The 57,138-nt window shown below is 65.5% G+C and carries 49 protein-coding genes (2 of these 49 running past the window's edge); 18 read left to right on the top strand and 31 right to left on the bottom strand.

The window, feature by feature from the left end; all coding sequences use genetic code 11:
• The 3 genes in view from AC3A6F_RS00455 to AC3A6F_RS00445 are tightly spaced (at most 42 nt apart) and all read left to right on the top strand, a layout consistent with a single transcriptional unit that may run on beyond the window.
• Positions 1 to 842 carry the 3' portion of an ABC transporter ATP-binding protein gene (locus tag AC3A6F_RS00455; RefSeq protein WP_487677952.1) on the top strand. 52 nt of this gene lie to the left of the window's left edge, so the window shows 842 of its 894 coding nt (coding positions 53-894); its start codon lies off the left edge, out of view; its stop codon occupies positions 840 to 842.
• 2 nt (positions 843 to 844) lie between these two features.
• The gene (locus AC3A6F_RS00450; RefSeq protein ID WP_487677950.1) at positions 845 to 4,426 is read left to right on the top strand and encodes an ABC transporter permease/M1 family aminopeptidase; all 3,582 of its coding nucleotides are present in this window, start codon (positions 845 to 847) and stop codon (positions 4,424 to 4,426) included.
• Positions 4,427 to 4,468: 42 nt separating this feature from the next.
• The gene (locus AC3A6F_RS00445) at positions 4,469 to 4,675 is read left to right on the top strand and encodes an addiction module protein (protein WP_487677948.1); all 207 of its coding nucleotides are present in this window, start codon (positions 4,469 to 4,471) and stop codon (positions 4,673 to 4,675) included.
• A 178-nt stretch (positions 4,676 to 4,853) separates the two neighbouring features.
• On the opposite strand, the gene AC3A6F_RS00440 is transcribed toward AC3A6F_RS00445, so the two are convergent.
• The 5 genes from AC3A6F_RS00440 to AC3A6F_RS00420 all read right to left on the bottom strand — a co-directional run bounded on the left by AC3A6F_RS00440 (position 4,854) and on the right by AC3A6F_RS00420 (position 11,250).
• On the bottom strand, positions 4,854 to 5,303 hold the full coding sequence (locus AC3A6F_RS00440) for a VOC family protein (RefSeq protein WP_487677947.1): 450 nt from the start codon (positions 5,301 to 5,303) through the stop codon (positions 4,854 to 4,856).
• 48 nt (positions 5,304 to 5,351) lie between these two features.
• Positions 5,352 to 8,015 (bottom strand): DNA topoisomerase III, encoded by a 2,664-nt coding sequence (locus AC3A6F_RS00435; RefSeq protein WP_487677945.1) that lies wholly within the window; start codon positions 8,013 to 8,015, stop codon positions 5,352 to 5,354.
• A gap of 278 nt (positions 8,016 to 8,293) precedes the next feature.
• Positions 8,294 to 8,752 carry a Smg family protein gene (locus AC3A6F_RS00430; protein WP_123070803.1) on the bottom strand — a complete coding sequence of 153 codons (459 nt, stop codon included), beginning with the start codon at positions 8,750 to 8,752 and terminating at the stop codon, positions 8,294 to 8,296.
• A 213-nt stretch (positions 8,753 to 8,965) separates the two neighbouring features.
• On the bottom strand, positions 8,966 to 10,111 hold the full coding sequence (dprA, locus tag AC3A6F_RS00425; protein ID WP_487677943.1) for a DNA-processing protein DprA: 1,146 nt from the start codon (positions 10,109 to 10,111) through the stop codon (positions 8,966 to 8,968).
• Between the two features lie 8 nt (positions 10,112 to 10,119).
• Entirely contained in the window at positions 10,120 to 11,250 is a 1,131-nt protein-coding gene (locus AC3A6F_RS00420) for a LysM peptidoglycan-binding domain-containing protein (RefSeq protein ID WP_487677941.1), read from the bottom strand.
• 306 nt (positions 11,251 to 11,556) lie between these two features.
• Here AC3A6F_RS00420 and def point away from each other — a divergent pair, with 306 nt between their 5' ends.
• Entirely contained in the window at positions 11,557 to 12,096 is a 540-nt protein-coding gene (gene def / locus AC3A6F_RS00415) for a peptide deformylase (protein ID WP_123070806.1), read from the top strand.
• A 5-nt stretch (positions 12,097 to 12,101) separates the two neighbouring features.
• On the top strand, positions 12,102 to 13,049 hold the full coding sequence (gene fmt / locus AC3A6F_RS00410; protein WP_487677939.1) for a methionyl-tRNA formyltransferase: 948 nt from the start codon (positions 12,102 to 12,104) through the stop codon (positions 13,047 to 13,049).
• 213 nt (positions 13,050 to 13,262) lie between these two features.
• On the opposite strand, the gene AC3A6F_RS00405 is transcribed toward fmt, so the two are convergent.
• Positions 13,263 to 13,493 (bottom strand): BrnA antitoxin family protein, encoded by a 231-nt coding sequence (locus tag AC3A6F_RS00405; protein ID WP_229415017.1) that lies wholly within the window; start codon positions 13,491 to 13,493, stop codon positions 13,263 to 13,265.
• Positions 13,494 to 13,732: 239 nt separating this feature from the next.
• Between AC3A6F_RS00405 and metH the strand changes: the two genes are divergently transcribed.
• On the top strand, positions 13,733 to 17,500 hold the full coding sequence (gene metH / locus AC3A6F_RS00400; protein ID WP_487677938.1) for a methionine synthase: 3,768 nt from the start codon (positions 13,733 to 13,735) through the stop codon (positions 17,498 to 17,500).
• 177 nt (positions 17,501 to 17,677) lie between these two features.
• Here metH and AC3A6F_RS00395 read toward each other — a convergent pair whose 3' ends face one another.
• The 8 genes from AC3A6F_RS00395 to rsmB form a co-directional block, all read right to left on the bottom strand.
• On the bottom strand, positions 17,678 to 18,955 hold the full coding sequence (locus tag AC3A6F_RS00395) for an EAL and HDOD domain-containing protein (protein ID WP_487677937.1): 1,278 nt from the start codon (positions 18,953 to 18,955) through the stop codon (positions 17,678 to 17,680).
• A gap of 125 nt (positions 18,956 to 19,080) precedes the next feature.
• Positions 19,081 to 19,845 carry a class II glutamine amidotransferase gene (locus AC3A6F_RS00390; protein WP_487677935.1) on the bottom strand — a complete coding sequence of 255 codons (765 nt, stop codon included), beginning with the start codon at positions 19,843 to 19,845 and terminating at the stop codon, positions 19,081 to 19,083.
• Positions 19,846 to 19,953: 108 nt separating this feature from the next.
• The gene (locus AC3A6F_RS00385; RefSeq protein WP_005667861.1) at positions 19,954 to 20,211 is read right to left on the bottom strand and encodes a BTH_I0359 family protein; all 258 of its coding nucleotides are present in this window, start codon (positions 20,209 to 20,211) and stop codon (positions 19,954 to 19,956) included.
• A gap of 117 nt (positions 20,212 to 20,328) precedes the next feature.
• A complete protein-coding gene (locus tag AC3A6F_RS00380; RefSeq protein WP_487677933.1) occupies positions 20,329 to 20,745 on the bottom strand; it encodes a GTPase in 417 nt (138 codons plus the stop codon).
• A complete protein-coding gene (locus AC3A6F_RS00375; RefSeq protein ID WP_147936584.1) occupies positions 20,742 to 21,497 on the bottom strand; it encodes a response regulator in 756 nt (251 codons plus the stop codon). The genes AC3A6F_RS00380 and AC3A6F_RS00375 overlap by 4 nt, the downstream gene beginning before the upstream one ends.
• Positions 21,498 to 21,739: 242 nt before the next feature.
• A complete protein-coding gene (locus tag AC3A6F_RS00370; protein WP_487677931.1) occupies positions 21,740 to 24,028 on the bottom strand; it encodes a sensor histidine kinase in 2,289 nt (762 codons plus the stop codon).
• Positions 24,018 to 24,593 carry a DUF4390 domain-containing protein gene (locus tag AC3A6F_RS00365; RefSeq protein ID WP_320476246.1) on the bottom strand — a complete coding sequence of 192 codons (576 nt, stop codon included), beginning with the start codon at positions 24,591 to 24,593 and terminating at the stop codon, positions 24,018 to 24,020. The genes AC3A6F_RS00370 and AC3A6F_RS00365 overlap by 11 nt, the downstream gene beginning before the upstream one ends.
• 43 nt (positions 24,594 to 24,636) lie before the next feature.
• On the bottom strand, positions 24,637 to 26,244 hold the full coding sequence (gene rsmB, locus AC3A6F_RS00360; protein ID WP_487677929.1) for a 16S rRNA (cytosine(967)-C(5))-methyltransferase RsmB: 1,608 nt from the start codon (positions 26,242 to 26,244) through the stop codon (positions 24,637 to 24,639).
• A gap of 205 nt (positions 26,245 to 26,449) precedes the next feature.
• Between rsmB and argS the strand changes: the two genes are divergently transcribed.
• The 7 genes from argS to AC3A6F_RS00325 all read left to right on the top strand — a co-directional run bounded on the left by argS (position 26,450) and on the right by AC3A6F_RS00325 (position 32,895).
• On the top strand, positions 26,450 to 28,162 hold the full coding sequence (gene argS / locus AC3A6F_RS00355) for an arginine--tRNA ligase (protein WP_487677927.1): 1,713 nt from the start codon (positions 26,450 to 26,452) through the stop codon (positions 28,160 to 28,162).
• A gap of 45 nt (positions 28,163 to 28,207) precedes the next feature.
• Positions 28,208 to 28,876 carry an SPOR domain-containing protein gene (locus AC3A6F_RS00350; RefSeq protein ID WP_487677926.1) on the top strand — a complete coding sequence of 223 codons (669 nt, stop codon included), beginning with the start codon at positions 28,208 to 28,210 and terminating at the stop codon, positions 28,874 to 28,876.
• A 7-nt stretch (positions 28,877 to 28,883) separates the two neighbouring features.
• The gene (locus AC3A6F_RS00345) at positions 28,884 to 29,666 is read left to right on the top strand and encodes an SDR family oxidoreductase (RefSeq protein ID WP_487677924.1); all 783 of its coding nucleotides are present in this window, start codon (positions 28,884 to 28,886) and stop codon (positions 29,664 to 29,666) included.
• On the top strand, positions 29,663 to 30,427 hold the full coding sequence (locus AC3A6F_RS00340; protein WP_487677922.1) for a biotin--[acetyl-CoA-carboxylase] ligase: 765 nt from the start codon (positions 29,663 to 29,665) through the stop codon (positions 30,425 to 30,427). The genes AC3A6F_RS00345 and AC3A6F_RS00340 overlap by 4 nt, the downstream gene beginning before the upstream one ends.
• A complete protein-coding gene (locus AC3A6F_RS00335; protein ID WP_487677920.1) occupies positions 30,424 to 31,167 on the top strand; it encodes a type III pantothenate kinase in 744 nt (247 codons plus the stop codon). Before AC3A6F_RS00340 ends, AC3A6F_RS00335 begins: the two co-directional genes overlap by 4 nt.
• Positions 31,161 to 31,901, top strand: coding sequence for an SPOR domain-containing protein (locus AC3A6F_RS00330; protein WP_487677918.1), 741 nt, complete (start codon positions 31,161 to 31,163; stop codon positions 31,899 to 31,901). The genes AC3A6F_RS00335 and AC3A6F_RS00330 overlap by 7 nt, the downstream gene beginning before the upstream one ends.
• 214 nt (positions 31,902 to 32,115) lie before the next feature.
• The gene (locus AC3A6F_RS00325) at positions 32,116 to 32,895 is read left to right on the top strand and encodes a PEP-CTERM sorting domain-containing protein (protein WP_487677916.1); all 780 of its coding nucleotides are present in this window, start codon (positions 32,116 to 32,118) and stop codon (positions 32,893 to 32,895) included.
• A gap of 92 nt (positions 32,896 to 32,987) precedes the next feature.
• On the opposite strand, the gene AC3A6F_RS00320 is transcribed toward AC3A6F_RS00325, so the two are convergent.
• The 6 genes from AC3A6F_RS00320 to AC3A6F_RS00295 all read right to left on the bottom strand — a co-directional run bounded on the left by AC3A6F_RS00320 (position 32,988) and on the right by AC3A6F_RS00295 (position 39,972).
• Positions 32,988 to 34,016, bottom strand: coding sequence for a septal ring lytic transglycosylase RlpA family protein (locus tag AC3A6F_RS00320; RefSeq protein WP_487677914.1), 1,029 nt, complete (start codon positions 34,014 to 34,016; stop codon positions 32,988 to 32,990).
• Between the two features lie 20 nt (positions 34,017 to 34,036).
• The gene (rodA, locus tag AC3A6F_RS00315; protein WP_487677912.1) at positions 34,037 to 35,155 is read right to left on the bottom strand and encodes a rod shape-determining protein RodA; all 1,119 of its coding nucleotides are present in this window, start codon (positions 35,153 to 35,155) and stop codon (positions 34,037 to 34,039) included.
• 3 nt (positions 35,156 to 35,158) lie between these two features.
• Complete coding sequence (mrdA, locus tag AC3A6F_RS00310; protein WP_487677911.1) at positions 35,159 to 37,144, bottom strand: penicillin-binding protein 2; 1,986 nt, start codon at positions 37,142 to 37,144, stop codon at positions 35,159 to 35,161.
• Positions 37,145 to 37,157: 13 nt separating this feature from the next.
• Complete coding sequence (mreD, locus tag AC3A6F_RS00305; RefSeq protein ID WP_487677910.1) at positions 37,158 to 37,676, bottom strand: rod shape-determining protein MreD; 519 nt, start codon at positions 37,674 to 37,676, stop codon at positions 37,158 to 37,160.
• Between the two features lie 6 nt (positions 37,677 to 37,682).
• Entirely contained in the window at positions 37,683 to 38,828 is a 1,146-nt protein-coding gene (gene mreC, locus AC3A6F_RS00300) for a rod shape-determining protein MreC (RefSeq protein WP_487677908.1), read from the bottom strand.
• Positions 38,829 to 38,928: 100 nt separating this feature from the next.
• Positions 38,929 to 39,972 carry a rod shape-determining protein gene (locus AC3A6F_RS00295; RefSeq protein WP_005667820.1) on the bottom strand — a complete coding sequence of 348 codons (1,044 nt, stop codon included), beginning with the start codon at positions 39,970 to 39,972 and terminating at the stop codon, positions 38,929 to 38,931.
• 315 nt (positions 39,973 to 40,287) lie between these two features.
• Here AC3A6F_RS00295 and gatC point away from each other — a divergent pair, with 315 nt between their 5' ends.
• The 3 genes from gatC to gatB are packed head-to-tail and all read left to right on the top strand — an operon-like array spanning position 40,288 to position 43,593.
• Positions 40,288 to 40,587, top strand: a complete 300-nt coding sequence (gene gatC / locus AC3A6F_RS00290; protein ID WP_005667818.1) for an Asp-tRNA(Asn)/Glu-tRNA(Gln) amidotransferase subunit GatC — start codon at positions 40,288 to 40,290, stop codon at positions 40,585 to 40,587.
• A gap of 37 nt (positions 40,588 to 40,624) precedes the next feature.
• On the top strand, positions 40,625 to 42,100 hold the full coding sequence (gene gatA, locus AC3A6F_RS00285; RefSeq protein WP_487677906.1) for an Asp-tRNA(Asn)/Glu-tRNA(Gln) amidotransferase subunit GatA: 1,476 nt from the start codon (positions 40,625 to 40,627) through the stop codon (positions 42,098 to 42,100).
• A 32-nt stretch (positions 42,101 to 42,132) separates the two neighbouring features.
• On the top strand, positions 42,133 to 43,593 hold the full coding sequence (gene gatB, locus AC3A6F_RS00280) for an Asp-tRNA(Asn)/Glu-tRNA(Gln) amidotransferase subunit GatB (protein WP_487677904.1): 1,461 nt from the start codon (positions 42,133 to 42,135) through the stop codon (positions 43,591 to 43,593).
• A 483-nt stretch (positions 43,594 to 44,076) separates the two neighbouring features.
• Here the strand turns inward: gatB and pyrE are convergent, their stop codons facing one another.
• Together pyrE and AC3A6F_RS00270 are read right to left on the bottom strand one after the other, a co-directional pair.
• A complete protein-coding gene (pyrE, locus tag AC3A6F_RS00275; RefSeq protein ID WP_487677902.1) occupies positions 44,077 to 44,751 on the bottom strand; it encodes an orotate phosphoribosyltransferase in 675 nt (224 codons plus the stop codon).
• A gap of 33 nt (positions 44,752 to 44,784) precedes the next feature.
• A complete protein-coding gene (locus AC3A6F_RS00270) occupies positions 44,785 to 46,743 on the bottom strand; it encodes a hybrid sensor histidine kinase/response regulator (RefSeq protein WP_487677900.1) in 1,959 nt (652 codons plus the stop codon).
• Between the two features lie 216 nt (positions 46,744 to 46,959).
• On the opposite strand from AC3A6F_RS00270, the gene AC3A6F_RS00265 reads away from it, so the two are divergent.
• The gene (locus tag AC3A6F_RS00265; RefSeq protein WP_137171570.1) at positions 46,960 to 47,730 is read left to right on the top strand and encodes an exodeoxyribonuclease III; all 771 of its coding nucleotides are present in this window, start codon (positions 46,960 to 46,962) and stop codon (positions 47,728 to 47,730) included.
• Here AC3A6F_RS00265 and AC3A6F_RS00260 read toward each other — a convergent pair whose 3' ends face one another.
• The 8 genes from AC3A6F_RS00260 to gshB form a co-directional block, all read right to left on the bottom strand.
• A complete protein-coding gene (locus tag AC3A6F_RS00260; RefSeq protein WP_487677897.1) occupies positions 47,731 to 48,669 on the bottom strand; it encodes an RluA family pseudouridine synthase in 939 nt (312 codons plus the stop codon).
• A gap of 7 nt (positions 48,670 to 48,676) precedes the next feature.
• Entirely contained in the window at positions 48,677 to 49,561 is an 885-nt protein-coding gene (locus tag AC3A6F_RS00255; RefSeq protein WP_487677895.1) for a M48 family metallopeptidase, read from the bottom strand.
• Positions 49,562 to 49,699: 138 nt separating this feature from the next.
• Positions 49,700 to 50,317: a methionine biosynthesis protein MetW gene (gene metW, locus AC3A6F_RS00250; protein WP_487677893.1), complete on the bottom strand. Its 618-nt coding sequence runs from the start codon at positions 50,315 to 50,317 to the stop codon at positions 49,700 to 49,702.
• Complete coding sequence (gene metX, locus AC3A6F_RS00245) at positions 50,314 to 51,450, bottom strand: homoserine O-succinyltransferase MetX (RefSeq protein ID WP_487677891.1); 1,137 nt, start codon at positions 51,448 to 51,450, stop codon at positions 50,314 to 50,316. Before metX ends, metW begins: the two co-directional genes overlap by 4 nt.
• Positions 51,451 to 51,523: 73 nt before the next feature.
• Positions 51,524 to 53,293 (bottom strand): phosphoenolpyruvate--protein phosphotransferase, encoded by a 1,770-nt coding sequence (ptsP, locus tag AC3A6F_RS00240; RefSeq protein ID WP_487677889.1) that lies wholly within the window; start codon positions 53,291 to 53,293, stop codon positions 51,524 to 51,526.
• A 38-nt stretch (positions 53,294 to 53,331) separates the two neighbouring features.
• Positions 53,332 to 53,601, bottom strand: coding sequence for an HPr family phosphocarrier protein (locus AC3A6F_RS00235; protein ID WP_005667800.1), 270 nt, complete (start codon positions 53,599 to 53,601; stop codon positions 53,332 to 53,334).
• Between the two features lie 69 nt (positions 53,602 to 53,670).
• Positions 53,671 to 54,072 carry a PTS sugar transporter subunit IIA gene (locus AC3A6F_RS00230; protein WP_005667799.1) on the bottom strand — a complete coding sequence of 134 codons (402 nt, stop codon included), beginning with the start codon at positions 54,070 to 54,072 and terminating at the stop codon, positions 53,671 to 53,673.
• Positions 54,073 to 54,076: 4 nt separating this feature from the next.
• On the bottom strand, positions 54,077 to 55,021 hold the full coding sequence (gshB, locus tag AC3A6F_RS00225) for a glutathione synthase (protein ID WP_487677886.1): 945 nt from the start codon (positions 55,019 to 55,021) through the stop codon (positions 54,077 to 54,079).
• Positions 55,022 to 55,192: 171 nt separating this feature from the next.
• Between gshB and AC3A6F_RS00220 the strand changes: the two genes are divergently transcribed.
• Positions 55,193 to 55,906 (top strand): class I SAM-dependent methyltransferase, encoded by a 714-nt coding sequence (locus tag AC3A6F_RS00220; protein WP_487677884.1) that lies wholly within the window; start codon positions 55,193 to 55,195, stop codon positions 55,904 to 55,906.
• Positions 55,907 to 55,959: 53 nt separating this feature from the next.
• Here the strand turns inward: AC3A6F_RS00220 and gshA are convergent, their stop codons facing one another.
• Positions 55,960 to 57,138, bottom strand: partial view of a glutamate--cysteine ligase gene (gshA, locus tag AC3A6F_RS00215; protein WP_487677882.1) — the 3' portion only. 123 nt of this gene lie beyond the right edge of the window; the window shows 1,179 of its 1,302 coding nt (coding positions 124-1,302); its start codon lies beyond the right edge, outside the window; its stop codon occupies positions 55,960 to 55,962.

The following is a 57,138-nucleotide window of genomic DNA, read 5'->3' as shown; positions in this document are numbered from 1 at the left end:
CGCTGGACCGTGTCACGCTCAACATCCCGGCCGGGATGTTCGGGCTGCTCGGCCCGAACGGCGCGGGCAAATCGACCCTGATGCGGATCCTGGCGACCCTGCAGGAATGCGATTCGGGTTCGGTATTTTTGGACGATATCGACGTGCTCGACGAAAAGGACGCGGTGCGCCGCATGCTGGGCTATCTGCCGCAGGATTTCGGCGTCTACCCGAAGGTGAGCGCCCACGAACTGCTGGACCATTTCGCCCAGCTGAAAGGCCTGTCGCACAAGGCGCGCCGGCGCGAGGTCGTCGACGGCCTGTTGCAGCAAACGAATTTGTGGGAAGTGCGCGACCAGCGCCTGGGCACCTTCTCGGGCGGCATGCGCCAGCGCTTCGGCATCGCCCAGGCCCTGCTGGGCGACCCGCGCCTGATCATCGTCGATGAACCCACCGCCGGCCTCGATCCGCAGGAACGGGTACGCTTCCACAACCTGCTGTCGGACATCGGCGAAGAACGCACCGTGCTGCTGTCGACCCACATCGTGTCTGACGTGGCCGACCTGTGCGCCAATATGGCGATCATCAACAAAGGCCAGGTGCTGCTGTGCGGCGAGCCGCAAGAGCTGATCTACGGGATCGAAGACTTCATCTGGGCCCGTTTCGTCACCAAGGCCGAGCTGCCAGCTTTCCAGTCGCGCTACAGCGTGATATCGACCCGCCTGCTCAGCGGCCGCACCCTGATCCATGTGTACTCCGAGGACGATCCGGGCGACGGCTTCGAGCCGGCGCGCGCCAGCCTGGAAGACGTGTATTTCGCCACCATCGCCGGCCGCCACAACCCGGCCGCGGGGAACTGCTGACCGTGCGCGCCCTGCTCGTCATCGCCCGCTTCGAGGCGGGCCAGCGCCTGCGGCGGCTCTCGACCTGGGTCTATTTTGCCGTCTTCGTGGCGCTCGCCATGACCTGGATGGCCGCTTCGGGCGGCGCGTTCCGCGACCTGGTCGTCACCTTCGGCAGCCGGGTCCTGGTCGACGCGCCGCGCCAGATCGCGATCGCGACGGCGCTGCTTGGCAGCCTGGGGACGGTGATCACGGCGGCGGTGATGGGGCGCGCGGTGCAGCAGGACTTCGAACACGAGATGCACCACTTCTTCTTCAGCGCCCCCCTGAAGAAGGCCGACTACGTGTTCGGCCGCTTCCTCGGCGCGTTCGCGACCCTGGCGGTGATCTTTTCCGGCATCCTGGTCGGGCTGTGGCTCGGCACCTTCATTCCCGGCATCGCGCCCGACCGCCTGGGCGGATCGACGGCGTCGACCTGGATCAAGCCCTACCTGTTCACGCTGCTGCCCAACCTGTTCATCTTCGGCGCGATCTTCTTCGTGCTCGCCGCCCTCACCCGGCGCATGCTGCCGGTCTACGTGGCCGCCGTGGTCATGACCATCGGCTATACCGTCGCACCGTCGCTGGCGCGCGACCTCGACTTCAAGACCCTGGCCGCCCTGATCGACCCGTTCGGCACCACCTCCCTGTTCCTGCTGACCGAGTACTGGCCGCTGGCCGAACGCAACCTCAATCCGATCGACCTGCAGGACGTGTACCTGATCAATCGCCTGCTGTGGTGCGGCTTTGCACTGCTGGCGCTGCTGCTCGGCTACTGGCGCTTCCACTTCATCGGCGAGCCCGACGTGCACTCGCGCGGGCGCGGCCAGGCCCAGCCCGACCTGCCGGTCGAACTGTCGCAATCCGCCCGCGACACCACCGCGCAACCCGATTTCGCGGCGCGCAGCCTGGCGCTGCTGCTGTTCAAGTTGGCGCGGGGCGAACTGCGCGAGATGACCCGCAACGTCTACTTCGCGGCGTTGGCCATCGGCGGCGTACTGACCCTGGTCGTCGGCGGGATCGACCTCGACGCCCTCTACGGCGTCGCCACCTATCCGGTGACGTATATGGTGCTGGAGCTGATCCGCGCGGTGTTCGGCCTCTTCATGCTGGCCGTTACCATCTTCTATGCCGGTGAACTGGTCTGGCGCGAACGCGAGACGCGCGTGGCCCAGATGCTCGACGCGCTGCCGGTGCCGAGCTGGCTGCCGCTGGCCGGCAAGACCCTGGCCCTGGTCGGCCTGCAGGCGCTGCTGGTGCTGCTGGCCATGGTCACCGGCATGCTGATCCAGCTGTTCAAGGGCTACTTCCAGCTCGAGCCGGGGCTTTACCTGCACGCGCTGTTCACCATCCTGCTGCCGAACTACGCGCTGATCGCAGTGCTGGCGATCGCGGTGCAGGTCATCGTCAACCACAAATACTTGGCCAACTTCCTGATGATCGCCTGGCTCGTGGCGGCGATCCTGCTGAACGGCAGCGGCCAGAACCATCCACTGCTGCTGTACGGGGTCTGGCCCGACCTGACGTATTCGACGATGAACGGCTTTGGCCACCAGCTGACGCGCGAGCGCCTGTATCTGCTGTACTGGAGCGGCGCGGCGCTGATGCTGCTGGCGCTGGCGCGCGCGCTGTGGCCGCGCGGCGTCGACGACGCCTGGCGCGAGCGCCTGCGCCTGGCGCGCCGCAACCTGACACCAAAGGTGCTGACATGCTTCGGCCTGGGGCTGGCCGTGTTCGCGGGCGCCGGTGGTTTCCTGGCCTGGGAACTGTCGAGCGGCGGCTACCTGACTCCATGGCGCAGCGAGCTGCTGCGCGCCGAATACGAGAAGCGCTACCACGGCTTCGCCCGGCTGCCGCAGCCGCGCATCGTCGACGTCAGGCTCGACGCCGCCATCCATCCCGCGCAGCGCGCCCTGCACGTCAAGGGCAGCTACCGGCTCGAGAACCGCAGCGGCGCGCCGATCCGTGACCTGGTGCTGTACCAGCAGCGCGGCGCGCAGCTCAAGGCCAGCTTCGGCCAGCCGGCGACAAGCGTGACGATCGACCCCGATCTCGGTCTCTACCACTATCGCCTGGCCACCCCGCTGGCGCCGGGCGCGCGCCTGGACTTCGATTTCGAGCTCGACTACGCGCCGCGCGGCCTGCTGGGCCTGGGCAGCGACACGCCGGTGATCGCCAACGGCACCTTCTTCACCAACGAGGTCATGCCGCGCATCGGCTATCAACCCTCGGTCGAACTGAGCGACCCGCGCGACCGGCGCCGCCACGGACTGGCGGCGCGCCCGCCCATGCCGGCACGCGACGACCCGGCCGGCCGTGCCCACCACCGCATCGGCGTCGACGCCGACTGGATCGGCTTCGACGCCACCGTCAGCACGAGTGTCGACCAGGTCGCGATCGCGCCCGGCACCCTGGTGCGCGAATGGAACGAAGGCGGACGCCGGCACTTCCGCTACAAGATGGACCGTCCGATGCTCAACGCCTATGCCTTCCAGTCGGCGCGCTACGAAGTACGCCACGACCGCTGGCAGGACGTGGCGATCGACGTCTATTACCAGCCGGGGCAGGACGTCAACGTCGAGCGCATGATCCGCGGCGCCCAGGCCGGCCTGGACTACGGCGCGCGCCATTTCGGCCGCTATCCGCTGCGCGAGCTGCGCATCGCCGAATTCCCGCGCACCGTCCGCAACACCCAGTCCTTCCCGGGCCTGATCCCGTTCTCGGAAAGCGCCGCCTTCATCGCGCGCGTCGATCCCGGCTCGCCCAAGGACCTCGACTACCCGTTCTACGTCAGCGCCCACGAGACCGCGCGCCAGTGGTGGGGCCAGCAGCTGGTCGGCGCCGGCACGCGCGGCGCCACCGTGCTGTCCGGAAGCCTGGCCGAGTACACGGCGCTGGTGGTCATGCGGCGCGCGTTCGGCGCGGACAAGATGCGGCGCTTCCTGCGCCATGACCAGGAAGCCTATCTGGTGGGCCGCGCCCAGGAACAGGAAAAAGAACTGCCGCTGGCGCACAACGAGAACCAGCGCTACATCCACCAGCGCAAGGGCGGCCTGGCGCTATACCTGCTGCAGGACATGCTGGGCGAGGACGTGGTCAATGGCGTGCTGCGCGGCCTGCTGCGGCAATACGCCTATCAGAGCGCGCCCTACCCCACCGCTTCCAGCCTGGTCGGGGCCTTGCGCGCGGTGACGCCGAAGGACAAGGCCTACCTGATCGACGACCTGTTCGAATCGATCGTGTTCTACGAAAACCGCGCCGCCAGCGCCGTCGCACGCCGCCGCCCGGACGGCAAGGTCGAGGTCACGATCGATGCCCACGCCGGCAAGCTCTCGATGACGGACGGGGGCGAGGAACGGCCGATGCCGCTGAACGACTACGTCGAATTCGGCGTGGATGATCGCAATGGCAACCCCTTGGCGCGTGAACGGCGGCTGGTGACCCAGGCCACGCAGCAGCTGACCCTGGTGGTCGATGGCGTACCGGGACGCGCCGGCATCGATCCCGACAACAAACTGATCGATCGCAAACCGAATGACAATATGCTGCCAGTCGACAATCAATAGTTCTCGCGCTATGATCGAAGCAAAATTATAGGAGAGAGCATCATGTCCAACGCCGTTGCGGAAATCGCCGAACGACTCAAGCTGCTGAGTCCGGCTGAAAAACAGGAAGTCATGCAGCTGCTGCTACAGGATATCGACGGCCCCGACCAGGACGCCGATGAAGCCTGGCGCAACGAAGTGGTGCAGCGCGTGAAAGCGATCCGCAATGGCGAGGCGGCAATTCTCGCGCTGAAGGAATGGCAAGAATAAGCATCGCGCATAGCTGATGCTGGAATGAAAAAAACCGCGGCAAGCCGCTAATGCCGTTCAGTTAAGACTGAGCGGCATTTTTATTTGGGGCTTGTAAACGAAATCGGGGTCAGGTCTGACATTCGGACACGACCTTAACTGTGTCATGGAGGACCATTGCAGAGGCCGTGTCCGAATGTCAGACCTGACCCCGCTTGTGCCGTCGTTCGTCGGTCGGCAGGATGTCCGGGTTCCAGACGATTTCCCATACATGGCCATCGGGATCCTGGAAGTAGCCGGCATAACCACCATAGAAGGTGTCGGCTGCCGGCTTGAAGATATGCGCGCCGGCCTGTTCAGCTTCGCGCAGGACGGCATCGACCTCCTCGCGCCGCATGACGTTATGGCCGAGCGTGAAAGAAGTCGGCGATGGCGGCGCCAGCGCCAGCCCCGTATCGTGGGCGATGTCGGCCTGGGCCCAGAGCGCGAGTTTCATCCCCGACGACAAGTCGAAAAAGGCAACCGCGCCATGCTCGAATTCGCGGCCGACGATGCCCTCGGTGGGCAGGCCGAGGCCGTCGCGGTAGAAGCGCAGCGAGCGCTCGAGGTCGGAAACGGCGATCGTCAGGACGGAGATGTGGGGTTTCATGGTGGCGCTCCCAAAAAAAAGCCGGCGCTCCAAGACGCCGGCCGATGCTTACTTCTTGGCTACCGCCGCCGGCGCTTTCCTGGCGGGCGCTTTCTTCGCGGCCGGTTTGGCCGCCGCCTTCTTCGCCGCCGGCTTGGCCGCCGCCTTGCGCGCCGCCTTCACCGGCGCTGCCGCGCCATCGGCGCCATCGGCGCCCGTCGCACCATCAGCCGCTGCTGCCTTGCCCTTGGCGGCCGCGCCCGGCTTGGCCTTGCGCTCCTCGAACTCGAAGCTGATCTTGTTGTCCTTGCCGCGCACCAGGAAGGCCTTGAATGCACGGCGGGTACGCTGGGACACGAAGCCCGGCAGCAGGTCGGTCTTGCCGTCGCCCAGCAGCTTGGCCATCTGTTCCGGCAAGATCTCCTGCTGCAGGATGATGCGTCCGCTGCGGAAATCGCAGGTCTTCGGCTTGGCCACGCTATGCTCGCAAACATAGGCCAGCGGCATTTCGTACACCCCGCCGTTGCACTTCGGGCAAGGGCCGACCGGGGTCTGGCCGCTGAAGTCGACGCCTTCGCCCTCTTCGCCTTCGTCATCCTGGCCAAAGTCGAACTCGAGCTTGAAGTTCTTGATCTCTTCGTCGCGCACGATGCGCAGGATGGCGGCGAACGGACGGCCCATCTTGGAGCGGAAGCCCTGCAGCGGACCGATGGTGCGGTTCTTCAGCAGTTCTTCGACTTCCTCGATCTCGAACTGGCGGCTGCCTGGCGTCTTGCTCATCGAGAATTCGCACTTGGTGCAGGCGAAGCGGCGGTAGTTTTCCTTGACCACGCCGGCGCAATTCGGGCACGGGTTGACCAGGGTCGCGTACTCGCCGGGAATCGTGTCGTTGTCGTATTCCTTGGCGCGCTTGACGATGATCTGGGTCATCTGCGCGATTTCGCGCATGAACTCTTCGCGCGAGATCTTGCCCTTCTCCATTTGCGACAGCTTGAATTCCCATTCGCCGGTCAGCTCTGGCGCCGTGAGTTCGTTCACGCCCAGGCCACGCAGCAAGGTCATCAGCTGGAACGCTTTCGCGGTCGGCATCAGCTCGCGGCCCTCGCGCAGCAGGTATTTCTCGGTCAGCAAGCCCTCGATGATGGCCGCGCGCGTGGCAGGCGTGCCCAGGCCCTTGCCGGCCATCGCATCGCGCAGCTCGTCGGAGTCGACCAGCTTGCCCGCGCCTTCCATCGCCGACAGCAGCGTCGCTTCGTTGTAGCGCGCCGGCGGCTTGGTGACCAGGCCGTTGGCCGTGATCTTGTCGGTCAGTACCTTCTCATTTTTGGCCACCGGCACCAGGTTGGCGCCGTCCTTGTCGTCGCCCAGGTCTTTGCCATATACGGCCATCCAGCCGGGGTTGGTCATGACCTTGCCCTCGGTCTTGAACTGGTGGCCCGAGACTTCGGTATAGCGGGTCGTGACCAGGAACTCGGCGGCCGGGTAGAACACGGCCAGGAAACGGCGCGTGACCAGGTCGTACAGCTTCTGTTCAGGTTCCGACAGGTTCTTGGGCACGACGCCGGTCGGGATGATGGCGAAGTGGTCCGAGATCTTGGTGTTGTCGAAGATGCGCTTGTTCGGCTTGACCCAACCGTTCTTGCTGATCTGCTTGGCGAACTGGTTGTAGTTATTGGTCTCGGCCAGCGAGCCCAGCGTCTCCTTGACGGTCGCGATGTAATCTTCCGGCAGGTGGCGCGAATCGGTACGTGGGTAGGTCAGCACCTTGTGCTTTTCGTACAGCGCCTGGGCCAGGCCCAGCGTGTTCTTGGCCGAGAAGCCGAAGCGGCCGTTGGCCTCGCGCTGCAGCGACGTCAGGTCGAACAGGCCCGGCGCCATCGAGGTGGTCGGCTTGCTTTCTTCGGTGACATTGCCCTGCTTGCCGCGGCAGGCGGCCGCGATCGAATCGGCGGCGGCGCGGCTCCACAGGCGCTCGGCGCGCTTCTCGGGATCGTTCTCGTCCTTCTTGAACTTCTGGTCCAGCCAGCGGCCTTCGTAGACGCCGGCGGCGCACACGAACTCGGCGCGCACTTCCCAGTAGTCGCGCGGCACGAACTTCTTGATCTTCTCTTCGCGTTCGACCACGATCGACAGGGTCGGGGTCTGCACCCGGCCCACGGTCGTCAGGTAGAAGCCGCCCTCTTTCGAGTTGAAGGCGGTCATGGCGCGGGTGCCGTTGATACCGATCAGCCAGTCGGCTTCGGAGCGGCAGCGCGCGGCGTCAGCCAGCGGCAGCATTTCTTCGTCGGTGCGCAGGTTGTTGAAGCCTTCGCGGATCGCGTTGGCCGTCATCGACTGCAGCCACAGGCGCTTGACCGGTTGCTTGGCTTTCGCGTTCTGGGCGATCAGGCGGAAGATGAGTTCTCCTTCGCGGCCCGCGTCACATGCGTTGATGAGGGTGGTGACGTCCTTGCGCTTGATCAGCTTGTTCAGCACCTTGAGGCGCGACTCGGTCTTGGCGATCGGGTTCAGCGCGAAGTAAGGCGGGATCATCGGCAGGTGGGTGAAGCTCCACTTGCCGCGCTTGACGTCGTGTTCTTCGGGCACCGCGATCTCGAGCAGGTGGCCGACGGCGGACGAGAGGACGTATTCGTCCGATTCGAAGTACTCATCGTGCTTGGTGAAGCCGCCCAGCGTCTTCGCGATATCGTTCGCGACCGACGGTTTCTCGGCGATGATGAGGGATTTGGTCATAGTGATTCTCGTCGTGCTATCTATATAGTGTGGGCTTGCGCATCATACATGCTCGCAGCCGGGCCGGTGAAATTCCGGCCATAGTGTCTGATTGGTAACTGTCAAGATGAAGCGGCCAATGATAAGCGCGTTATCGCGCTCCCTGCAAGTACACCTTGCGCTACAGGACGGTGCGATGCGCACCGCATGCCGCCTCTTGGCTGCCCAGAAATGGGGCGCAAGAAAAGCAAAACGGGGCCTCAGCCCCGTTCGATGGATGTTGCGGTGTGGTACGCCGTTCAGTGCAGCAGACGCGGTTCCTGCTCGTCGTCGTCGCTGAACAGGTCGTCGAACATCAGCGCGTCCGGTTCCTTGCCCTGGCTCCAGAGCACCATCAGCACGATGATCTTGAGCTTGCTCAAGGCGATGGGAGACTCGTCGCAGGCCAGTGCGCGCTCGATGACGATCTCGCGCTGGATGGGGCCGAGCACCTTGGCGCTTTCGAGGAAGGCGATGAAGCCGATCGCGGCGCTGCCCAGCTCGATATATTCTTCGTCCACGTAGTAACGCATGCCGGTGGAGGCATCGATGGTTTCGGGCAGCGGCGCATCGGTCAGCCCGGTCAGCCAGTCCAGCGCTTCCGAGATTTCGATGTCGTCGAAGCCGACGGCGGACAGTTTGCGAGCCAGGGCTGCCGGCTCGGGGCAGGCGTCGGGACGGTAGTACGTCTCGTAGAGATAGACCAGGATGTCGAACATAGTGACGCTACTGTAGCAGCTAAACTTCGTGCGGCACAAGTAGAGCGCGCCTGCTGGGCTGCCTCGCGGAAAAAACGTTGTATCGAAGCCTTGTTCGATCAGCCAGCTTACCAAAAACCAATAAAAACAAGAACATACAATTCGCAAACTTCGTTATGCGAAGCATAGGTAATCTATTAAATGTGCATCCGAACGGCCTTATTTGACGTAGGCCTAATGCCAGATGCGCTGCACCCTTCCACCCGGCAATTGCGCTACTAAGCCCGCCAGTTCCAGGCCCAGCAATCGCCCCCCGAGCTCACCCGCATCGGCCCCAAGGCGCGCCAGCAAATCGTCGAGCGCCACTGGTTCGTGGCCCAGCGCGGCCAGCAGATCGGCGTCTTCTTCCGCCGTTTTGTCGGGCCCGGCATCCCGCTTTTGGCCGCATTCTTGTCCGATGGCCGCCAGCGGCGAGACCTTCATCGCCAGCAACACCTCGTCCACCGTCTCGACCAGTTGCGCGCCATCGCGGATCAGGCGGTGACACCCCTTGGCCAGCGCGGAGTGGATCGAGCCGGGCAAGGCGAACACTTCCCGGCCCTGCTCCGCCGCCATCTGGGCCGTGATCAGCGAGCCGGACTGGGCCGCGGCCTCGATCACCAGCACGCCGGCCGCCAGGCCGCTGATCACGCGGTTGCGGCGCGGGAAATTGGCTGCCAGCGGCGGCGTGCCCAGCGCGTACTCGCTGAGCAGGCAACCGTGTTCGGCGATGCGGTGGGCCAGAGCGCGGTTGCGCGCCGGGTAGACGCGGTCGAGGCCGGTGCCGACCACGGCGATGGTGGCGCCGGGTCCGCGCAGCGCGCCTTCGTGGGCGGCGGTGTCGATGCCCAGCGCCAGCCCCGAGACCACGCACAGGCCGGCGCCGGACAGGGCCGCGGCAAAGGATTCAGCGTCGAGCTTGCCCTGCACGCTGGCGTTGCGGCTACCGACCACGGCGACCAGCGGCCGCGCCAGCATTTCGATGCGGCCGGCGGCGTACAGCAGCAGCGGCGGATCGGGGATCTCAGCCAATGCCGCCGGGTAAAGGGGATCGTGGAAGGTGAGCAGGTGGTGGCCGGGTTGCTCCAGCCAGGCCAGGGTGGCCTCGACCAGGGCCGCCAGGGCGGGCGTGAGCGGCGCGCACAAGGCTCGCGCCTGGCCGGGAGACACGTGGGCCGCCAGCGCGGCTGGCGCGGCCCTGAATATGGCGGCGGGAGACCCGAAGGCGGACAACAGCGCATGCGCGCTGCGGCAGCCCACCCCGTCCGCCTGTTCCAGGCGCAGCCAGTCGGCGATCAGGGTGGCGCGTTCGGCAATGGGATGGGTTTCCGTGTCTTGCACGGTGCTGTTTACTCCGGTGATTTGGCGACGTCGCCCACCTGCACCGGCGCCGTCACCTGCATGACCAAGCCGTACGAGACGTTCTTGAACACGCGGAAGATGAACAGGTTGCCGTATTGCTCGTCGGGCAGTTTCAACCCCTGCCGGCCCAGGCCCAGGAAACCCCGACTCGCTGGATCGGCCACAGTCTTCCCGAGATGATAGAGCTGCAGCACGGCGCCGACATCGAGTCCGTCAACCGTGCCCCGATTGACAGTGACGACCTGGCTCTGTCCGGCGTAGGTCACGCCCGAGTAGATCGACATGACGCGGCCGTCGAGAGCTTGCAGCGGCGCATGCGGCACGTAGTTGCGCACCGGCGTCGGCGGCGCCGGCACCAGCAGGTCGCCCACGCCCATCTCCTGCACGGTATCGACCACCTGGAAAGTGTGCACGTCGACGCCGGGCGCGGCCGGCTTGAGCAGCTTGACGGTGCCCAGGAAGGCAGCTTCGTGCGCCAGCACCTGGCCGGTCTGCGGGTCCCTCAGTGCGGTGCCCGGACGGAATACCTGGAACACGCTCTCACCCCGGATCTCGCCGTGCACGTACACACGGTCGCCTTCTCCCAGGTAGACGCGGCCTTCCTGCGAGGCGGCGATGCGCGGCGCGCCCGCCAGCTCGTCGGCCTCGACCACCAGCGGCTGGGTCAGATAGGGTTCGATGGCGCCTGCGGGAATCGCCGGCACGGCATCGCGCGCCAGGCCTTCGCTGCGCACCTGCGGCGACAGGCGGGTCAGCGGGGGGGCATCGCGGCCGTCGCCGGCGTCCAGGCCGCTGCCGGGCTGCTGCAGGCTCAGGCGGCCACGCGCGCGGTCGAACCAGATGGTCTGGCCCGGATAGATCCAGTGCGGGTTGCGAATTTCGTCACGGTTCATGCCCCAGACCTGGGGCCAGCACCATGGGTTGCGCAAGAAGGCGCCAGAAATATCCCATAAGGTATCGCCCTTGACCACGACATGCTTGTCGGGTGCGTCCGGGCGGAAGCTGCAGGCGGCAGTCGCGGTCATGGCGGGCACCGGGGTCTGGGCCGAGGCGGCAGCGGCGCATGCGAACAACGCCGTCGCAGCAGCACGGGCCACGACTGTGCTAAAATTTTTCATTGAAGACGTCCGTTTAATGCGGCGTAAGATAAATGATGCCGCCAGATTGCAGCTGCATCCAATGCAGGTCATGATGCTGAACAGGCCGCTCCGTCATCCGGCCCGGCCGCAGCCAGAGATAGCACGACGTACTGCTCCCCGCTCACGGAAGGGTTGCTGTATAGAATCAAATTCTGCACACAAATCCCTGAACTAGCAAGCAAACCGAGGTCTGCGCGCCAGGGCGTGTGGCGGGATTGCGTCCTGTCTTGCCTGCCAGCCAAGTACCCGTTCAACCTAGACAACTCCACCGACATCCGATCCGATATGGCACTTCTCGACATCCTCCGCTACCCCGACCCGCGCCTGCACAAGGTCGCCAAGCCGGTCACCGAATTCGGTACCGAGCGCCTGCGCAAGCTGGTGGCCGACATGGCGGAAACCATGTACGACGCACCCGGCGTCGGCCTGGCCGCCACCCAGGTGGACGTGCATGAATGCGTGGTCACCATCGACGTGACCGAAGCGCAAGAACAGCTGATGGTCTTCATCAACCCCGAGATCACCTGGGCCAGCGAAGAGCGGCAGGTCTATGACGAAGGCTGCCTGTCGGTGCCCGGCGTCTACGACGGTGTCGAGCGCCCGTCACGGGTCAAGGTGCGTGCGCTCGACGTCGACGGCAAGCCGTTCGAGGTCGACGCCGATGGCCTGCTGGCCGTGTGCATCCAGCACGAGATGGACCACCTGATGGGCAAGGTGTTCGTCGAATACCTGTCGCCGCTCAAGCGCAACCGCATCAAGGCCAAGCTGCAGAAGGAAGAACGCGGCCTGCAGCGCGACGCCGCCCAGCGCGCCGCCCGTCGTTGAGCGCGATGAAAGTCGTCTTCGCCGGCACGCCCGAGTTCGCCGCCGTCGCCCTGCGTGCCCTGCACGAGGCCGGCTTCGAAATCCCCCTGGTCCTGACCCAGCCCGACCGCCCGGCCGGCCGCGGCATGCAGTTGCAAGCCTCCGCGGTCAAGCAGTACGCGCTGGCCCACGGCATGCCGGTGGCGCAGCCGCTGTCGCTGCGCATGGATGCCAGGGACCCGGAGCGCGCCGCGCAAGCCCGCGCCGCGCACGAACAATTGCAGTCGATCGACTACGACGTGATGGTGGTCGCGGCCTATGGCCTGATCCTGCCGCGCAGCACGCTCGACATCCGCCCCTGCATCAATATCCACGGTTCGCTGCTGCCGCGCTGGCGCGGCGCCGCGCCGATCCACCGCGCGATCGAATCGGGCGACCTGGAAACCGGCGTGACCATCATGGAGATGGAAGAAGGTCTCGATACCGGACCGATGCTGACCATCGAGCGCTTGCCGATCGAGGCTTCGGACACCACCGGCAGCCTGCACGACAAGCTGGCGGCGCTGGGCGGGCGCATGATCGTCGAAGCGCTGCGCAAGATGCAGGCCGGCGAGCTGACCGCCGTGCCACAGCCGGACGAAGGCGTGACCTACGCGGCCAAGATCGGCAAGGAAGAAGCGAAGCTCGATTTCAGCCTGCCGGCCGAAGTGTTGGCGCGCAAGGTGCGGGCCTTCAATCCCTTCCCCGGCGCCAATGGCGTGGTCGATGGTGTCGCGGTGAAGTTCTGGTCTGCCGAAGCGCTCGACGGCAGCGGCGCGCCGGGCGCGGTCTTGCAGGCCGACGCGGGCGGCATCGTGGTCGCTTGCGGCGAAGGCGCGCTGCGCCTGAACGAATTGCAGAAGCCGGGCGGCAAACGCCTGAAGGCGGCGGAATTCCTGAAAGGGTTTTCGCTGGCGGGGTTGACGTTCAGCTGAGGCGCCGCTAACGCTTTAGAAATCGTTTTCAAAAATCGTCGTTACTGCCACTGGCAGTAACGACTCCCCGCGTAGGCGGTGACCCAAGTCCTCGGCGTAGCCACTTCGATCAATTGAAGTGGTGCGCTGAATAACTTGGGTCCCCGCCTGCGCGGGGACGACGTTTTAGAGCTGACGAAGAAACGGCGTCACGAGGACGCCATTCCATCAAACTTACTCGGCCTGCGACGTACGCTGCGCGTCCATGTGCTCACGCAGCACCTGGTTGATACGGGTCTGGTAGCCGGGACCTGCGCCCTTGAACCATTCAAGCATATCCACATCCAGGCGGATCGTGACGATCTGTTTCACACCGTTGCTGGCGACTTGTGGCTTCGACGACATTGCTGGTTCCGGGTTGCGGTCCATAGCTTGATCCCAATCCGGTTGGTATTCTTTGTTCATGCGGTTATCCCATCTTTACGTTCGCCACTCGTGGAGGCGGACCTTGATTGTCGTCTCGCCATGTATCGTAAAGATTGCAGGCACCCCACCAAATGTAACGCCATGTAACGCATGGCGGTTTGAATACATAACGATACATACACACCCCCACCGCCAGGCCAAACAGCCCGCATGACGTATAATCGTTGACCGCCCAATGTCAATCGGCCTGTCAAGCCGCATCCTGGAAAACCACCATCATGAACGCCGTTACGTCCGCCATCTCCCCGATCGAAACCCAGCTGCGCGATATCCTCAAGCGCCGCATCATGATCCTGGATGGCGCGATGGGCACCATCATCCAGCAGTACAAGCTCGATGAAGCGGCCTACCGCGGCGAGCGTTTCGCGACCTTCGCGGCGCCCGAGGGCGCCGGCCAGCGCGAGCTGTTCGTGAAAGGGAATAACGAGCTCTTGACGCTCACCCAGCCGCAGGTGATCCAGGAAATCCACGAACGCTATCTTGCCGCCGGCGCCGACCTGCTCGAGACCAACACCTTCGGCGCCACCGGCGTGGCGCAGGACGATTACCACATGGCGCACCTGGCCTACGAGATGAACGTCGAGGCGGCGAAGCTCGCCCGCGCCGCCTGCGCCAAGTACTCCACGCCGGATAAACCGCGTTTCGTTGCCGGCGCCCTTGGGCCGACCCCGAAGACCGCATCGATCTCGCCCGACGTGAACGACCCGGCGGCGCGCAACATCACCTTCGACCAGCTGGTCGCCTCCTACCACGAACAGGTGCGCGGCCTGGTCGACGGCGGCGCCGACCTGCTGCTGGTCGAGACCATCTTCGACACCCTGAACTGCAAGGCGGCGCTGTTCGCGATCGACCAGTATTTCGACGAGCATCCCGAGACGCCGCGCCTGCCGCTGATGATCTCGGGCACCGTCACCGACGCCTCGGGCCGCATCCTGTCGGGCCAGACCGTGCCCGCCTTCTGGAATTCGGTGCGGCATGCCAAGCCGCTGACGATCGGCCTCAATTGCGCGCTCGGCGCGGCGCTGATGCGCCCGTATGCGCAGGAGCTGTCGCAGATCGCCGATACTTTCGTCTGCATCTACCCGAACGCCGGCCTGCCCAACCCGATGAGCGATACCGGCTTCGACGAGCTGCCGGCCGATACATCCGCCCTGCTGCGCGAATTCGCCGACGCCGGCTTCATCAACATCGCCGGCGGCTGCTGCGGCACCACGCCGGAACACATCGCGGCGATCGCCAAGATCCTCGAGACGCAGACGCCACGCCAGGTACCTGACGTGCCGGTCGCGATGCGCCTGTCGGGCCTGGAGCCCTTCACGGTCGACGAATCGTCGCTGTTCGTGAACGTCGGCGAGCGCACCAACGTCACCGGCTCGAAGGCGTTTGCGCGCATGATCCTGAACGAGCAGTTCGACGAGGCGCTGTCGGTGGCGCGCCAGCAGGTCGAGAACGGCGCCCAGGTCATCGACATCAATATGGACGAGGCGATGCTCGATTCGCAGGCGGCCATGACGCGCTTTTTGAACCTGATCGCCTCGGAACCCGATATCTCGCGCGTGCCGGTGATGATCGACTCGTCCAAGTGGTCGGTGATCGAGGCGGGCCTGAAATGCGTGCAGGGCAAGGCCATCGTCAACTCGATCTCGATGAAGGAAGGCCTGGAGGAATTCATCCGCCAGGCGCGCCTGTGCCGCCGCTACGGCGCCGCCGTGATCGTGATGGCGTTCGACGAGAAAGGCCAGGCCGACACCTTCGCGCGCAAGATCGAGATCTGCGAACGCGCCTACAAGGTGCTGACGGAACAGGTGGGCTTCCCGCCCGAAGACATCATCTTCGACCCGAACATCTTCGCCATCGCCACCGGCATCGAAGAGCACGACAACTACGCCAACGACTTCATCGAAGCCTGCGCCTGGATCCGTGACAACCTGCCGCACGCGAAGATCTCGGGCGGCGTATCGAACGTCTCGTTCAGCTTCCGCGGCAACGACCCGGCGCGCGAGGCGATCCACACCGTGTTCCTGTACCACGCGATCAAGGCCGGCCTGACCATGGGCATCGTCAACGCCGGCATGGTCGGCGTCTACGACGACCTCGATCCCGAACTGCGCGAGCGCGTGGAAGACGTGGTGCTCAACCGCCGCAAGGACGCCACCGAGCGCATGATCGAATTCGCCGGCACGCTCAAGGCCGGCGGCGCCAGGCAGGAACAGAACCTCGAGTGGCGCAACTCGCCGGTCGAGAAGCGCCTGGCGCACGCGCTGGTGCACGGCATCACGCAATGGATCGTCGAAGACACCGAAGAAATGCGCCAGCAGGTGCTGGCCGCCAAGGGCCGCCCGATCCACGTGATCGAAGGCCCGCTGATGGACGGCATGAACATCGTCGGCGACCTGTTCGGCCAGGGCAAGATGTTCCTGCCGCAGGTGGTCAAGTCGGCGCGCGTGATGAAGCAGGCCGTGGCGCACCTGGTGCCGTACATCGAAGAAGAAAAGGCGGCGGAAGAAGCGCGTACCGGCATCGTCGCCAAGCCGAAGGGCAAGATGGTGATCGCCACCGTCAAGGGCGACGTGCACGACATCGGCAAGAACATCGTCTCGGTGGTCCTGCAGTGTAATAACTTCGAGATCGTGAACATGGGCGTGATGGTCCCTTGCGCCGACATCCTGGCCCGCGCCAAGGAAGAAAACGCCGACATGGTCGGCCTGTCGGGCCTGATCACGCCGTCGCTGGAGGAAATGGCCCACGTCGCGCGCGAGATGCAGCGCGACCCGTGGTTCCGCGAGCGCCAGGTGCCGCTGCTGATCGGCGGCGCCACTACCAGCCGCGCCCATACCGCGGTCAAGATCGCGCCGCACTACGACGGCCCGGTGGTCTACGTGCCGGACGCATCGCGCTCGGTCTCGGTCGGCCAGGCGCTCGTCACCGACGACACGCGCGATGCCTACATCATCGAACTGGCCCAGGACTACGAACGCATCCGCATCCAGCACGCCGGCAAGAAGGCGCTGCCAATGGTGACGCTCGAACAAGCGCGCGCCAACAAGGCGCAGCTGGCATTCAACCCGGTCAAGCCGAAGTTCATCGGGCGCCGCGTCTTTAAAAATGTCGACCTGGGCCTGATCGCGCGCTACATCGACTGGGGCCCGTTCTTCCAGACCTGGGACCTGGCCGGCCCCTTCCCCGCCATCCTCAGCGACGAGGTGGTGGGCGAGGCCGCCACCAAGGTGTATGCCGAGGGCCAGGCCATGCTCAAGAAGATCATCGAAGGCCGCTGGCTCACCGCCAACGGCGCGATCGCCCTGCTGCCGGCCAATACCGTCAACGACGACGACATCGAGGTGTACACCGACGAATCGCGCACCCAGGTGGCCTTCACCTATTACGGCCTGCGCCAGCAGGGCGTCCGGCCGGTCGTCGACGGCGTGCAGCGCCCCAACCAGTGCCTGGCCGACTTCATCGCACCGAAGGACAGTGGCATCGCGGACTATATCGGCATGTTCGCCGTGACCGCGGGCCTCGGCATCGAGAAGCACGAGCAGCGCTTCGAGGCGGCGCATGACGACTACTCGTCGATCATGCTCAAGTCGCTGGCCGACCGCCTGGCCGAAGCCTTCGCCGAGTACATGCACGAACGCGTGCGCACCGACCTGTGGGGCTATGTGGCGAACGAAGAACTGTCGAACGAGGCGCTGATCGACGAACAATACGAGGGCATTCGCCCTGCGCCGGGCTATCCGGCCTGCCCCGAGCACACGGTCAAGGCCGATATGTTCCGCACGCTGCAGGCCGGGGAAGTCGGCATGGAACTGACCGAGTCGTACGCGATGTACCCAGGCGCGGCGGTGTCGGGCTTCTACTTCGCGCACCCGGCGTCGAAGTATTTCGTGGTCGGGAAGATCGGCAACGACCAGGTCGAGGACATGGCGCAGCGGCGCGGGATGGACAAGGCCGAGGTGGAACGTCACCTGGCGCCGAATCTGTAATTTCGCGAGCGCGCTGCGGAGCAAGAAAGCACCCGCTGCGTAAAAACGTCGTTCCCGCGGAGGCGGGAACCCAAGTACTGCATCCGTTGTCGCGATGCCTGCGAACTTAGGTTCCCGCCAAGGCGCCCGGCAAGGGCGGGAACGACGTGCTGGCGCTAACGAGTTTTTGAGCTCACCTCAAATCGCGTAGCGCACCACCTTGTCGCTCCACTCGAACGCCGACACCTCGAGCTCGGCCAGGTCGTCGCCATCCATCGACAGGCTCCTGAGACCCGCCAGCATGTCGTCCCCCTCGTCGTCCATGCGCTCGATCGATTCGGCCAGTTTCAACAGCTCGCCGAAGAAGCCGCTGCGCTGCAGCAGCGCGGCGCGCACTTCGTCGATCACGGGGATCTGCTCCACGATGTCCATCATCGGGATGCAGAACAGCGTGTCCATCAGGGACATCATGCCGACCGTGAAGGCGACATCGGCGACGTTCTTCTGGCCGGGGCGCAGGCGCTGGGCCAGCAGCTCCATCAGGCGCGCGCGCGTGGTGGCCAGCAGCAGGAGCGGGCTCTGGCTGTGGCCGCGCACGTCCGGCTCGGCGTACAGCAGGATCTGCAGCCAGCGCTGCAGCTGGCGCCGGCCCAGCAGGGTCAGGGCCTGGCTGATCGATTCGATGCGCCGGCCCGCCCCCAGCGCCGGCGTGTTCACCAGGCGCAGCAGGTTCAGGCCGATCGTCACCTCGCGCTTGACCACGCGTTCGATCTCGGCATTGTCGGCATCGGAGGCCACCAGGTTCACCAGGTCGAGCACCGTCGTCTGCGACGGCGACAGCTTGCGGCTGGACATCACCGACGGCTTGGCGAAATAATAGCCCTGGAAGTAGTCGAAGCCGATATCCAGGCAGGTGCGGTATTCGCTGTGGTTCTCGACTTTCTCGGCCACCAGGCGCTTGCCCGTGGTGCGCAGGCGCGGCGCCAGCGACAGCAGGGTCACGGCCGGCAACGCGCGCAAGTCCATCTTGACGAAGTCGATCACCGGCAGCAGGCGCGACAGCGCCGGACCGTGGGCCGCCGCCTCGGCCGCGAAACGGAAGCCATGCGCGCCCAGCGCCCGCATGCGCTCGATGACGGCGTCGTCCGGCTCGACCGAAGCGACGATCTCGAGCACCGTGCGCTCGCGCGGCAGGAAGGCGAACATATCGCTCATCAGGACGTCCTTGTCGACGTTGATGAAGGCGTTGGCGTCGCCGATCGCGCGCGGCAGGCCGAGCTGGGATGCATGGTGGATGACGCTGGCGCTGGCCGACAGGCCCGAATCGAAATGGGCCGGGCCCTGGGCGCTGCCACGGAACAGCAGTTCATAGCCGAACAGCGCCTGGTTGCGGTCCAGCACCGGCTGGCGCGCGAGGTAGAAATGGCGCATGCGTAGCGGCTGGGAGGCCTCGTCGAGGCTGGCGGTATCGGTCATCTCGTTCTCGTTCTCGCGTCAATCGGACTACTTTACCGCATCCATCCCGGCGTGTGTCTTCTTGGCACTAATTTATTGAGAGAACGTTATTCGCGAAACATCCAAGTTATCACAAAAGAATGTGTCTACTGAGGCAGTCCATCGACGAACACCTTCAGCTCGCCCGGCGCGAAATGGGTCCACTCCTCGTTCGTCGTCAGCGGTTCGGTGACAATGATCGCGACCCGGTCGTCGGGCGTGGTCACCTGCGAGAAGTCGACCGACAGGTCCTCATCGGACAGGCAGGCCGTCACGAACGGATACTTGCGCACCACGTAGCACAGCTTGGTCGAGCAATGGGTGAACAGCGCGGTGCCGTCGGACAGCATCATATTGAAGGTGCCATGCGCGGCGATGCCGGGAATGATGCGTTCGAGCAGGCCGCGCAAGGCCTCGCGGCTGGGCGCCGTGTCGCCGAATTCGCGGCGCATGCTTTGCAGCAGATAACAGAAGGCCCGTTCGCTGTCGGTGGTGCCGACCGGACGATAGGGCCCGTCGAGCACGGGCGCGAAATCCTTGAGGTCGCCGTTATGGGCGAACACCCAGTAGCGGCCCCACAGCTCGCGCACGAATGGATGGCAGTTTTCCAGCGCCACGTGGCCGACGGTGGCCTTGCGGATATGGGCGATGACGTTGGTCGACTTGATCGGGTAACGCTTGATCAGTTCGGCGATCGGCGAGGCGATGGCGGCCTGGTGATCGACGAAGTGGCGTACGCCGCTGCCTTCGAAGAAGGCGATTCCCCAGCCGTCATGGTGGGTGTCGGTACGGCCGCCGCGGTGGGCGAAGCCGGTAAAAGAGAAGACAATGTCGGTGGGGACATTGCAGTTCATTCCAAGGAGCTGGCACATGGGCGGCAGCTTACCATGCCGGATAAAAAAAGCGCCATCGCCCGCTGGTGGCAATGGCGCTCGGGGACTTCAGCGCAGCAGACCCGTGTGACGGCTCAATGCAGGCGCTCAATGAAGAACGACAGGCTGGCTCATCAGGGTGTCATACGAGCCCAGGAAATCGTCGATTTCTTCCATGGTGGGTTCGCTGGCAATCAGGTTGTTGACGTCGCGCCGGAACGATTGCGCGAGGCGGCCGCCGATGAAGGCCTCGCGACGGCCGGCCTTGTCGACGATCTCGAAGCCGCCAAATCGCAGCGCTTCGAGTTCACGGTCGACACCGAACTCGACGACGCTGTACTGTTCGCTGTTATAGATCATGTTCATGATGACTCCTTCGATCAGAAATTAGTGCAACCCTGCCGCATGGCGGCGTACGGCAGGCTGTTCACTTCGCTTCAGAGGTGGGGCTGTCCGAACCGATTTCAAGACCGTCAAGTGCCTTCAGGCGTGGACGGTGGGGTTCAGTGCCAACAGCTGATCGTATGGCGGCGCTGCAAGCCACGATCGCAACTGATCAAGGTGTTCGCTGCTCGCCAGGCCGAGGAACAGGCGTCCCGGGCGTTGGCGTAGCAGTCGATTCAATGTTACACGCAAAACGAGATTGCCGTCGCAGCACAGGCAACCCGGGGCGATGCGCACCACCTGCAGGCCGGGAGCGGTTTCCAGCGCCGTGGCGGCCACGCCCAGGCCTTCGAGGATGACGGCGTCAAACGCCTGGGACGTGTCTGTGCCGACGCCAGCAGCGCCAGCATCAGCGGAAGTAACGGAGGGTGGAATGGCCAGCAGCGCCGCGATCGCCTGTTCGCGTGCGGCGGCGCTGGCGCCGATGACGAGGACGGTGGCCGCGCGGGCCATCATCCCCCTTTCTTGGCGAGCTTGCCCGGTTCGACGCCCAGCTGCTTGAGCTTGCGGTACAGGTGGGTGCGTTCGAGGCCGGTCTTCTCGGCCACGCGCGTCATGCTGCCGCCTTCGCGGCCCAGGTGGTGCTCGAAATACATGCGCTCGAAGGCGTCGCGCGCCTCGCGCAGCGGCAGGTCGAACGACAGCGTATAACCGGTGCCCTCGCCCTGCGACACCGCATGCACCATGCGTGAACCGTTGCCCATGCCGACGCCGGGGCCGGGCTGCACGCCCGGCGGGGCGAACATCGGTGCGCTCGGGGCGGCGATGGCGGCGTCGCTCGCCACCGGCGGGGCGCTCGGCGCGATCGGGCGCGGCGGCGCCATCGGTGCGCGCGCCACCTCTTGCGCGCGGGTCAGGCCCTGCTGGACCGCCTTGAGCAGCTTTTGCAGGGCAATCGGCTTTTCGAGGAAATTCAGTGCGCCGATGCGGGTCGCCTCGACCGCCGTGTCGATGGTCGCATGGCCCGACATCATGATGACCGGCATCGTGAGCAGGCCGTCGCGCTGCCATTCCTTGAGCAGCGTCACGCCATCGGTGTCCGGCATCCAGATATCGAGCAACACCAGGTCTGGCGTCGCGGCCGCACGCGCCTCGCGCGCCTGCTGCGCGTTCTCGGCCAGGGTGATGGCATGGCCTTCGTCACCGAGAATCTCCGACAGGAGTTCCCGTATGCCCATTTCATCGTCAACTACGAGTATGTTCGCCATCGTTTCTACCTTCCTGATCTTCTACCCGTCACGTGTGCAATTTTATAAGTTTTTTTGCACTTAAGCCAAGTTTGCTGATGGGGATGAATTTGAGTGTCCTGAAATGGAGGTTCGTTGAACAATCAAAGTGGCGAAATCTGCCTGAGACAAGGAACAAAGCACAGCAAGGCCGGGAGCCTTGCGCGCATTTGTGACGCAGTATCAGGCAGATTCTCGCCAGTTTGATTCAATGAATCTCCATTTCAGGACGCTCCAGCTAACTTTAGCAGCAAAATCGATACCGCTGCGCCAGTTCCATCGCTGCGGTTGCCGACGTCGATCCGGCCCCCGTGCTCGTCCACAATCTTCTTGACCATGGGCAGGCCCAGACCGGTGCCGCGGGCCTTGGTGGTGACATACGGCTCGAAGGCGCGCGCCAGGATGCGCGGCGCGAAACCGGGGCCGTTGTCGACGATCGCCAGGCGCACCGCGGTGCCCGCGAGCCCGTCGGCGCCGGTGTAGTGGATCGCCTCGGTGCTCACGTCCACGCGCGGCGGCGGGGCGTCGGGGCCGCGCTCGACCAGCGCATCCTGGGCGTTCTGCACCAGGTTGTGGATCACCTGGCGCAGCTGGGTCGCGTCGCCCATCACGCGCGGCAGATCGGGCGCCAGGCTGGCGTGGATGATGTCGTGACCATCCTCGGCCAGGTACAGGTTCAGGATCTCGCCGATCAGGGCGTTCAGGTCGAGCTGGTCGAGCGTTGCCGGCGGCGTGCGCGCATAGTCGCGGAAGTCGTCGACCATGCGCTTCATGGCGTCGACCTGGTTGACGATGGTGGTGGTGCTGCGGCGGAGCAGCTCGGCTTCTTTCTGCGGCAGGCTGTCCTCGAGCTTCATCTGCATGCGTTCGGCCGCCAGCTGGATCGGCGTGAGCGGGTTCTTGATCTCGTGCGCCAGGCGCCGCGCGACTTCGCCCCAGGCCACCGAGCGCTGGGCCGTGATCACGTCCGAGATATCGTCGAACACCACGATGAAGCCACTGTCGGCGCCCACCGGCAGGCGCGAGCCGCGCGCCAGCAGCACCAGGTCGTGGTCGTGTTCGTCGCCGCTGCCGCGGCGCGGAATCTCGATCTGCTGCTGCCAGTGCGCGCGCTTGCGCCGCTCGGCGGCCGAGTGCGCGCTCTGGGCCGAGAAGGCGCGCGCGATGCAGTTCGAGAAGTGTTCCAGGCCCGGGATCCGGGCCAGCGGCCCGGCCATCGCGCCAGGCTCCACCTGCAGGATGCGATAGGCCGCGTCGTTCGAGTTCACCACCAGGCCTTCGGCGTCGAGCACGATCACGCCGGCCGACATATTGGCCAGCACCGATTCAAGGTGGGCCTTGGCGCTTTGCAGAGCGGCGCGGTTGCGCTCGACCGCGCTCCTGGCCTCGAACAGCTGCCCGGTCATGGCATTGAACGACTGCGTCAGCGTGCCCAGTTCGTCCTTGGTCTGGACGATCGGCCGCGGCGACAGGTCGCCCTCGGCCACCGCCTGCGTGCCCTCGGCCAGCACCAGGAGCGGCTGCGCCAGGTTGCCGGCGATGAGGAAGGCGCTGCCGACCGCGCCGAAGATCGCCAGCAGCAAGGTCAGGGACAGCATCCCGATATACATCTTGCGCAGGCCCGTGCGCGCTTCCAGGCGCAGCCGGTATTCGCTGTAGGCCGAGCGCAGCACCTCGGCGTTCGAGGCCAGGTTGACCGGCACCGATTGCAGCAGCTGCAGGTAGCGCTGCGGCGCGCCGGGCGGCTCGGGCACGGCCAGCACCACGCGCAGGCGCAGGCCGGTGACAGCGTCGAGCGCGCTCGAGACGCCGTCGAGCCCCTCTTCGCTCAGGTCGCGATCGACGCCGCCTTCGGCCAGCGCATACCCGCCCGGCATGGCCGCGCTCTTGAGCATGCGTTCGTTGGGCGCGTCGGCCGCGAGGTTGGCGCCGCGGTCTTCCAGCGCCGCGGCCAGCACCGCGCCCTTCTCGTCGACCAGCATCGCGCTTTGCAGGCCGCTGGTGTCGGCCAGCAGGCGCGCCAGCACCGGCTGCGCGCTCATGTCGCCCTGGCCCGCCAGGGTCGCGGCGGCGGTCTGCGCGGTCGCGCCCAGTTCGGCCAGCGATTCGTCGAGCGCGGCGCGGCCCAGATTCAGGCCCGACTCGATCGCCGACTCGATCTTGACGTCGAACCAGGAATCGATCGAATGGGAGACGAACTGCACCGACACGATGAAGATGACCAGGCCGGGCAGGATGCCGATGCCGGCGAACAGCAGCACCAGTCTGGCCATCAGGCGCGAGCCGAACTTGCCGGCCTTGTAGCGCGAATACAGGCGGCCGAGGGCGACCGCGACGAAGATCAGCAGGATGAAGGCCACCGTGCCGTTCAGGCCGATCAGCCAGGCGTAGTAGCGGCCGAGGAATTCGGAATTGGCGGAGGCCGAGGCCAGCAGGAACAGCAGGATGGACACCACGGCCGCGCCCACGACGAGGGCGTAGCGCAAGACCTGGTTGACCGGTCTACTCTGCACGATAGGTAAAGGTCTTCCGGCTGGACGTCAGGCGCCAGTCGGAATCGTTGAAGGCGTTGACCTGCAGCGGCTTCTGCAGGTATTCGCGGTCCATGTACATGCGCAGCGAGACTTCGTAGACTTCGCCCTGCTTGAGCTTGCCCTTGGGCGCGATCAGCCAGCGGGTCGGCCGGCGCACCATGAACATCGCATCCTCGAAAGTCTGGAAGCGTTCCTGGAACGAGCCGACCACCGTCACGTAATACTGGCGCGTCAGCACGTCGTAGGAAATGCGGATGGTGCGCTTGGCGGACACCGCCCGCTCGTCGCGCCACCACCAGCGCGGCCGCACCAGCTCGATCTCGGTGGTGAAATGCAGTTGCACGCCGTGCTGGAGCGCATCCCGCAAGCCGCTATTGAGCTCGAAATCGTAGACCGTGTTGAGCCGGTAGCCGTCGTCGCTGGCTTCGATCGCGGCGCGGGCGATCTCGATCCCGTCGGCCGCCCGCGCCGGTACCCACGCACCAACGCACGCAAGCGCCAGCAACAGCTGGCAGGCGAGGAGGCGTAAAAGTCGTAACGTCACGGGTGAGCCGGGGCCTTAAAAAATGCGCGTAGTGTAAAAGAACTTACGCCGCTTTCTTCTGGAACAGGGCGTAGAACAAACCGTCATGATCCTGTCCGGCGCCGCCGAGCGGCAGGAGTTGGCCCGGCGCGTCGAGGCGGACCGCGTCATGGCGAGCCGCGAAAGCGGCTGCCTGCGCCTCCGATTCCTGGGGCCAGAGCGAACATGTCACGAACAGCAATTTACCATCGGGCAGCAACATCTGCCAAAGATTGTCGAGTATTTTGGAAGAAAGTGTTGCAAGTTGGGATGTATCCGACTTGCGGCGCAGCCAGCGGATATCCGGGTGGCGGCGCACGATGCCCGAGGCGGTGCACGGCACGTCGGCCAGGATACGATCGTATTGACGGCCATCCCACCAATCGCGGCTGCCGGCGTCGGCGGCCAGCAGGGTCGCGTCCAGGCCCAGGCGGCCGAGGTTGTCGCCCACGCGCGCCAGGCGCGCCTGGTCGGTATCGATCGAGGTCAGCTGCACGTCAGCCGTCTCGAGGATGTGGCCGCTCTTGCCGCCGGGGGCGGCGCAGGCGTCCAGCACCCGCATGCCGTCCTTGAGGTCGAGCAGCGGCGCGGCCAGCTGGGCGCCGGCGTCCTGCACCGACACCACGCCTTCGGCGAAGCCCGGGATCTGGGCCACGTTGACGGCTTGGGCCAGGCGCACCGCATTCGGCCCCACCTGCTCGGCCTGCAGGCCGGCGTCGTTCAGCGTGTGCAGATAGGCGGCGACGTCAGACTTGCGGCGATTCACGCGCAGGGTCAGCGGCGGATGGACGTTGCCGGCCGCGAGCACGGCTTCCCACTCGTGCGGATAGGCCGCGCGCATGGTGTCGATCCACCACTGCGGATAATTGAAGCGCGCCAGCGGCTCGCGCAGGGCCTGCTCGACCAGCGCTTCGCGCTCGCGCAGGAAGCGCCGCAGCACGGCGTTGACCATGGCCTTGGCATGGGCGAAATCGGGATGGGCAGCGGCCGCGCTGACGGCCTGGTCGACCACGGTGAAGGCCTCATAAGGGGCGGCCTGTCCCTCGGGCGTATCGAGCAGGGAGAGGGCGGCAGCCAGCAGGCCGCCCAGCATCGGCGGCTCGGGCGCCTTGCTCGTCATCAGGCCCAGCAGGGTCTCGCTGCGGCCCAACTGGCGCATGGTGCGGTAGGAGATATCCTGGATCGCGCCGCGCGCCTGCGGCGTGGCGTCGTAGGCGGCGAAGACAGAGGCCAGGGCCTGCGGCAGCGCACTGCCGCCGCGCACGCGCGCCACGGCGCCGGCGGCGCCCAGCAGCGCCAGGGCCAGCGAGTCGGACTTGAGGTCGGGACGGAAGTCGCGCTGCGGCGCGACTTTTACTTCGTGGCTCTCGCGCAGCCGGGGTTCCTCGCGCGCCGGACGCGACTGGCCCGGGAAGTCGCCGCCCTGCACCCGTGGCGGCTTGCCGACCGGACGACTGTCGGGGCTGCCCGGACGCGGCTGGCTAGAAGCGGCCGGTCCTGGTTTGGCGCCGCCACGACCCGCGGCGCCCTGGCCGCCCTGCCCCGGATTGCGGCCGACCGTGCCCGCAGTGCGGCGGTCGGCGGCGGGCCTGGCCTTGGGTTTCAGGGAGAGCGTTGGACGCTTGTCAGTCATGGCGAATAAAATGTTGCGAAAATGGGCTCCCATTGTAACGGTTATGCCTTTGGCGACGCTTAATATGGTTGTTGAACCGCCAATCGCGAACGCCGTGGCCAGCCAAAGCGTGGCATCAAACTAGTATAATGTGCACTGTTTGCCTGCTCATCTTCCCGATAATAGGCGCCGTCCATTCGTAGTACCTAATTTTTCGACCATTCCCATGCTCGCCCAACAAAAACAACAAATCGTTGCCCTGTTCCAGGCAGCCCTCGCCCCGATCGTCGCCGGCACCGACCTGGCCCCCAATGTGGTGCTGGAGCGTCCGCGCGATCCCTCGCACGGCGACATCGCCTGCAATATCGCCATGCAGCTGGCCAAGCAGCTCAAGACCAATCCGCGCGAACTGGCCACCCGCCTGGTCGCCGCGCTGCAGGCCGAGCCGGGCGCGCAGGGCCTGATCGAATCGGCCGACATCGCCGGCCCGGGCTTCATCAACCTGCGCGTGGCCGCCGCCGCCAAGCAGGCGGTGGTGCGCGACGTGCTCGAGCAGGGTGAGGCCTTCGGCCGCACCGGCGCCGCCAGCGGCCACCATGCGATCATCGAATTCGTCTCGGCCAACCCGACCGGTCCGCTGCACGTCGGCCACGGCCGCCAGGCCGCGCTGGGCGATGCGCTGTCGTCGCTGTTCGAATCGCAGGGCATCGACGTGACCCGCGAGTTCTACTACAACGACGCCGGCGTCCAGATCGCCACCCTGGCCACCTCGGTGCAGGCGCGCGCACGCGGCTTCAAGCCGGGCGACGCCGAATGGCCCGAGTCGGCCTATAACGGCGACTACATCGCCGACATCGCGGCCGACTTCCTGGCCAAAAAAACCGTGTCGGCCAGCGACGGCGAACCGGCCACCGCCAGCGGCATTGTTGAAGACATCGAATCGATCCGCCGCTTCGCGGTTACCTACCTGCGCAACGAGCAGGACCAGGACCTGCAAGCCTTCGGCGTCAAGTTCGACAACTACTACCTCGAATCGTCGCTGTACGCCGACGGCAAGGTCGAGACGGCGGTGCAGGCCCTGGTCGATGCCGGCAAGACGTATGAAGACGGCGGCGCCCTGTGGCTCAAGACCACCGACTACGGCGACGACAAGGACCGCGTGATGCGCAAGTCCGACGGCACCTATACCTATTTCGTGCCCGACGTCGCCTACCACATCCAGAAATTCCGCCGCGGCTTCGACCAGGCGATCAATATCCAGGGCAGCGACCACCACGGCACCATCGCGCGCGTGCGCGCCGGCCTGCAGGCGGTGAACATCGGCATCCCGCAGGGCTACCCCGACTACGTGCTGCACAAGATGGTCACCGTGATGAAGAACGGCGAAGAGGTCAAGATCTCCAAGCGCGCCGGTTCCTACGTCACCGTGCGCGACCTGATCGAATGGTCGGGCAATGGCGACGTCACGCGCGGCCGCGACGCGGTGCGTTTCTTCCTGATTTCGCGCAAGGCCGACACCGAGTTCGTGTTCGACGTCGACGTCGCCCTCGCGACCAATGACGAGAATCCGGTCTACTACGTGCAGTACGCCCACGCGCGCATCTGCTCGGCGCTGGCCAACTGGGGCGGCGACGTCGCCGGCCTGGCCAAGGTGGATCTGGCGCCGCTGACCGAATCGCACGAGTCGCAATTGCTGGCCAAGCTGGCCGCCTACCCCGAGATGCTGCAGCGCGCGCAGGCCGAACTCGGTCCGCACCAGGTCGCGTTCTACCTGCGCGAACTGGCCGGCGAGCTGCACAGCTACTACTTCGCGCACAAGTGGCTGCTGGACGACGACGAGTCGCTCAAGCTGGCCCGCCTGGCGCTGGCCGCCGCCACCCGCCAGGTGCTGCGCAACGGCCTGGCCCTGATCGGCGTCTCGGCGCCGGACAAGATGTAAAGCACAGGTAGCACCAAGCCCAACGTCTCATCACCAGAAAGCGTCATGACCGACATCCGTACCGTATCGAAGCTTAGCCAACGCTACCAACGCGGCAGCACCCTGACCGGCATCATCATCGGCCTGATCATCGGCCTGGGTATCGCGGTGGCGGTCGCGCTCGTGATCACCAAGGGCGCCTCGCCGTTCACCGACCGCTCCAACAAGATGGGCCGCCCGGCCGACCTCGAGCCGAGCCAGGCGTCCGACCCCAACAAGCCGATGTACGGCAACCGGGCGCCGGTGCCGGTGCCCCAGGCGCCGGCCCAGCCGAGCGCGCCGGCGACCGTGCCGAAGGCGCCCCAGCAGCAGCCCGATTCCGACCCGCTGGGCGCCGCCATCGCCGGCATGCAGGAGCCGCGTCCAAGCGCGCCGCCACCGCCGCCGGCCCCGGTCAACACCGCCGCTCCCGCCCCCGGCGCCGCGGCCGTGACCGACGGCTATATCTATTACCTGCAGGCCGGCGCCTTCCGCGAGATGTCCGATGCCGAAAACACCCGCGCCAAGCTCGCCCTGCTCGGCTTCGAGGCCGCCATCAGCGACCGCACGACCGACAGCGGCGTGCTGCACCGGGTGCGGGTGGGCCCCTACTCGCAAGTCGAAGCCGTCAACAAGGCGCGCGCCAAGCTGCTCGACAGCGGCATCGACGTCGCCATCGTGCGCAACCAGCGCTGATCCCACGATGACGCGGACGGAGCGCGTCTTCATCACCGGCGCCTCGAGCGGCATCGGCGCCGCCCTGGCGCGCGAATACGCCGCGCGCGGCGCCACGCTCGGCCTGCTGGCGCGGCGGCGCGATCACCTGCTTGCGCTGGCCGCCTCGCTGCCCCACCCCGAGCGGCATCACATCTATGCGGTCGACGTGCTCGACCGCGATGGCCTGGCCGCCGCCGCGCATGACTTCATCGCGGTCAACGGCGGCGCCGACGTCGTCATCGCCAGCGCCGGCATCTCGCACGGCACGCTCACCGACCGCGCGGCCGACCTGGCCGTGTTCGACGCGGTGTTCGCCACCAATGTGAATGCCACGGTCGCCACCTTCGCCCCCTTCATCCCCGCCATGCGGCAGCAGGCGACGCCCTGCCGCCTGGTGGGCATCGGCAGCGTGGCGGGCGTGCGCGGCATGCGCGGCGCCGGCGCCTACTGCGCCAGCAAGGCCGCAGTGCACAGCTACTGCGAGGCGCTGCGGCTCGAACTGCGCGCCACCAACATCCGGGTGGTGACGATCGCCCCCGGTTATATCGACACCCCCATGACCAGCAAGAACCGTTTTCCCATGCCATTCCTGATGCCCGCCGACCGCTTCGCGGCGCAAGCCGCCGCCGTGATCGCGCGCGGCGACAGCTACCGCGTATTGCCCTGGCAGATGGGCGTCGTGGCCAAGCTGCTGCACCTGCTGCCCAACTTCGTGTTCGACCGCCTGTTCGCGCGCGCGCCGACCAAACAGCGCCAGGGGGAAGCATGAACGCCGACGGCATCCGCGCACTGTCGAAGGCCGGCGTGGCGGTCGAAGTCGTGGCGCAGACCGGCTCCACCAATGCCGACCTGCTGGCGCGCGCCGCGACGCTACCCGCGCCGCTGCTGCTGGTGGCCGAACATCAGACCGCCGGCCGCGGCCGCGCCGGCCGCAGCTGGCTGTCTTCGCCCGAAGGGTCGCTGACCTTTTCGTTGGCCTGGAAATTCGACGGCGGCCCACAGCTTCTTACCGGCCTGCCGCTGGCGATCGGCGTGGCGCTGGCCGAGACCCTCTCTGGCCTGGGCCAGCAGGTCCAGCTGAAATGGCCGAACGACCTGCTCAAGGATGGCGACAAGCTGGCCGGCATCCTGGTCGAGACCCAGTCCGCGTCGGGCGGCGGCACCTGGACCGTGATCGGCATCGGCCTGAACCTCCTGATGCCGGACGAGATGGAAGCGCAACTGGGCCGCAGCGCCGCCGGCATGCCCTGGCTGGCGCGCATGGAGCGCGACGTCCTGATGGCGGCCCTGCTCGACGGCCTGGCCGCGGCGCTGACGGAATTCGCCGCGCGCGGCTTCGCGGCCTTCGCCGCGCGCTGGAACCTGCGCCACGCCTGGCAGGGAGAAACCGTGGTCTTGCTCGACCAGGGCACGGTGCGGCACGAGGGCCGCGCCGCCGGCGTCGACGACAGCGGCCGCCTGCTGCTCGACACGGCGGAGGGCCGGATCACGGTCATGGCCGGCGACGTCTCGCTGCGGGTGAAGACATGATGCTGCTGGTCGACGCGGGCAATACCCGCGTCAAGTGGGCGCTGGCCGATGCCCCCGCTGCTCTCGGTGAGTGGCGCTCCCACGGCGCCGTCCTGCACGCGCAGCTCGACGAAGTGGCGGCCGAATGGATGGCCGCCGGCGTCACGCGGGCACTGGTGTCGAACGTAGCCGGTCCGCAGCTGGCCGCGCGCATCGCAGCCCTGCTGCCGACGGAGATCGAGGTCGAATGGTTCGCCTCCACCCTTGAACGCGCCGGCCTGCGCAACGGCTACCGCGAGCCGGGCCGGTTGGGCTGCGACCGCTTCGCCGCCGCCATCGGCGCGCGCGCGCTGGCGCCCGGCCAGGACCTGGTCGTCGCCACCTGCGGCACTGCGACCACAGTCGACGCGGTCACGGCGGATGGCTTGTTCGTGGGCGGCATGATCCTGCCCGGCCTGGCCCTGATGGCGTCCAGCCTGGCCGCGAATACGGCGCAACTGCCGCAGGTGGCGCCAGGCGCCCTGCCTGCGCTCTTCGGCGACAATACCAACGACGCGATTCTCTCCGGCGTGCTGTCGGCCCAGGCCGGCGCGATCGAACGCGCCGTGGCCGGGCATCGCGCGTCGGCCTGCATCGTCTCGGGCGGCGCAGCGCCGCATATCGCGCCGGCGCTCAAGGTTGCGCACCAGGTGGTCGATAATATCGTGCTGGTCGGCCTGCAGGCGGCGGCCGCATCGACGAAAGGGGAAACGCCTTGCTGAAATTCGTATTCTGGGCGCTGCTGGCCGCGAACGGGGCGCTGCTGGCCTATGGCCAGGGTGTGCTCGGCCAGCCGGGGGCCGGCGAACGCGAGCCGGCGCGGCTGAAGAACCAGCTGGCGCCCGAACGCATCACGCAGCTGACGGCGGTCGAGGCCAAGCGCGCGCTGGACGAAGCCAAGCAGGAAGAGGCCGACGAGGCCGCGCAGCCTGAGGCTGCCCCGCCGCCGCCAAACCCAACGCTGGCGGCGCCGGTTGCCGTCGCCGCAAACCTGGTTGCCTGCGTCCAGGCCGGACCTTTCAGCGCAGCGGACGCACGCCGTTTCGAAGCGCGGATCGCGAGCCTGGACCTCGCGGCGCGCCAGTCGCGGGTCGAGGTCCCCTTCCAGGAAGTGACCAGCCGCCTGGTCTACCTGCCGCCGAACGGCGGCCGCGAAGGCGCCCAGCGCCGCGCGGCCGAGCTCAAGGAACGCGGTGTCGAAAATTTTTACATCATGCAGGGCGACTCGCCGCTGCGCTGGGCGATTTCGCTGGGGGTGTTCAAGACCGACAGCGCGGCCCAGAAGCTGGTGGCGCAGTTGCAGCGCCAGGGCGTGCACGGCGTGCAGGTCTTGCCGCGCGGGCCGCAGGTGATGCGCGCGGGCTACCAGTACCGGGCGATCGAACCGCCGCTGCGCGCCAGGCTGGCCGGCATCGCCGACGATTATCCGAATGCGGGGCTGCGAGACTGCAACTGACGGCGTCGTAATCCGCTCGCCTGGAAGCGCACCTGTGGTGCGCTTTTTTTTTCGGCAACTCGCCATCCAACCACTTCCGCAAAAATGTCGAATTTCTTTACACAAGAATTTCCCAAAGAAAATAAATGTAATTAAAACAGACACTTATGTTTCTGGCACGCAATTTGCTCCATGTCAAAGTGTGTTGTTAAAATTTAATTCCAAGGGGATCTCCATGAAACAGACCATCATCGCCGCACTGCTCGCCGCCACCTGCGCATTCTCGACCTCGGCCTCCGCCGAAACCATCAACCTGGACGGCTCGTTTGGCACCAGCCTGTCGAGCAAGACCTACGATACCGTCTTCAAATCGAACCTCGAAGGCAAGTATGAACTGAACAGCCTGACGTTCTCGTTCGCCTTCCTCGACAACGGCGGCACCTTCAAGACGAGCGACCCGAAGCAGACCAGCTACCACGCCGGCAACTATAAATGGTCGAACTCGCTCGGTGCCTACCTGCGCACGGTCGATGTCGGCCATACGATCACCAAGACCAGCAAACAGGAAGCCGCGCAACTGTCGTTCGGCGACCTGGTGCTCGGCAGCGGCGCGACCGAATACAACGAGAAGAGCGAAAATGGCGGTACGAAATCCGTGCGCGTCGTCGACGGCAAGGACTGCTTCCTGTTCTGGTGCGATTATTACAAGTCGGACGTGAAGACCAAAACCACCATCGTGACCCAGGATTACACCGGCGGCTTCTCGATTACCGGCACTATCAATGACCGGGACCTGATCAACCAGCTGTTCAACAACGGCGACCTGAGCCTGAGCCTGAAAGTCGTCGGCGACCTGCTGCTGACCGGCAGCAGCCTCGTGCTGGACTACACCAAGGTCGAAGATCCAGTCGAAGTGCCGGGCGAAGTGCCTGAGCCATCGAGCGTCCTGCTGGCAGGCGCCGGCCTGGCCGCGATCGGCTTCCTGCGCCGTCGCCGCAATACCGCCCAAGCATAAGCGGTTCTTTTCCGCTCGAAGAAATGGCCGGTTCGCCGGCCATTTTTCATGGCGACGTCACCGTTCGCCACGGGCCGTACGTTGCCGCCGGATCAGCGCTGGACCACGATCGGCCTGAAGCCGAGGCTGGCCGGCAGCGCGCGCATGGCTTCCAGCGCTTCGGCGCGGCTGGCGTAGGGGCCGCCATACAGGCGGTTCAGGGAACCCACCTTCACCACCTCCAGCTTGCCCAGCCCGACGCCGGCGTTGGTGATCTTTTCGCCCATCGCCTCGGCGGTGCCGGCCCGGCCATAGGCGCCGAACTGGATGAAATAGCGGCCGGCGCTCGCAGGTGCGGGAGCGTCCTCGGAAGCCGCCGGCTCCGCTTGACGCACCAGCGCCGCGCTGTCGGAATGGATCCGGTCTTCCAGCATCAGGGCCTCGATCTCGGGCGGCGCCGACTGCGCGATCGACACGACTTCGCGGCGCGCGGCCGCGATCTGCGCCGGCGGAATGATCGGATCGCCCGGGAACAGGCGCTCGATCTCGACTTCGTGGCTGCCCTTGCCCAGCAGGCCGAGCTTGAGCGCCGCCGTATACGAGACGTCGATGATGCGGCTGGCGTGGAAGGGACCGCGGTCGTTGATGCGCACCACCACCGAATTGCCGGTATCGAGGCTGGTCACGCGCACATAGGATGGAATCGGCAGGGTCGGATGCGCCGCCGTCATCTTGTACATATCGTACAGTTCGCCGGAAGCCGTGCGCTGGCCGTGGAACTTGACGCCATACCAGGTGCTGACGCCACGTGCGCTATACGGCACGTCGTTGCCCAACGGCGTATAGGTCTTGCCCAGCACCGTGTAGGGACGGCTGGTCCACTTGTTGAAGGGCTCGGCCTTGACCACGGCGTCGGGCACGTCGAGCAGGCCGTCGGGGATGTTGTCGCCCGGGCCGTCGTCCTTGTAATAGCCGCCGCGGCCCGACTTGGCGGCTGGCAGCTGGGGCGCCTTGCCGTGCTTGGCGCTTGGTTTATGTGGCCAGGGGAAAGGATTGAGCCGCTTGTGCTCTCCCGTGCTGCTGCATGCCGATACCAGGATGGCAACCGGTATGACCGCCAGGAAGCTTGTACGAACGCCCATTGGCTGTCCTTTATCAGAGTCTAAGTCTGCACCAGTTTACGATGTCTTTGAATACTCATCAATATGCCGGCGCCAAGGCCGAGCGTGATAAAGGCCGTACCGCCATAACTCATGAAGGGTAGCGGCACCCCCACGACAGGCAATATCCCTGAGACCATGCCCATATTGACGAAGGCATAAGTAAAGAAAATCATCGCGATCGAGCCGGCCAGCAAGCGGCCGAAGGTGTTCGGCGCATTGGCCGCGATCATCAAGCCGCGCCCGATCAGGAGCAGGTAGACGAACAGCAGGAACAGGTTGCCGATCAGGCCAAATTCCTCGGAATACACCGAGAACACGAAGTCGGTTGTGCGTTCCGGCACGAACTCCAGGTAGCCCTGGGTGCCCTGCATATAGCCCTTGCCGGCCATGCCGCCCGAGCCGATCGCAATGATCGACTGGATGATGTGGAAGCCCTTGCCCAGCGGGTCGGAGGTCGGATCGATCAGGGTCATCACCCGCTGGCGCTGATAGTCGTGCATCATCGACCAGCCGATCGGCAGGAAGGCCAGGACGCTCACCGTCACCGCGGCGATCGCCTTCCACGACAGGCCGGCCAGGAAGATCACATACAGGCCGGACGACGCGACCAGCAGCGAGGTGCCGAGGTCGGGCTGCTCCATGATGAGGGCGACCGGGATCATCAGGATCACGGCGGCCACGATGTAATGCCGCCAGCCGGCGACCTGGGCCCGGGTCTGGAAGTACCAGGCCAGCATCAGCGGCAGGCCGATCTTCATGATCTCGGACGGCTGGATGTCGATGACGCCGATGTGCAGCCAGCGCTGCGCGCCCTTCTTGATCAGGCCGAACATCGCGACCGCGACCAGCAGGGCCACGCCGATCGCGTAGACCGGCACCGCCAGCCGCATCAGGTTTTGCGGCGCGATGTTCGCGGCCACCCACATCACCGCGAACGACAGCAGGAAGTTGCGGATCTGGTGCTCGACCCGGTCGGGGAAATCGGCGCCGGCCGACATCATGGTGACCATGCTGATCGTCACCAGCATGGCCAGGATCAGGGTCAGCGGCAGGTCGAACACCATGAAGTACGGGCGCAGGCGGCGGCGCAGCGAGCGCCGTTCTGGAATATGGGCCATGGTTTATTCGATTCGGGTGGCGGTAGCGGTGGCGGGGGCCGCGGCGGCGACAACCGGGGCCGGGGCCGGCACAGGGGCAGGCGCCACCTTCTTGACGGTGACGGGACGAGCGCCTTCCTTCGGTTCCGGCGGCGGCGCCGGACGCTTGCCGAGGATCGCGTAGTCGAGGACCTTGCGCGCGATCGGCGCCGCCACGACACCGCCGAAGCCGGCATTCTCGACCACCATCGCCAGCGCGATGCGCGGCTGCTCGACCGGCGCGAAGGCGGTAAACAGCGCATTGTCGCGATGGCGTTCGTCGATCGCATTGGCATCGTACTTCTTGCCGCGCAGGCCGATCACCTGCGCGGTGCCGGTCTTGCCGGCCGAGGTATACGTGGCGGTGGAGAAGGCGCGTTGCCCGGTGCCTTCGCGCATCACGCCGGCCATCGCATCCTTGATGAAGTCGAGGTGCTCCTGCTTCATCGACAGGCGCCGGGTTTCCTTGGGCACCGTCAGGGTGCGCTCGCGGGTGATGCCGTCCTCGATCATCTTGACCAGGTGCGGCTTCATCACCACGCCGTCATTGGCCAGGATCGCGGTCGCATGCGCCAGCTGCAGCATGGTGTAGTGGTTGAAGCCCTGCCCGATCGAGATCGAGATGGTATCGCCGCCCACCCATTTCTGCGCCGCGCGGTTGCGCTTGAAGCGCTCGGCCTTCCATTCCTTCGACGGCAGCACGCCGACTTTTTCATGATCGAGGTCGATCCCGGTCGGCTGGCCGAAGCCGAATTCGCGCATGAATTTGGAGATGTTATCGATCCCCATCTCGTTGCCCAGCTGGTAGTAATAGGTGTCGCAGGAGTGGGCGATCGAGTGGTACATATTGACGATGCCGTGGCCGCCCGGCTTGTCGTCGTTGAAGCGGTGCCCGCCCAGCATGAAGAAACCGGGGTCGCGGATCGCGTCGTGCGGACGACGGTAGCCCATCTCGAGCGCCGCCAGCGACATGAAGGGCTTGAAGGTCGAACCGGGCGGATAGGTGCCCGACAGCGGACGGTTCATCAGCGGCCGGTCGAGCGAGGTGTTCAACTCGTTCCAGCTCTGGTAGTCGATGCCGTCGACGAACAGGTTCGGATCGAAGCCGGGCCGCGAAACGTAGGCCAGCACGTCGCCGGTCGAGGGCTCGATCGCCACCAGCGCGCCGCGATGGTCGCCGAAGGCTTCCTCGGCGATCTTCTGCAGCTCGATGTCGATCGACAGGATCAGGTTGCTGCCCGGGACCGGCGCCGTGCGCTTGAGCGTGCGGATCGCGCGGCCGCCGGCCGAGCGTTCCACCTGCTCGTAGCCCGTGACACCGTGCAGCTGGCGCTCGTAGCGCTTCTCGACGCCTTCCTTGCCGATATGGTCGGTGCCGTTGTAGTTGGCGGCGTCGTCGCCGTCCTCGATCGTGGCGGCTTCCTTGGCGTTGATGCGGCCGATGTAGCCGATCACGTGCGAGGCCACCTCGCCCATCGGATACTGGCGGAACAGGCGCGCCTGCACCTCGACGCCGGGAAAGCGGAAGCGCTGGGCGGTGAAGCGCGCCACTTCGTCGTCGGTCAGGCGGGTGCGCAGCGGCACGCTGGCGAAGCTGCGCGACTCTTCGCGCAGGCGCTTGAAGCGGCGCCGGTCGCGCGCATCGATCGCCACCAGCTTGGCCAGCTCGTCGATCACCGATTCCATGTCAGCCTGCAGCTTCGACGGCGTGATCTCGAGTGTGTAGGCGGAATAGTTGCGCGCCAAGACCACACCGTTGCGGTCCACGATCAGGCCCCGATTGGGCACGATCGGCACCAGCGCGATGCGGTTGTCCTCGGCCTGCGCCGCGTACTGGTCATGGTGCAGCACCTGCAGCCAGACCACGCGCGCGACCAAGAGGCCGAAGCAGATGAAGACGAGCGCCACCAGCGCCGTGAGGCGCATCCGGAACTGGTGGATCTCGCGGTCGCTGTCCTTGAACTCGGTCATTCTCGAAAAAACCTCAGATCGGGCGGGTATGGTCGCGGTCGACGGCGCGCCGCTGCGGCGCCAGCAGCAGCCAGGTGATCACCGGCCACAGGACCACCGCCACCACGCTCTCGACGAACGGCAGCAGCCCGGGGAAACGGCCGGAGACCGCCATGTGCACGACCAGCTGGATGGCCTGCGCCAGCAACAGCAGCGGGAACACGTGCATGGCCTGGGTCAGCAGCGGGAACCACAGCACGCGGCGGTGGATCATGATGGCCAGGTAGGACAGCACCGTGTAGGCAAGCGCGTTCTCGCCCAGCAGGCTGGCGTCGTGCACGTCCATCAACAGGCCCATGCAGAAGGCGACGCCGATGCCGACCTTGCGCGGCTGGTGGATGCCCCAGAACACCAGCACCAGCGCGACGAAGTCGGGCGCCCCAACCCAGCGGCCCCAGGGCATCAGGTTGAGCATGAAGGCGCACACCAGGCTGAAGGCGATGAACAGCGGGCTGACGGGCAGCAGGATGTAATGCGGACGGCGACCGGGCATGGCGGCTTACTCCGTTCGGGCGGCCGGCGCAGGCGCGGTCGCGGTCGTTGCAGGTGGCGTGGCGGCAGGGGTCGCCGGACGTGGCGTGGGCTGGGGCTGGGTCCGGCCCTGGGCCTGGGCCGCGGGCGGCATGGCCGGGGCAGTCGTCGCAGGCCGGTTGGCCGGCGTCGGCGCGCCGTTGGTGGGGGCCGGGGCGGCGGCGGGCACGCCGGCCGCCGGCAGCGGCGTGGCCGGCAACGGCAGCTGCGGCACCGGCGCCATCTTCGGCATATTACGCCGGCTGACCGCCTGCGGCGCCTCGGGCGCCGGGCGCGGCGGCAAGGCATTATGCGACATAATCACCAGCACCTGGCGATTGCGGTCGATGCCGGCCAGCGGCTGGCCGACCACGCGGCCGAACGAGCCGGCGGCCTTTTCGACCTGGGTCACGCGCGCCACTGCCAGGCCGGCCGGGTACATCCCGTCCAGGCCCGAGGTCACCAGCACGTCGCCCACCTGGATGTCGGCATCCTGGGCCACGAAGCGCAGGTCGAGCAGGCCCGTATTTCCGCGGCCATAGACGATGCTGCGCAAGCCGCTGCGCAGCACCTGCACCGGAATGGCCTGGTCCTTGTCGGTCAGCAGCGTGACTTCGGAAGTGAACGGGAACACGCGGGTGACCTGGCCGACCACGCCGGCGTGGTCGATCACCGGCAGGCCGAGCGACACGTCGTCGCGCGAACCGCGGTTGATCACGATGCGGCGGGTGGACGGGTCGCGCGCGTCGTACAGGATCTCGGCCATCTGCGACTGCACCGGCAACTGCTGCTTGCCTTCCATCAGGCGTCGCAGATGCGCGTTCTCGGCCATCTGGAACTGGGCTTGCTGCAGCAACTGGGCGCGCGCCAGCTCCTGGTGCTTGAGGGCCTGCACTTCCTTCTGCAAGGTCGACAGCGACGAGAAATAATCGCCCATATTGGCCAGCGCCTCGCGTGGCATCAGGGCCGCCATCTGCATCGGATAGAGCACGGTGGCCGCGACCTGGCGCACGCCGGACAGCAATCCCATGCGGGCGTCGACGAACAGCAATACGATGGCGATCAGTGCGCAGACCATCGCTTTGACTCGTGCTGGGGCGCCTTGTTTGAACAGCGGCGGAGGACTGTATTCCATGACGTCCGTTGGTGGTAACGCGGGCGATCAATACCAAGGCGGGCAGATGCGCGCAGCTTGTGACCGCACGCCCTGCCCGCCCCGGTTGATCACGTGCGTCTTATTCGTACGAGAAGATCGAACCAAGCTTGTCCATGCGCTCGAGCGCCATGCCCGAGCCGCGCACCACGCAGGTAAGCGGATCTTCGGCGGCCAGCACCGGCAGGCCGGTTTCTTCCATCAAGAGGCGGTCGAGGTCGCGCAGCAGCGCGCCGCCGCCGGTCAGCATCATGCCTTTTTCGGCGATGTCGGCGCCCAGTTCCGGCGGCGCCTGTTCCAGCGCGTTCTTCACGGCCGACACGATCTGGTTCAGCGGATCGGTAAGGGCTTCCAGTATCTCGTTGCTCGAGATGGTGAACGAGCGCGGGATGCCTTCGGACAGGTTGCGGCCCTTGACTTCCATTTCCTTGACTTCGGAGCCCGGGAACGCCGAGCCGATCGCCTTCTTGATCGCTTCGGCGGTCTGTTCGCCGATCAGCATGCCGTAGTTGCGGCGGATGTAGTTGACGATGGCTTCGTCGAACTTGTCGCCGCCCACGCGCACCGAGCCTTTATAGACCATGCCGCCCAGCGAGATGATGCCCACTTCGGTGGTGCCGCCGCCGATGTCGACCACCATCGAGCCGGTCGCTTCCGAGACTGGCAGGCCGGCGCCGATCGCGGCCGCCATCGGCTCTTCGATCAGGTACACCTGCGAGGCGCCGGCGCCGAGCGCCGATTCGCGGATCGCGCGGCGCTCGACCTGGGTCGAGCCGCAAGGCACGCAGATGATGATGCGCGGCGACGGACGGAAGAATTTCGAGTCGTGCACCATGCGGATGAACTGCTTGAGCATCTGTTCGGTGACGGTGAAGTCGGCGATCACGCCATCCTTCATCGGGCGGATCGCTTCGATATTGCCGGGTACCTTGCCGAGCATCTGCTTGGCTTCCTTGCCGACTGCCTGGATGGTCTTCTTGCCGTTCGGGCCACCTTCCTGGCGGATCGCGACCACCGACGGCTCGTCCAGGACGATGCCCAGACCGCGGACGTAGATCAGCGTGTTGGCGGTGCCGAGGTCGATCGCCAGGTCATTCGAGAAGTAGCTGCGTAAAAAACCAAACATGGGTGTCCTGATGCGCATCAATGTGCGCCTAAACATTGATCGGGGATTCTGTGCCGCACCTGCCAAGCAATGGGCACCGCGGACTTCGCATGCGCGGGCGCCGGGCTTTCGGCACGACAACGCATTAGCCCGCCATTCTACCTTATAATTTGTCGTTTACATGCTGAATACAGGTGGTTTTCCCCACCGAATTGCAAGCGATTTGGACGGTGTTTGCAGGGTTTTATCGCCTTTAAGATGCCGTTCGCTGACAACTTGCTAACATTCATTATTCGCCGAATCACTTTTTGCGCGCTGATGGCGTGCCATATAGCCATGTCCCTGACCCTTTCCGACGTAAAACGCATCGCCAATCTGGCCCAGCTCGACATGGACGACGCCCATGCCGAGACCGCGCTGGCCGAGCTGAACGGCATCTTCGCCCTGGCCGAGCAGATGCAGGCGGTCGATACCACCGGTGTGGCGCCGCTGGCCCAGCCGCTGTCGGCAATCCTGGCCCTGCCCCTGCGCCTGCGCGACGATGCGGTGACCGAAGAGAACCGCCGCGAGGACTACCAGGCGCCGGCGCCGAAGGCGCAGGATGGCCTGTACCTGGTGCCGAAGGTCATCGAGTAAGTCCGCCTCACGAAATCGCTAAAGAATCGACACGCACATGCATAACAAGACCATCAAGGAGCTGTCCGCGCTCCTGCACTCGAAACAGGTGTCCGCGACCGAGCTGGCGCGCCACTACCTCGGCCGCATCGACGCGAGCGGGCACAACGCCTTCCTGCACGTGGACCACGAACTGACGCTGGCCCAGGCCGCGGCCGCCGACGAACGGCTGGCGCAGGGCACGGCCGGCCCGCTGACCGGCGTGCCGATCGCGCACAAGGACATCTTCGTCACCCGCGGCTGGCGCACCACGGCCGGCTCGAAGATGCTGGACGGTTACGTCAGCCCCTTCGACGCGACCGTCGTCGACCGCTTCAAGGCGGCCGGCATGGTCACCCTGGGCAAGGTCAACCTGGACGAATTCGCGATGGGTTCGGCCAACGAGAACTCGGCCTATGGCGCGGTGAAGAATCCGTGGGACGCCAGCGCCGTGCCGGGCGGTTCATCGGGCGGCTCGGCCGCGGCGATCGCCGCGCGCCTGGCGCCGGCCGCCACCGCGACCGACACCGGCGGCTCGATCCGCCAGCCGGCCGCCTTCTGCGGCGTCACCGGCATCAAGCCGACCTATGGCCGCGTGTCGCGCTTCGGCATGATCGCCTTCGCCTCGTCGCTCGACCAGGGCGGCCCGATCGCCCAGACCGCCGAGGATTGCGCGCTGCTGCTGAACGAAATGATCGGCTTCGACGAACGCGATTCGACCAGCCTCACGGTCGAACAGGGCAACGTCCGCGAAGACTATACGCGCGACCTGAACAAGCCCCTGGCCGGCCTGCGCATCGGCGTGCCTGCCGAATACTTCGGCGAAGGCCTGGCAGCCGACGTCGAAGGCGCGGTGCGCGCGGCGCTCGATCAGTTCGTGAAACTGGGTGCGACGCTGGTCGACATCTCGCTGCCGAAGACGGCACTGTCGATTCCGACCTACTACATCATCGCGCCGGCCGAAGCCTCGTCGAACCTGTCGCGCTTCGACGGCGTGCGCTACGGCCACCGCGCCAGCGAGTACAAGGATTTGCAGGACATGTACCGCAAAACCCGCGCCGAAGGCTTCGGCAGCGAGGTGAAGCGCCGCATCCTGGTCGGCACCTATGTGCTGTGCCACGGCTACTACGACGCCTATTACGTGCAGGCGCAAAAGATCCGGCGCCTGATCGCCGACGATTTCCAGGCCGCCTTCGCCGACAAGTGCGACGTGATCATGGGACCGGTGGCGCCGACGGTGGCATGGGACCTGGGCTCCAAGGCCAATGACCCGGTGGCGAACTACCTGGCCGACATCTTCACGCTGTCGACCAGCCTGGCCGGCCTGCCCGGCATGTCGATCCCCTGCGGTTTCGGCGCCGGCGACAAGAACGGCAAGCGCCCGGTGGGCCTGCAAATCATCGGCAACTACTTCGCCGAGGCGAAGCTGCTGAACATCGCGCACCAGTACCAGCAGGCGACCGACTGGCACCAGCGTACGCCCGAAGGCGTGTGATCCGCGACGCTACTGAACAAAGAGAGAACACTATGCAATGGGAAGTCGTCATCGGTCTTGAGAATCACGTCCAGCTCACGACCCAATCGAAAATCTTCAGCGGCAGCTCGATCCGTTTCGGCGCCGAGCCGAACACGCAGGCCAGCCCGGTCGACCTGGCGCTGCCGGGCGTGCTGCCGGTGCTGAACCGCGGCGCGGTCGAGCGCGCGATCCGTTTCGGCCTGGCGGTCGGCGCAAAAATCGCGCCGCAATCGGTCTTCGCACGCAAGAACTACTTTTATCCCGACCTGCCGAAGGGCTACCAGATCAGCCAGTTCGAGGATCCGGTAGTCCAGGGCGGCACCGTCAGCTTCGCCTACGAGAAGGACGGCAAGCTGGAGACCAAGACCGTCAACCTGACCCGCGCCCACCTCGAGGAAGACGCCGGCAAATCGCTGCACGAAGACTATGCCGGCATGAGCGGCATCGACCTGAATCGCGCCGGCACGCCGCTGCTCGAGATCGTGTCCGAGCCCGAGATGCGCAGCGCGAACGAGGCCGTGGCATATGCCAAGGCCCTGCACTCGCTGGTGATGTGGCTGGGCGTCTGTGACGGCAATATGCAGGAGGGGTCGTTCCGCTGCGACGTCAACGTCTCGGTGCGTCCGGTCGGCCAGAAGGAATTCGGCACCCGCTGCGAGATCAAGAACCTGAACTCGTTCCGCTTCATGGAAGAGGCGATCCACTATGAAGTGCGGCGCCAGATCGAGCTGATCGAAGACGGCGGCAAGGTGATCCAGGCGACGCGCCTGTGGGACCCGGACCGCAAGGAAACGCGCTCGATGCGCACCAAGGAAGACGCGCAGGATTACCGCTACTTCCCCGACCCCGACCTGCCGCCGCTGGTGATCGGCCAGGACTGGATCGACCGCGTTCGTAGCGAAATGCCGGAACTGCCGGGCACCCTGCGCGCGCGCTTCACGGGCGAGTACGGCCTGCCGGAGTACGACAGCCTGGTCCTGACCTCGTCGAAGGCGATGGCCGGCTACTACGAAGCCGTGGTGGCGAAGGCCGGCAAGGAAAACGCCAAGGCGGCCGCCAACTGGATGATGGGCGACGTCTCGTCGACCCTGAACCGCGAAGGCGTGGACATCGGCGACGCGCCGGTGAACGCGGCGCAACTGGCGCTGCTGCTCAAGCGCATCGCCGACGGCACGATCTCGAACAAGGCCGGCAAGGAAGTCTTCGCCGCGATGTGGGAAGCCAAATCGACCGATGAAGCGCTGGCCGACACGGTGATCGACCAGAAAGGCCTGAAGCAGATCTCGGACACGGGCGCGCTGGAAGCGATCGTCGACGAGGTCCTGGCCGCCAACGCCAAATCGGTCGAACAATACCGCGCCGGCAAAGAAGCCGCCATCAACGCCCTGATCGGCCAGGCGATGAAGGCCTCGAAAGGCAAAGCCAATCCAGCCCAGGTCACCGAACTGCTAAAACAAAAACTCGCCGGCTAATCCGCTAGCCCATCGACAATGAGGGTCAGAGTAGAATTGTTGAGCAATTTCCAAAAATTGCCGGCAATTCGACTCTGACCCTCATTGTTTTCAAGCGCAAGCAATTGCCCAAGTCTCGCATTCTGTCCCCACTTATTGAGCTCGTGCGAGAAATTGTTCAATAAATCGACTCTGACCCTCATTATTGAGACGGTTCGAATTCCTCTGGAATCAACGATTTTTAGGCGCATTCCTCAAGCGCTCAGACGACGCTCGCCGTTGGTATAAACAGGAAATTAAATCGACTCCGCGGAGCAGCTAAATAATTAGGGTCAGAGTTGAATTGTTTGGCAACTCTAGAAAATTGCTCAATAAATCGACTCTGACCCTAATTAATTTGCAAGACTTTCCGCAAATCTAAATTAGGGTCAGAGTCGAATTGTTTGACAACTTTGAGGAATTGCCCAATAAATCTACTCTGACCCTAATTGTTGGGTAATTGCTTTAGATGCCGTAGCGGGTGCGGTAGGCGGCGACGGCGTCTTTGTGCTGGGACAGGCTTGCGTCCTGGGTGTGGGTGCTGAGGTAGGTGAACAGGTCTTCGAGGTTGGCGATCGAGATCACGGGGATGTTGAATTCGCGCGAGACTTCTTGTACCGCGGACAGTTCGGATAATTCGTCGTCCTTACCGGAGCGCTCCATGCGGTCCAGGGCGATCAGGACGGCGGCCGGTTCGGCGCCGGCGGCGCGGATCATCGTCACCGATTCGCGCACCGAAGTGCCTGCCGAGATCACGTCGTCGATGATGACGACCTTGCCCTGCAGTTTGGCGCCGACGATGGTGCCGCCCTCGCCGTGGTCCTTCGCTTCCTTGCGGTTGTAGGCGAACGAGGTGTCGCGGCCCTTCGCGGCCAGTGCCACGGCCGTGGCGCTGGCCAGGGTGATGCCCTTGTAGGCCGGGCCGAACAGCATGTCGAATTCGACGCCGGAGTCGAGCAGGGTCTGGGCGTAGAACTGGGACAGCTTGCCCAGCGTGGCGCCGTCGTGGAACAGGCCGGCGTTAAAGAAGTACGGCGACAGGCGGCCGGCCTTGGTCGTGAATTGGCCGAACCTCAATACCTCGGCCTCGACCGAAAAACCGATGAATTGCTGGCGCAGGTCGCTCCGCAGTTCGCTCATATAGTACTCCCCTGAATGTCGAAAGCGGCTATTTTAATCCGTCGCGGCGTCGGCCGCGACCACCCGCGCCACCTCGTCCGGATTGACCGGCTTGACCAGGTGGCGCTCGAAGCCGGCCGCCCTGCTCCGCGCATGGTCGGCCGCCAGCCCGTAGCCGCTCAGCGCCACCAGGCGGCAGCCCTGCCCGCCAGGCAGCGCGCGGATGCGCGCGGCGAGCTGGTAGCCGTCCAGCACCGGCAGGCCGATGTCGAGCAAGGCCACGTCTGGCCGGAAGCGCTCGACCGCGGCCAGCGCGCCGACCGGGTCGTGGTACACCTCGACCGTGTGGCCGTGCGCGCGCAGCAGGCGGCCCAGCGTATCGGCGCCGTCGGCATTGTCGTCCACCAGCAGCACGCGCTGCGGCGCAACGCCCAGCAGCGCGGCCGCAGCCGGTTCCGATGACGCCAGTGTCAGGGCTGCGCTGCTTAGCGGCAGGCGCACCACGAACTCGCTGCCCAGGCCACGTCCCTCGCTGTGCGCATGGACGCTGCCGCCATGCAGCTCAACGATATTCTTCACCAGCGCCAGCCCGATCCCAAGCCCGCCTTCGGCGCGGTCGATGCTGCGCTTGCCCTGGAAGAACAGCTCGAACACCTGTTCGCGCACCTCGGGCGCGAGGCCGATGCCGGTGTCGCGCACGCTGATCTCGACCGCTTCAAGCCCGTCGCGCCGTACGCGCAGCCACAGCCGGCCACCCAGCTCGGTATAGCGCGCCGCATTGGTCAGCAGGTTCGACACCACCTGCGCCAGCCGCACCGGATCGCCTTCCCACTCCAGGCCGGGCTCGAGGTCGACCTCGAGACGATGGCGGCGCTGTTCGATCAGCAGGCTCGCCATCTCGACCGCCTTGTCGATCACCCGCGCCAGTTCGACCCGCTCGACCTTGAGCTCGATCTTGCCGCGCGTGACGCGCGAGACGTCGAGCAGGTCATCCACCAGCCGCACCAGGTGGTCCACCTGGCGCTGGATGATCTCGCCCTCGCGGCCGTGCGCGCCATCGCCGCGCATGCGCATCAGCTGCAGCGCGGTGACGATCGGCGACAGGGGATTGCGCAGCTCGTGACCCAGCATGGCCAGGAACTCGTCCTTGGCCTGGCTGGCCGCGCCGAGCTCCACCAGCAATTGCTCGCGCTCGCGGTGGGCGCGCTCGATCGCCTGGCGGCTGCGCACGTGCTCGGTCACCTCGACCGCGACCACGATCACACCGTCCGGCCGGGCGTCGGCGCCCGCCAGCGGCTCCAGGCTGAACTTGAAATAGCGTTCTTCTAACCGTCCATGAGGATCGAGGCGGCTCAGCGCCAGCTCTTCCGCGTGATATGGCTCGCCGGTGGCGAACACACGCGCGATTCGCTCCGTTACGCCGCTGCCAGCCAGGCGCGGAAATGCTTCACCGAAGGTGCGGCCGACCGGATTGTCGCAGTCAAACAGCCCCAGATAGCGGCGATTGACCAGGTGAAAATGCAGCTCGGGTCCCATCAGCAAGGCCGCCGCCACAGGCGCGTTCAGCAGCATCGCGTCGCGCTGGGCCAGCGCCACATCGCGCTCGTGCCGCTCGGTCGCATCGCGCGTGAAGCAGCGGGTGTAGCGCAGCTGGCCATTCTCGAAATGCCCGTTCGAGTGGATCAGCACGTGCTTGATCGAGCCGTCCTTGCAGCGCAGCCGCGCCGGCTGGTCGTACAGCGCCCCACCCGACAGCAGGGTCGTCAGGATGTAGTCGATCGTGGCCGGATCGTCGTGGAAGTCGGCGATGTGGCGGCCGACGTACTCGTCCCACTCATAGCCGAGCAGCTGCAGTTCGGCGCGGTTGGCCCACAGGATGGTGCCGTCCGGGCCGACCCGGTGCAGGCCCTCGACGGCATTTTCCACGAAGTCGGCCAGTTCGGCGTTCGATGCGGCGGGCAGGCAAACGCCGGAATCGACGATGCCCGCGAGTAGCGGTTTGTCAGTGATCATGGACTTGGGAAGGAGGCAATCCGGCGTCGGGAATGACGCGGCGTGCGATGCAGGAGAATGCCTAGTGTAACAGATCGTTGCCCCTCATCACGGCCGCTACTGCATATACGCAACAGTCCTCAGGCATGACGACCGGTTCAAAAACGCGCTACACTGTCCAGCTAGTTGCCGGATGTCTACTGAAGTCCGCTGATCCATGACAGTCTTACCATCACCATGCCACGAATTATTTCCGCGAACCTGAACGGCATCCGTTCCGCCCACAAGAAGGGCTTCTTCGAGTGGCTCGCCACGCAAGATGCCGACTATATCTGCGTCCAGGAGCTCAAGGCCCAGGAAGCCGACATGACCGAGGACTTCCTGCGCCCGCACGGCTACCACGGCCACTTCCACTACGCCGAGAAGAAGGGCTATTCGGGCACCGGCGTCTACAGCCGCACCGCCCCGGACAAGCACCGCATCGGCTTCGGCTGCGTCGAATTCGATGCCGAGGGCCGCTACACGCGCTGCGACTTCGGCGACCTGACCGTGATCTCGCTGTACGCGCCGTCGGGCTCTTCGTCGCCCGAGCGCCAGCTGGCCAAATTCCGCTTCATGGAAGTGTTCCTGCCGCACCTGCAGGAGCTGCAGGCCGAGGGCCGCGAAATCGTGATCTGCGGCGACTGGAACATCGCCCACAAGGAGATCGACCTCAAGAACTGGAAGGGCAACCTGAAGAACTCGGGCTTCCTGCCCGAAGAGCGTGCCTGGATGACGCGCATCTTCGACGAACTGGGCCTGGTCGACGTGCACCGCGGCCTGGACCCGCGTCCCGAGCAGTACACATGGTGGAGCAACCGCGGCCAGGCCTATGCCAAGAACGTGGGCTGGCGCATCGACTACCACGTCGCCACCCCGGGCATCGCCAAGTGCGCCAGGACCGTGTCGGTCTACAAGGACGTCAAGTTCTCCGACCACGCTCCGCTGATCATCGACTACGAGCGCTAGTCAGGGCCAGTCCAGGCTGAACTGGCTCTCGAAGCTGCGTGGCTGGCCGGTCAATGGATCGTCGAAGGCGATCGAACGCGCCAGCAGCTGCAGCGGCGATCGAAAATCGTCGCCCTTGCACGGCAGCGCCACCGGATAGAAGGCGTCGTTCACGATCGGCGCGCCGAGCCGCGACAGGTGCAGCCGCAGCTGGTGCTTGCGGCCGGTGTGCGGATGCAGGCGATAGCGTGCCAGGTCGCCGCGCCGCTCGATCACCTCGATCAGCGTCTCCGAATTCGGCTCGCCCTCCACCTCTTCGCTGACGAAAAACTGCTCCGCATCCTGCATGCGGCTGCGGTAGGTAAATGGAAAAGCGCGTCCCGCCATCACTGGGGCCAGCGCCTCGTAGGTCTTCTTCACCACCCGCTTCTGGAACATCGACTGATACGCCCCGCGCGAGTCGGGATTGTGCGAGAAGATCACCACGCCCGCCGTCTCGCGGTCGAGCCGGTGGATCGGCACCAGGTGCGGCAGATCGTGGGCGCGCTTCAGGCGCACCAGCAGCGTCTCTTTTAGAAAGCGCCCGGTCGGGATGGTCGGCAGGAAGTGCGGCTTATCGGCCACCAGGATGTGCGCGTCCTGGAACAGCACTTTTTCATGGAACGGAATCGGCGTCTCGGCCTGCTCCAGCTCGCGGTAATACCAGATGCGCATGCCCTGGCGTACCTGGCTGTCGGGGCCCAGGGCAGCGCCTTTCGCATCGACGATCTCGCCGCGCGCCAGGCGCGCTGCCCAGGCTTGGCGGCTCACGTCAGGGAATCGCTCACAGAGAAAACGCAGCATGCCGCCAGCGCGGGTCTCGGTCAGCCACAGGTAGCTGGGCGAGACGCCGTCGCGGACCGGCAGCGGCACATGGGCATTGGCTTCGGCCTGCCGGCCCTTGACGACGACACGGCCCATCAAACCATCATTTCAGGGCGGTGCTCTGGTAAGCCGGCAGCTTGGCGACGCTCGTGTTCTTGGCGCGCGCGTACAGCGGCAGCAGCACATTCATGTGCGCTTCCATGTCCTTGATGCGGGTCTCGCCGCCCGGGTGGGTCGAGAAGATCTCGAGCGGCGCGCTCTGGTTCAGCGCCGCCATCTTGCGCCACAGCGCGATGCCGGCGCGTGGGTCGTAGCCGGCGCGCGACGAGATGTCCAGGCCCACCAGGTCGGCCTCGCGTTCTTCGTCGCGCGAGAATTTCAGCACCAGGAACTGGCCGGCATAGTTGGCGGCGGTGCCGGTGATGTTCGGGTCGACCCCGAAGATCCCCGACAACAGCGCGCCGCCGACCCGTGCGCCGAGCGCGGTGACATTGGTCTTGGCCAGGCGTTCGCGCCCGTGCTCGCGCAGCGCGTGCGCGATCTCGTGGCCCATTACGGCTGCCACTTCGTCGTCGTTCAGCTTCAGCTGATTGATGATGCCGGTATAGAAACCGATGCGTCCGCCCGGCATGCAGAAGGCGTTCACCTGGTCGGACTCGAACAGGTTGACCTGCCATTCCCACTTGCTCGCGGCCGGATTCCAGCGCGTGGTCTGCGGGATGATGCGCTGGGCGATGGTGCGCAGGCGCTTGAGCTGCGGATCGCCTTCCGGCGCCAGCACGCCCTTCTGCTTGGCCTCGCCGACCATTTCCGTGTACTGCTGGCGCGCGGCCTCGTTGACCTGCTCCTCGGGCGCCAGCACGCGCATGCGCGACAGCGGCTTGACCTCGATGCCGTCCTGGACGACGTTACCGGCTTCCTGGGCCGTAGCCAGGCCGGTCGCGGCAAAAAGGGAAAGACAAAGGGCAAGGCGTTTCAGTTTTATCATCTCGTCACCGACAGGCTGTTGTTAGCAGCGCCATCCTCTCAGAAATTGTTCAAAATGGGCAACACGCCCGCGCAGGATTGCCGTGGATCATGGAGCATTTGTCGCGCCCGCTCAAGCCGCGAACGCACATAAGCGTCATTACAGTGCTGGCGTCGCCTTCTTGCGCAAGCGGAACACCGCGAGGCTACCGCGCAGATTCGGCAAGAATTTAATGACCTTGCCATCGGCCAGCGCCACGCACTCCAGCACTTCGAGGCCGCACGACACCGCCAGTTCCTGGAAATCGTAGATCGTGGCATACCGCACATTGGGCGTGTCATACCATTTATAGGGCAGCGAGCGCGACATCGGCATGCGGCCCTTGAGCAGCGCCAGGCGGTGCGGCCAGTGGGCGAAGTTGGGGAACGACACGATTGCCTCGCTGCCCACCCGCACGATATCGCGCAGCAGCGCCTCGACGTGCTGCATCATCTGCAGCGAATTCAGGCACAGCACGGTGTCGAAGGTATTGTCGCCGAACAGCCCCAATCCCTTCTCCATGTCGTGCTGGATCACATTGATGCCGCGCGCGGTGCTTTCCAACACCTTGTCGTCGGCGATCTCGATGCCGTAGCCGCTGCAGCGCTTGCCCGATTCGAGGTAGCGCAGCATGGCGCCGTCGCCGCAGCCGACGTCCAGCACGTGGGCACCCTCGCCCACCCAGTGGGCGATGAAGGCCAGGTCGGGCCGCAAGGTATTCAGGTCGTCGAAGTTCATGCGACCTCCAGCGCAATGCGGTTGTAATAGGCGCGCACCACGTTCATATAGCGCGCGTCTTCGAGCAGGAAGGCGTCGTGGCCGTGCGGCGCGTCGATCTCGGCATAGCTCACGCGGCGCCGGTTGCTGATCAGGGCTTCGACGATCTCGCGGCTGCGCTCGGGCGAGAAGCGCCAGTCCGTGGTGAACGAGGCGACCAGGAACTGAGCGCGGGTTCCGCCCAGCGCCTTCGTCAGGTCGCCGCCATGCTCGCGCGCCGGGTCGAAGTAGTCGAGCGCCTTGGTGATCAACAAATAGGTGTTGGCGTCGAAGTATTCCGAAAACTTGTCGCCCTGGTAGCGCAGATAGGATTCGATCTCGAAGTCGATGCCGAAGTCGAAGTTGTAGTCGTTGGTCTCGGCCGCATTGCGCAGCTTGCGCCCGAATTTTTCCGCCATATCGTCGTTCGACAGATACGTGATGTGGCCGATCATGCGCGCGACCTTGAGGCCGTTCTTCGGCACCACATCGTGTTCGTAGAAGTCGCCGCCGTGGTAGTCCGGGTCGGTCAGGATGGCCTGGCGCGCGACGTCGTTGAAGGCGATGTTCTGGGCCGACAGCTTGGGCGTCGAGGCGATCACGATGCAGTGGCGCAGGCGGTCCGGGTACATGATGGCCCACGACAGCGCCTGCATGCCGCCCAGCGAACCGCCCATCACGGCGGCGAATTGTTCGATGCCGAGGCGGTCGGCCAGGCGCGCCTGGGCCGCCACCCAGTCTTCCACTGTCACCAGAGGGAAGGCGGCGCCATACGGCTTGCCGGTGGCGGGGTTCACATGCATCGGGCCGGTCGAGCCGAAGCAGGAGCCGAGGTTGTTGATGCCGATGACGAAGAACCGGTCGGTGTCGACCGGTTTGCCCGGTCCCACCATATTGTCCCACCAGCCGGCGCTCTTGGGCGTGGCGTAGTGGCCGGCCACGTGGTGCGAGGCGTTGAGCGCGTGGCAGATCAGCACCGCGTTCGACTTGTCGGCGTTGAGCGTGCCATAGGTTTCATACATCAGCGTGTAGTCGCCGAGCTGGGCGCCGCTTTGCAGCAGCAAGGGCTCGGCGAAATGCATGGCCTGCGGTGTGACTATTCCAAGAGATCCCATGGAGGTATTCAAAAGTGTTGGGTGGTGCGGTGGTGTTACTTGCGACGGCCGGGGGCGGGCCGTCGCCAAAACGTCAGAGGGCTTGCAGCTGCTCGACCGCGCTGGCGATCTCGCCCGGCTCCATCGCGCGCAGGATGCGCCGGGTACGGGTGGTGACCGCGCCCAGGTCGGTATTCAATATTTCTTGTTTCACCGCCAGCAGCTGCGCCGGATGCATCGAGAATTCGCGCAAGCCCATGCCCAGCAACAGGCGGGTGAGCTTGACGTCGCCCGCCATCTCGCCGCACACCGCCACATCCAGGCCGGCCTTGTGGCCGGTGGCGATGGTCGAGGCGATCAGCTGCAATACGGCCGGGTGCAGCGGATTATACAGGTGCGCCACCTCGTAATCGACCCGGTCGATCGCCAGCAGATACTGGATGAGGTCATTGGTGCCGATCGACAGAAAATCCATGCGCCGCACGAACAGCGGCAGCGCCAGCGCGGCGGCCGGGATCTCGATCATGGCGCCGACCTCGATGCCCTCGTCGTACTTGATGTTCTCGGCGCGCAGCTGGGCCTTGGCCTGCTCGATCATGTTCAGCGTCTGGTCGATCTCGAAGGCATGCGCCAGCATCGGGATCAGTATCCGCACCTTGCCGAAGGCGGATGCGCGCAGGATGGCCCGCAGCTGGGTCAGGAACAGCTGCGGCTCGGCCAGGCAGTAGCGGATCGCGCGCAGGCCCAGCGCCGGATTGAGCGCGGTCTGGTCGGTCTGGTCGAGCGGCTTGTCGGCGCCGACATCGAGCGTGCGGATCGTCACCGGACGGCCCTTCATCGCCAGCACCGCCTTGCGGTACTGCTCGAACTGCTCGTCTTCGCCGGGAATCCTGAGGCCCTCGGCGCCGCGGCCCATGAACAGGAATTCGGAGCGGAACAGGCCGACGCCATGGGCGCCTGCCTCCAGCGCGGCCGGGCAATCGTCGGGCAGCTCGATATTGGCCAAGAGCGTGATGGCGGTGCCGTCCTGGGTGACGGCCGGGGTCTTCTTGAGCTTGAGCAGGCGTTTTCTCGCCTTGGCCAGCGCCGCCTGGCGCTCGCGGTACTGCTCCAGCACCAGCTGGCTCGGATTGCAGATCACCACGCCGGCGTCGCCGTCGACGATCACCCAGTCGTCCTGTTCGACCAGGCGCGAGGCCTGGTCCATGCCCACCACGGCCGGGATGTCGAGGCTGCGCGCGACGATCGCGGTATGCGAGTTCTGGCCGCCGACGTCGGTGACGAAGCCGATGAAGGTGCGCGGTCCGCCGTCGCGATCGCGGAAGGCCAGCATGTCGGCCGGCGAGATGTCGTGGGCCACCACGATCATCTGCGGCGGCGGCTGGTCTTCGTCGAGCACGATCGGCGGCACGTTCAGCGCAGTGCCGGTCAGGACTTTCAATACCCGCTCGGCCACCTGCTGGATGTCGTACTTGCGCTCGCGCAGGTATTCGTCTTCGATCTCGTCGAACTGGGCCGACAGGTCGTCGATCTGGGTCACCAGCGCCCATTCGGCGTTGTAGTGGCGCGCGCGGATGATGTCGAGCGGCGCTTCCGACACCATCGGATCGGACAGGATCAGGGCGTGGACGTCGATGAAGGCGCCCAGCTCGGTGGGGGCGTCCTTGGGCAGGTCGGTCCAGAGTTCCTGCAGGTTGCGGTGCACGGCGGCGATCGCATCCTGCAGGCGGCGCACTTCGTTTTCCACCTGGTCGTCGGCGACCAGGTAGTGCTTGACGTCGAGCGCGGCCGGGGTGAGCAGATGGGCGCGGCCGATCGCGATCCCGCGCGAGACCGGTATGCCATGGAGAAGGAAGGAGGCCATGCTGACGTCTCCTGAACGAGATGCCGCTTTACGCGGCATTACTCGCCTTCGCCGAACTTGTCATTGACCAGGGCGGACAGGGCCGCGACCGCAGCTTCCTCGTCCTTGCCGTCGGCTTCCAGGGTCACCTTGGCGCCCTTGCCGGCGGCCAGCATCATGACGCCCATGATCGACTTGGCATTGATGCGGCGACCGTTGCGGGTAAGCCAGACGTCGCTCTGGTACTTGGCGGCCAGCTGCGTGAATTTGGCGGATGCGCGGGCATGCAGGCCCAGCTTGTTGATGATCTCGAGTTCTTGTTGAATCATATTCGCTTTATCGTTGTACTTGTCGAATCGCGCCCCTCGGCGCCTGCACCGTTACCGCTATGGCAATCCCTACCCTACCCGAATCCGGTTATCCACCCGCACCGCGCCGTTCTGGGCGCCCGCCAGCGCCATCTCGACCACCACATCGAGCGTGTCGCGCCGGTACGTGATCGCCCGCAGCAGCATCGGCAGGCTGATGCCGGCGATGACTTCCACGTGGCCGGCGTCGGCCAGCGAGTTGCAGCAGTTGGACGGCGTGCCGCCCTTGACGTCGGTGATCACCAGCACACCGTCGCCTTCATCGAGGCGCGCGATCGCCTCCCGCGCGAGGCCATTGACCTCGCCGATATCCTGGTCGGCGGCCACGTCGATCGCCTCGAAGCGCTCGGTCGGGCCGCGGAACACGTGCGCCACTGCCGCGATGAATGCCTGGCCCAGCGGCGCGTGGGTCAGGAGCAGGATGCCTACCATGATGTTATTTGTTTACCTTTTGTTCGACCGCGTCGATGAACATCGCGGCCACGTCGAAGCCGGTCTGGTCGCAGATTTCCTGGAAACAGGTCGGGCTGGTCACGTTGACTTCGGTGAGGAAGTCGCCGATCACGTCTAATCCTACCAGCAACAGGCCGCGCTCGGCCAGCACCGGGCCCAGGGCCTCGGCGATCTCGCGCTCGCGCGGGCTGATCGGCTGGGCCACGCCGAGGCCGCCGGCAGCCAGGTTGCCGCGCACTTCGCCGCCTTGCGGGATGCGCGCCAGCACGAAGGGCACCGGCTTGCCGCCGATGACCAGCACGCGCTTGTCGCCCTTCTCGATGGCCGGAATGAACTTCTGGGCCATGATGGTGTTGCGGCCGTTGTCGGTGAGGGTCTCGATGATCGCCCCCAGGTTCAGGCCATCGTTTTTCACGCGGAAGATGCCGGCGCCGCCCATGCCGTCCAGCGGCTTGAAGATGACGTCGGTGTGTTTGGCGTGGAACGCGCGCAGGCGCGCGGCGTCGGAAGTGACCAGGGTCGGCGAGGTGTGTTCGCTAAACTGGCCGATGGCCATTTTCTCGTTGTGGTCGCGGATCGCGCGCGGGCTGTTGATCACGCACGCGCCCTGGCGCTCGGCCAGTTCCAGCAGATAGGTGCCGTACACATATTCCATGTCGAACGGCGGATCCTTGCGCTCGAGGATGGCGTCGAATTCGCCCAGGTTCACATCGACGGCCGGGTCAAGGCGGTACCACGCGTCGGCGTCGCCGGTGAGGTGGATCTGCGCCACACGCGCGCTGACGACGCCTTCCTCGAGCACCATATCGCGCTGCTCGAAGTGGTAGATGGCATGGCCGCGCCGCGCCGCCTCGCGCATCATGGCGAAGGTCGAATCCTTGTAAATCTTGAATCCGGACAGCGGGTCGGCGAGAAAGGCGATTTTCATGGGGCGTCCATTCGAAGTAATGCCTGATTTTAGCCCGAAACGTGGAAACTCGCGGACCGGGCCCCTCATCCACTCACACCCGGAAACACACTGCAGCAATTTGTCGGGTATCACGCAACGCGACTGAGGCAGCTCAATCGCGTCAATACAATCGCGCGAGAACATGAGGGCATGGATACCCAACCAAGCCAACAGGCCGAGCAGGAGCGCATCGAAGACGTCTACCGCAACTGGCATGGCGGGGCGGCGCTGGCGCGCTATGCCTGGCACCGGCCCGAGATCCTGCAGCAGGTGGCGGCGCGCGCGCGCGGCTTCGCCGACCTGCTGTCCTGCACGGTCGGCCCGGATTTATCAAGCGTGCAGGTGCTGGACGTCGGCTGCGGCAGCGGCGGCTTCCTGCGCCAGATGATCGACTGGGGCGCCTCGCCGGCCAATCTCACCGGCACCGAACTGCAAAAAGACCGGCTCGACCATGCGCGCCGATGTACGGCACACGGCGTGCGCTGGCACCTGGGCACGCTCGACGCGCTGCCGCCGGCGAGCTACGACCTGGTCACGGCGCTGACGGTATTTTCCTCGGTGCTCGATCCGGCCCTGCGGCGCGAGCTGGCCGCCCAGATGTGGCGCGCGCTGCGCCCGGGGGGCTGGTGCCTGGTGTTCGATTTTCGCTACGACAACCCGCGCAACCGCAACGTGCGCAAGGTCACCCGGGCCGAGCTGCAGGAATGGTGGACCGGGAGCGGGCAGCGCTACCGCAGCCTGGTGCTGGCGCCGCCGATCCACCGCCTGCTGGCCGTCGCGCCGTATATGGTGTCCGAATTGCTCACGGCGCTGGCGCCGGTGCTGCGCTCGCATTTCATGTACGTGGTGCGCAAGGAAGAATAAGCGGATCAAGCGGGAGCGGACAAGGCCGGCAGGAGCCGCCCTCCCCGCCACGATCAATAGACTTCCGGATTCGGATCCGTGCGTTCCATTTCCAGCGACGCCGCCAGCATGCCCAGCCGCGCCACCACGCCATACACATAGAAGCGATTTGGCGCCGCCGTGCCCGGCTTGGCCTTCAGGTCCGGCACCGCATGCTGCTGGGCGAAGGCCAGCGGCACGTATTGCGAGCCCGGCGAATTCAGGTTCTGGTCGATGCCGCGCTCGGCGTGCACGCGGTAGAAGCCGCCCACCACGTAGCGGTCGATCATGTACACCACCGGCTCGGCCACCGCGTCGTCGATCGATTCGAAGGTGGGCACCCCTTCCTGGATGATCAGGTCGGTCACGGCCACGCCATCCTTGATCACCGACATGCGCGCGCGCTGGGCCGGGGTCAGGTCGCGCACTTCGCTCGCATCCTTGATCGTCATTACGCCCATGCCGTAGGTGCCGGCGTCGGGCTTCAGGATCACGAAGGGCTTGCGCTCCTTCATGCCGTATTCCTTGTATTTCTTCTTGATCTTCGAGAACAGCGCAGAGACGTTGTCGGCCAGCTCCTCGGTGCCGACGTTCTCGCGCAGGTCGACTTCGCCGCACGTGCTGTGCAGCGGATTGACCAGCCACGGATCGATGTCGATCAGCTTGCCGAACTTCTTGGCCACCTCGTCGAACGCCTTCAGGTGGTTGCTCTTGCGGCGCAGCGCCCAGCCGGCGTGCAGCGGCGGCAGCAGAGACTGCTCGTGCACGTTTTCGAGGATGGCCGGGATCCCGGCCGACAGGTCGTTGTTGAGCAGGATGGTGCAGGGATCGAAATCGGCCAGGCCGACGCGGCGCCCGTTGGGCGAGCGCACTAACGGCTCGACCACCAGCATATTGCCGTCAGGCAGGGCCAGCGGGGTCGGTTCGGTGACGTCCGGCGAGAACGAACCCAGGCGCACGTGCAGGCCGGTCTGGCGGAAGATCTGCATCAGGCGCGCCACGTTCTGCAGGTACATCGGGTTGCGCGTATGCGTCTCGGGCACCAGGATCAGGTTGCGCGCGTCCGGGCAATACTTGTCGATCGCGGCCATGGCGGCCTGCACCGTCAGCGGCAGCATTTCGGTCGGCAGGTTGTTGAAACCGCCCGGGAACAGGTTGGTATCGACCGGCGCCAGCTTGTAACCGGCATTGCGCAGGTCGACCGAGCAATAGAA

The organism is Massilia sp. Soil_C_3 (genome assembly GCF_057657035.1).
The sequence above is the reverse complement of the archived record's forward strand: the minus strand, read 5'-3'. Positions and strand labels throughout refer to the sequence as shown.

Bases quoted from the DNA above. Each gene is read 5' to 3' on its own strand.
- AC3A6F_RS00445 (WP_487677948.1), top strand. From the start codon at position 4,469: ATGTCCAACGCCGTTGCGGAAATCGCCGAACGACTCAAGCTGCTGAGT.
- AC3A6F_RS00440 (WP_487677947.1), bottom strand. From the start codon at position 5,303: ATGAAACCCCACATCTCCGTCCTGACGATCGCCGTTTCCGACCTCGAG.
- AC3A6F_RS00435 (WP_487677945.1), bottom strand. From the start codon at position 8,015: ATGACCAAATCCCTCATCATCGCCGAGAAACCGTCGGTCGCGAACGAT.
- AC3A6F_RS00430 (WP_123070803.1), bottom strand. From the start codon at position 8,752: ATGTTCGACATCCTGGTCTATCTCTACGAGACGTACTACCGTCCCGAC.
- AC3A6F_RS00420 (WP_487677941.1), bottom strand. From the start codon at position 11,250: ATGAAAAATTTTAGCACAGTCGTGGCCCGTGCTGCTGCGACGGCGTTG.
- def (WP_123070806.1), top strand. From the start codon at position 11,557: ATGGCACTTCTCGACATCCTCCGCTACCCCGACCCGCGCCTGCACAAG.
- fmt (WP_487677939.1), top strand. From the start codon at position 12,102: ATGAAAGTCGTCTTCGCCGGCACGCCCGAGTTCGCCGCCGTCGCCCTG.
- AC3A6F_RS00405 (WP_229415017.1), bottom strand. From the start codon at position 13,493: ATGAACAAAGAATACCAACCGGATTGGGATCAAGCTATGGACCGCAAC.
- metH (WP_487677938.1), top strand. From the start codon at position 13,733: ATGAACGCCGTTACGTCCGCCATCTCCCCGATCGAAACCCAGCTGCGC.
- AC3A6F_RS00395 (WP_487677937.1), bottom strand. From the start codon at position 18,955: ATGACCGATACCGCCAGCCTCGACGAGGCCTCCCAGCCGCTACGCATG.
- AC3A6F_RS00390 (WP_487677935.1), bottom strand. From the start codon at position 19,845: ATGTGCCAGCTCCTTGGAATGAACTGCAATGTCCCCACCGACATTGTC.
- AC3A6F_RS00385 (WP_005667861.1), bottom strand. From the start codon at position 20,211: ATGAACATGATCTATAACAGCGAACAGTACAGCGTCGTCGAGTTCGGT.
- AC3A6F_RS00380 (WP_487677933.1), bottom strand. From the start codon at position 20,745: ATGATGGCCCGCGCGGCCACCGTCCTCGTCATCGGCGCCAGCGCCGCC.
- AC3A6F_RS00375 (WP_147936584.1), bottom strand. From the start codon at position 21,497: ATGGCGAACATACTCGTAGTTGACGATGAAATGGGCATACGGGAACTC.
- rsmB (WP_487677929.1), bottom strand. From the start codon at position 26,244: ATGACTGACAAGCGTCCAACGCTCTCCCTGAAACCCAAGGCCAGGCCC.
- argS (WP_487677927.1), top strand. From the start codon at position 26,450: ATGCTCGCCCAACAAAAACAACAAATCGTTGCCCTGTTCCAGGCAGCC.
- AC3A6F_RS00350 (WP_487677926.1), top strand. From the start codon at position 28,208: ATGACCGACATCCGTACCGTATCGAAGCTTAGCCAACGCTACCAACGC.
- AC3A6F_RS00345 (WP_487677924.1), top strand. From the start codon at position 28,884: ATGACGCGGACGGAGCGCGTCTTCATCACCGGCGCCTCGAGCGGCATC.
- AC3A6F_RS00340 (WP_487677922.1), top strand. From the start codon at position 29,663: ATGAACGCCGACGGCATCCGCGCACTGTCGAAGGCCGGCGTGGCGGTC.
- AC3A6F_RS00335 (WP_487677920.1), top strand. From the start codon at position 30,424: ATGATGCTGCTGGTCGACGCGGGCAATACCCGCGTCAAGTGGGCGCTG.
- AC3A6F_RS00325 (WP_487677916.1), top strand. From the start codon at position 32,116: ATGAAACAGACCATCATCGCCGCACTGCTCGCCGCCACCTGCGCATTC.
- AC3A6F_RS00320 (WP_487677914.1), bottom strand. From the start codon at position 34,016: ATGGGCGTTCGTACAAGCTTCCTGGCGGTCATACCGGTTGCCATCCTG.
- rodA (WP_487677912.1), bottom strand. From the start codon at position 35,155: ATGGCCCATATTCCAGAACGGCGCTCGCTGCGCCGCCGCCTGCGCCCG.
- mrdA (WP_487677911.1), bottom strand. From the start codon at position 37,144: ATGACCGAGTTCAAGGACAGCGACCGCGAGATCCACCAGTTCCGGATG.
- mreD (WP_487677910.1), bottom strand. From the start codon at position 37,676: ATGCCCGGTCGCCGTCCGCATTACATCCTGCTGCCCGTCAGCCCGCTG.
- mreC (WP_487677908.1), bottom strand. From the start codon at position 38,828: ATGGAATACAGTCCTCCGCCGCTGTTCAAACAAGGCGCCCCAGCACGA.
- AC3A6F_RS00295 (WP_005667820.1), bottom strand. From the start codon at position 39,972: ATGTTTGGTTTTTTACGCAGCTACTTCTCGAATGACCTGGCGATCGAC.
- gatC (WP_005667818.1), top strand. From the start codon at position 40,288: ATGTCCCTGACCCTTTCCGACGTAAAACGCATCGCCAATCTGGCCCAG.
- gatA (WP_487677906.1), top strand. From the start codon at position 40,625: ATGCATAACAAGACCATCAAGGAGCTGTCCGCGCTCCTGCACTCGAAA.
- gatB (WP_487677904.1), top strand. From the start codon at position 42,133: ATGCAATGGGAAGTCGTCATCGGTCTTGAGAATCACGTCCAGCTCACG.
- pyrE (WP_487677902.1), bottom strand. From the start codon at position 44,751: ATGAGCGAACTGCGGAGCGACCTGCGCCAGCAATTCATCGGTTTTTCG.
- AC3A6F_RS00270 (WP_487677900.1), bottom strand. From the start codon at position 46,743: ATGATCACTGACAAACCGCTACTCGCGGGCATCGTCGATTCCGGCGTT.
- AC3A6F_RS00265 (WP_137171570.1), top strand. From the start codon at position 46,960: ATGCCACGAATTATTTCCGCGAACCTGAACGGCATCCGTTCCGCCCAC.
- AC3A6F_RS00260 (WP_487677897.1), bottom strand. From the start codon at position 48,669: ATGGGCCGTGTCGTCGTCAAGGGCCGGCAGGCCGAAGCCAATGCCCAT.
- AC3A6F_RS00255 (WP_487677895.1), bottom strand. From the start codon at position 49,561: ATGATAAAACTGAAACGCCTTGCCCTTTGTCTTTCCCTTTTTGCCGCG.
- metW (WP_487677893.1), bottom strand. From the start codon at position 50,317: ATGAACTTCGACGACCTGAATACCTTGCGGCCCGACCTGGCCTTCATC.
- metX (WP_487677891.1), bottom strand. From the start codon at position 51,450: ATGGGATCTCTTGGAATAGTCACACCGCAGGCCATGCATTTCGCCGAG.
- ptsP (WP_487677889.1), bottom strand. From the start codon at position 53,293: ATGGCCTCCTTCCTTCTCCATGGCATACCGGTCTCGCGCGGGATCGCG.
- AC3A6F_RS00235 (WP_005667800.1), bottom strand. From the start codon at position 53,601: ATGATTCAACAAGAACTCGAGATCATCAACAAGCTGGGCCTGCATGCC.
- AC3A6F_RS00230 (WP_005667799.1), bottom strand. From the start codon at position 54,072: ATGGTAGGCATCCTGCTCCTGACCCACGCGCCGCTGGGCCAGGCATTC.
- gshB (WP_487677886.1), bottom strand. From the start codon at position 55,021: ATGAAAATCGCCTTTCTCGCCGACCCGCTGTCCGGATTCAAGATTTAC.
- AC3A6F_RS00220 (WP_487677884.1), top strand. From the start codon at position 55,193: ATGGATACCCAACCAAGCCAACAGGCCGAGCAGGAGCGCATCGAAGAC.